This is a genomic window from Marinobacter sp. (assembly GCF_041687235.1).
Lineage (GTDB): Bacteria > Pseudomonadota > Gammaproteobacteria > Pseudomonadales > Oleiphilaceae > Marinobacter.
In genome coordinates this window covers 288,357-343,605 of sequence record NZ_JAWLCH010000002.1, presented here as the reverse complement: position 1 = coordinate 343,605, position 55,249 = coordinate 288,357, and the positions used below count along the sequence as shown (strand labels likewise).

The window sequence follows — 55,249 nt, the reverse complement described above, 5'->3', positions numbered from 1 at the left end:
TGCCGGAAATGGTGGGATTCCTCGCCAAGCTGGCGCTGCATGTTTCAGGCGCACCTCCCCATGATCTCAAGGAAAGCGAACGTAAACGGCTTCTGCGAACATTGCACTCCTCGCTGGATGACCCCAACAAGCTGTTGCTCGTAGCGGAAAGTAAAAATTCGGGTCTGGTGGGAATGGGCTATGTCTATATCTGGCGAGGCCAGGGGATATGGGAACAGTCCGAGTCCACAGAGTTCAAGACAGGTGTCATTGACGATATCTGGGTAGAGCCGGAGTTTCGGGGGCTCGGGATCCTGAAGGCATTGTTGCGGGATCTGGTGACCTTCGCGGAGCAGCATCATGCATCGGAGCTAATCCTTGAATACGCTGCTTCTAACAAGGAAGCCAAGGCTGCATGGACCAAGCTGGGTTTCAAGACCACGGGCGTTCGTGCGGCAGCATTCACGTCAACGGTCAAGCAGGCGCTGACTGAGTTACAAGGATGAAAGAAGGAAGCCGGCCATGATTGGCGATCGCAGTGTTAACGTGTTTTATGACGAGGTCATGCTTGGGCACAACCCCGAGGTGGATCTGCCGTTCATGCCCAGCCGTGTGGAAAAACGCGTGAGGTCGATTCTTCAGGGCCTGGATTTCAAATGGAGTTATCCGGAACATCCGGGCAGGCTCTCTGCCATCAAGGCGTACATGGATGAGCATCCCATCGAGGGTGTTCAATTCCGGAGCGGCGCGGCACCTGCTACTTATGAGCAACTGGCTCGGGTGCATACCACTTCCTACCTGGACCACATCTTTTCTCTGGCGGGCAAGCGAGCCTGGCTCGACAGGGATACAACGGCTGTTTCTCCTGAAAGCATAAACGCGGCCACTGCAGCGGCCGGGAATGCCATAGCGGCGGTGGAAAGTGTCGTAAACGGGGAGTCTGACAGCGCGTTCGCACTGGTGCGCCCGCCGGGCCACCACGCCGAACCCGTGCGTGCCAGAGGTTTCTGTCTGCTCAATAATGTGGCCATCGCGGCTGCCCACGCCCAGGCCAAACTGGGCTGCGGGCAGATACTCATCATCGACTGGGATGCCCATCACGGTAACGGTACCCAGGACATTTTCTGGGCTGATCCGGATGTGCTCTTCTTCGATACCCATTGCGCCGCGCCTTTTTACCCTGGTTCAGGTCACATCGAGGAAATAGGCGTCGGCATGGGCGAAGGCTACACTATCAATGTGCCGCTTCCGGAAACCGCCGGCGACGTTGCCTTCGAGAAAGTCTTTCGTGAGATCCTGGTTCCAGCAGCCGATTACTTCAAACCGGACCTGGTGCTGGTTTCCGCCGGCTTTGATCCGCATCGAAACGACATGGCCCTGAACCTGACCTACGATGGCTTCCGGGCAATCACCCGGATCGTTCAGGAGATCGCCGACAAGCATTGTGACGGTCGGCTGGCATTGGTTTTGGAAGGCGGCTATAACCTGACATCGCTCTCGCAAGGAGTGCACGCGGTGCTGGAGACACTGGCGGGCGGGGACGTACCCGAGATCCGGGAAATGGGCGTAAAGGAGGTGGAAGAGGCCGCAGAATTCCATCGGTCTGCGTTCAGTGATGAACAGGAGTAGTCAGGCTAAGCTGGTCTCCTGATATCAACGAGAGTGACGAAACCTCAATCGCCGGTAAACACCCGGGCTGCGGCTTCTACAATAATTCCATGGCGCTTTGCCAGTTTCACCCGGTCATCGTCGTAGCCGCCGCCAATGACGGTCGCTACCGGAATGCCCCGGCGTTTCAGTTCACTGAGTACCTGAACGTCCCGCTCATGGATCCCCGCTTCGGAAATATTCAGCCGGCCCAGGGGGTCGTCCCTGTATACATCCACCCCCGCATCATAGAGCACGATATCCGGCCTGGATAACGCCAACGCCTGCTGCAATGTTTCACTGACAGCTTCCAGATAGGCTTCATCCTCGAGGCCATCGGGCAGCGAGACATCCAGGTCGCTCAGTTTTTTCTCGAACGGGTAATTGCGCTCACAGTGAATGGAGCAGGTGAAGGCATCTGGCTGGTCCACCAATAAGGCCGCAGTGCCATCCCCCTGGTGCACATCCACATCGAAAATGAGTACGCGTTTGATGGCCTCCTGGCGTAAAAGCACGTTCGCAGCGATGGCCAGATCATTGAGTATGCAGAACCCGGCGGCATAGTCGTAGTGAGCATGGTGGGTGCCTCCCGCCAGATGGCAGGCAATGCCATGTCGCAGTGCGAGCTGGGCTGTCAGCACGGTACCGGACGGGGCCAGGAAGGTCCGCCGGACTAGCCCCGTGCTCCAGGGCAGATTCATCTGTCGCTTTTCCCGTGCCGAAAGCTGATCGCTGGCGAAGCGGGCAAGGTAATCCGGGCAATGGGTCTGGGTTAGCCAGGCCTGGCGGCAGGGGGCAGGGCGAAAGCCGTTGGCTTGAGTCAGAAGGCCTTTCGAGCGAGCATAGTCGGCAAGCAGCCCGAACTTTTCCATCGGAAAGCGATGCTTGGCCGGGAATGGGAAGCTGTAGTCTGGATGGTAAACGACGGGCACGGGCATGGGCGTTCCGGTTGCAGAGGGTTTGCAGCGTCAGAATGTTAGCCGGTGGCTACGGATGCTATTCCCGAATCACACATCGACTGGATCTCTTCCGCGGTATACCCACATTCAGCCAGCAGTTCGCTGGTTTGCTCGCCGAGGCGTGGAGCGCCTTGCCACGGCTGCTCTGGTGTCGCCGAGAATCGTGAGGGTGCACGGGCCTGGCGGAGCCGACCGGCCCGGGGATGATCGTAGTGCGACAGCAGGCCGTTCGCCTCAACCTGGGGATGGTCCAGCACCTGAGTTCGGGTAAGAACCGGGGCGCATGGGACCTGCTCGGCTTCAAGTTTCGCCAGCCAGTGTTCCGCAGAATCGGTTTTGATGACCGACTGAATCAGCTCGAGCCTGGCGTCAATATTCTCCTGTCGCAACTCGGCGGTCAGGAAGCGCGAATCCTCCGCCCACTCCGGGCGATTCAGGGCGCGAATGAGTGCTTGCCATTCCCGGTCGCTCTGAACAGCAATGGTGATGTAGCCCGTCGTGGTCTCGTAGATCAGGTCCTGAAGACTTGCGGCTTCCTGCTGTGGCACTTCAGTGTGCACGAAGGTCTGGCTGCCCATGTCGGAGCTCCATAAAAACGCGATGATCGCGTCCAGCATGGATAACCGGACATGCTGGGGCTCCCCGGTGCGTTCGCGGGCGAACAGAGCGGCTGTGATTGCCTGGGCTGCGGTAATTCCTGTGAGCTTGTCGGGCAGGATGGTCCTCACCAGTTGAGGGCGCAGTTCATCGGCGCCGGCCTGCACCGTTGCCAAACCGGATAATCCCTGGATCAGCGGATCGTATACCGGCCGCTGGGCGTAGGGGCCGGTTTCACCAAACCCGCTGATCGACACCATAATCAGATTCGGGGCAACCTTACGCAGTTGTTCTTCGCCTAAGCCCATCCTCTCAATGACACCCGGCCGAAAGTTCTGAACGAATACGTCCGCCGTTGCCACCAGCCTCAGCAGCGCATCGCGCCCTTGCTGTTCTTTCAGATTCAATGCCACCGACTTCTTGTTACGGTTGTTGTTGAGATACAGCGCCGACATATCCCCCTGGCGATTTGCCGCAGACCGAGTGAAGTCGCCACCGGCCGGGTTTTCGACCTTGATGACCTCGGCACCCTGATCCGCCAACATCATGGTAGCCAGCGGTCCGGAGATCATGGCTGTCAGATCGATAATGCGGATGCCATCAAGCGGTCCGGTCATGGAGAAGGGCTCCTCTTTTACACTAAGGGCGTCTACAAACGAGAGTGCGCCAGTCTGAAAATGGGTTCGTACTCTAAACTTAATCCTGCCGCCGACAATTTATTGATACGTGCCAGAACAGAAAATTTATCAAACCAGAGGAGCGCCAGTGTCCACCAGTGTTGAAATGAGCGATATTTTTCTCGAGTATCCCACCGAATCCGGCAAGGTTGCAGTACTCAAAAATGCCTCTCTCATGGTGCCCCCGGGAGAAACACTGGCAATCACGGGCCCCTCCGGCAGCGGGAAAACCTCGTTGCTTTTACTGCTTTCCGGCCTGCAGCGACCAACAAGCGGTGAGATCCTCGTTGGTGATCAGCGTCTGGGCGACATGGGCGCCGACACCCTTGCGGACTGGCGCAGCGAACACCTTGGCATCATTTTCCAGTCTTTTCATCTGTTACCCGGGCTGACTGCACTGGGCAACGTCAGCCTGCCACTGGAAATTGCCGGTCGGCCGAAGGCCCTTGACAGGGCCCTTGCCATGCTGGAGGCGGTTGGCCTCAGCCATCGGTTGCAGCATTACCCGGGGCAGCTTTCCGGCGGAGAACAACAACGTGTCGCGATTGCGAGGGCTCTGGTGCATCAGCCAAGTCTACTGTTGGGCGATGAGCCCACCGGCAATCTGGACCACGACACCGGCGAGAAAGTCCTTTCCCTGTTGTTCGATCTTCACAAGGAAAGCAAATCCACGCTGGTACTGGTGACGCACGATGAGCGGGTTGCCGAGCGGTGCCAGCATCGGGTCCGGATGGACGGTGGTCGTCTCTATGAAGCCTGAAAGCTCTCGACAGCCCCGTTCCACGAGCCTGCTCTGGATGCTGAAGTTCGCCATCACCGATCTGCGATCACGCATTTCTGCGCTCAAGGTTTTTCTCGCTTGCCTGATTCTCGGCGTTACTCTGGTGGCCGCTACAGCCAGCCTCTACCGGGTGATTGAACAGAGTCTGCTGGCGGATACACGGGCGCTGCTGGGGGGTGATGTGGAACTGGATACCAGCGAGCCTCTGCCGGATGACGTGCTCGAGTGGATTCGTGCCACCGGCAACATTTCGCTGGTTCGGGAATTCGACACGATCGTCAGTGGCAGCGGCGGTGACGGCTTCTTTCGGGCCGAGATACTGGTTCCGGATGCCCACTATCCCCTTTATGGTGAGCTTGAGCTCACACCAGATGAAACTCTTGAGCTTCTGACAGCCCGGAAAGAGGGGGAGTGGGGCGCCATTATTGACCCCTTGCTGGCGGAACGCCTGAGCCAGTCCGTCGGAGACCGGATCGAAATCGGCGCGGCCACCTTTCGTATCAGCGGTCTTATCCAGCAGCAGCCGGATCGCAGCCTGAACGCCAACTGGCGCGGCCTGCCGATCCTGATTTCCGAGCAGGCGGTGGAGGCGACAGGGCTGATCCGCCCGGGCAGCCGTGTAGACTACGAATATCGAGTCCAGACTGACCAGGATCTGGACACCTGGCTGGACGCGTTCGAGCAGGCATTCCCGGACACTCGGTGGGATATCACCACCTTTGCCGAGCGCAGCGAACGCATTTCCGAGCGTTTGGACCAGATCGCCACCGCGCTCATCCTCATCGCCTTCACCACACTGTTCATTGGCGGCCTTGGTGTTGCGAACAGCATCCACGCCTACCTGGACGAAAAACTGGGCACCATCGCCACGCTGCAAACACTGGGCCTTCGCCGCAAGCCTCTGGTAGGCATTTACCTGTTGCAGATTGGCATCCTGGGCACTCTGGCGGGCCTGATTGGTGGTGGAATCGGGTTGGGGCTCTCCGCTGTCGCCGTCAGCCTGGCCGGCGATGCCTTCGCACTGGCCGGGCCGGAGGGGGCAGGGCATTGGCTGTCTCTCTGGTTGGTGCCGTTGCTTCTGAGCTGGCTGTTTGCCGTTCTTACAGCCTATGTGTTTGCTCTACCGGCACTGGCCAGAGCGCTCGCTGCATCACCGGCAGGGCTCTTCCGGGGCCAGGTACAGGCGGCCCCTAATGAACCACACAGCTGGCGGATTGCCAGCTATCTGTTGTTGGCGGTGTACATTGGCTCGACCCTGTTCTGGTTGCCATCCCCGCATCTGGGCTTTCTGTTCCTGCTCGCCGTGATTGTGCTCTGGGGCTTGCTGGAAGGTCTCATCAAGGGATTGCGGCGTGCTGCGAAGGCACTGGAGCATGGCGGTTTTGCTGACCGCAAGTTTGCCCGGCGTCTGGCGCTGGCCAACCTTCACCGGCCGGACTCGCCGCTTCGGGCCACGCTGCTGTCACTTGGCACAGCACTGACGCTGGTCGTGGCGTGTACCCTTATCGTCATCACACTTCTGCGGGCGCTGGAAACCACGATTCCGGCGGAATCACCGGCGCTGATCCTGTATGAAGTGTTTCCGGACCAGATGGAACCGCTTCAGTCGGGGTTGGAATCCCTGGATGCCTCCAGTCGGGTAGAGCTTCTGCCTATGGTGCGGTCGCGAATGACGATGATTAACCAGCAGCCCATTGCCGAGGTTCTGGCCGATGACGCCGAGGCAAGGCGCGAGGCCATGGGGGATGAATACAAACTCAGCTATCTCTCCGGCAACCCGGAAGGCCTGGAACTGGTATCGGGCAACTGGTGGTCATCACCTGCGCCAGAAGGAGAGCCCGCCTTCATGGCCATGGAAGACCGGGAGGCCAACGAGTTAGGCCTTGGGGTTGGCGACCGGGTGGAATTTAACGCCCAGGATAAAACCATTACCGCCGAAATCCGGGCCATATACCGGCAGAAAGGTCTGCAAACCCGGTTCTGGTTTGAGGGCATTCTCCAGCAGGGCGCACTGGACGACTTGATCAGCCTTTACGTAGGCGCTGTCTACCAGAGCGATGAAGCGGCCAAAGATTCCCAGCAATGGCTGGCACAGAACATTCCGAACGTGATCACACTGCGCACCGCCGACTGGCTTGAAACCGCCGGTGACTTGCTCAACAAAGCTGCAGCTGGTCTTGCGGCCGTTGCTTCGGTCAGTCTTCTGGCAAGCCTGCTGGTGCTTTCCAGCGTGGTGAGCGTAAGCCGAAGGCGGCAACTCTACGAAGCCAACCTGCTGCACTGCCTCGGTGCCAGGCATCAGGCGATCCGGCGCGCTATGTTGCTGGAAACAGGGCTGCTGACCTTTCTGGCGACGATCTTCGCGACCGGCCTCGGGGCACTCATCGCACTGCCCGTGGCAGATCTGGCGCTGAAACTGCCCGCCGGGGATTTATGGTGGCTGGGCATGCTGGTTGCCGGCACCGTAAGCTCGCTGGCACTGCTAGGTGGACTGCTGCCGACACTCAGGGCAATGCGCCTGAATCCGGCGGTTTTGCTACGAGAAGGCTAATTAGGCATTGCCGACCTGCAAAGAAATGGCCTGTTGGCCGGTAAATACGAAAATACCGTGAAATCGCATGGTTAGATGCAAAGTGCAGGCTTTTTCTTGTCTTCTTGGCTGGATTTCGGGCTTTTGGCTCATGAAATCTTTTTGAAAGGCGAAAATTCAGGAAAAATCACTAGGGATTTGCCTATTTCAAGATATTTCACTAAAACATCTACGGTAGCATTTATACGTATGCTTTTTGCACATAGCGCGTGTTGTGTAGGCAAAGCAGATAAAAATCTTTCCCCCACAAAAGAAAAAGAGAGAATAACTATGATTCGCAAACTTGCACCGCTGGTATTCGCTTGTGCTGCAGTCACCTCCGTAAACGCAACTGCAGACCAACTGGATACCGTCATAAAACGTGGCACCCTGAACTGTGGCGTGGTTCTCGACTTTCCACCGATGGGATACTTTGACGGCAACAACGAACCAGCCGGTTTTGATGTCGATTACTGTAACGACCTTGGCGAAGCGCTGGGTGTAGACGTAAACGTTCTAAACCTTACCTGGGGGGAGCGGATCCCGTCCCTGGTTTCCGGTAAGACCGACGTGGTTATTGGTTCAACCTCTGATACGCTGGAACGTGCCAAGACCGTTGGCTTCACCTACCCGTACTTCGTGTTCAAATTTCAGGTCATTGCCCACGAGGACAAGAACATCCAGTCTTTTGACGACCTGAAAGATCTGAAAGTTGGCGCTGCGCTTGGTACCACTTACGAAACCGAGTACTTGGCCTATGCGGAACAGCAGGGCTGGGGCGACGACAATTACACTTCCTTCAAGTCTGAGAACGATGCTTACCTGGGGCTTTATCAGGGCAAGGTCGACGCGATTATTTCCACCAACACCAACATCGCGACCAAACTTCGTAGCGAAGAGTTCGAAGACTTTGTAGCAGGTCCTTACGTTCCGAACTACGACGACGTTGTTGGCATTATCGCCAAGCGTGACCAGGTTGCCTGGATCAACTACCTGAACCTGTTCCTGGTGCGTCAGATACGCGATGGGAATATGAACGAAGCTTACAATAAGCACTTCGGTTCGGATGCGCCTGCCGATCTGATCCAGTCCCTCCGGGACAACAAGTAAGCGCTGAACTGGCGGCTGCCGCTAAGGTGGCCGCCATGGCAAGCGTTTCGGGGCAGGCGAACTGCGTTCAACGTCCTGTCCCAGACTTCCGATCACGGCTATTAATCAGCGTGCGTAGAGCTCCCTTCCATTACTAGAAAATGGCCAAGGTATGGATTACAACTTTCACTGGAATGTCGTGTTCCAGAACATGCCCCAGCTGCTGAACGGCGCCTTTGTTACCCTGCACGTGTCCGTTCTAGCGATGCTTCTGGGCGTTGTGATCGCCATTTTGCTGGCGATCGCCAAAATGAACAACAGCAAACCGTTTTGTTACGTCGCAACCGTATGGGTTGAAATTGCCCGAAACACACCGGCTCTGTTCCAGATCTACATGGCCTATTTTGGCCTTGGAGCTTTTGGGATTCACCTGAGTCCCTACGCTGCAGTGCTGTGTGCCCTGGTGTTCATCAACGCGGGATACCTCACAGAGACGTTCAGGGGGGGCTTCCAGTCCATTCCCAGTACCCAGTACAGCGCGTCCAAATCCCTGGGTATGACCAGCATTCAGTCTTATCGGTACATCATCCTTCCGCAGATGCTGCGACGCATCTACCACCCGATGACCAATCAGTTTGTCTGGTCCATCCTGATGAGCTCTCTGGGCATTCTGGTGGGTATGAGTGAGCTGTCCGGCACCACGCAGAGGCTTCAGTCCCTGTCGTTCCGAACCCTTGAATTCTTCATCGTGGCGGCTGTTATGTACTTTGTCATCACCAAACTGGTGCTGTTCGGTTCATCGCTTCTTGCCCGTCGACTCTTCAAGGGGGAAATCTGATGAATTCCTTGTTCACACCCCTTTCCTGGAGCGATAGCGGTCTGATCCTGACCGGTATCTGGAATACGGTCATCATCTCCGTTGTCGCCATCGTGGTGGGTACCCTGCTCGGCCTGATCGTGGGGTTTGCCCGCGCTGAGAGCAACCGGGTAGTTAATGCGCTGTTTGGCGGCGTCCTGGACGTACTCAGAAGCGTTCCGCTGATCATTCAGCTTATCTTGTTCTCCACATTCATGGGGGCCATCGGGAGTCCAATGGCGCCGTTCGTGGCAGGTTCCATCGTGCTTTCTCTGTACACCATGGCGTTCATGAGCGAGGTGTTCCGTGGCGGCTTCGAAAGTGTCAGCCCCTCCATGCAGACAGCCGCACGTTCACTGGGTATGACCAAGTGGCAAACCATTTACCACATCCGCTTACCCATTGGTTTGCGTGCCGTGTTTCCGTCCTGGCTGGGTGTAGCTCTCAGCGTGATCAAGGACTCGGCTCTCGTCTCGGTTATCGGTTACATGGAACTGCTGCGAACCTCGGAACAACTGATATCAAGAACCCAGCAGCCGCTCGAGATTCTGATCGGTGTTGGTATCTTTTACTTCATTATTTCATACCCGCTGTCCCACTACGGCCGGTATGTCGAGAGGAAAATGGCAATATGATCAGCGTCCAGAATGTCCACAAATCCTTTGGAGATCTTGAAGTACTGAAAGGCGTGAGCCTGGATGTGAAGAAAGGCGAAGTGGTGAGCGTTATCGGGGGCTCTGGGAGCGGTAAATCAACCCTGCTTTACTGCATCAACGCCATCGAGACCATCAACAGCGGCAAGATCCTCGTTGATGATGTTGATGTCCATGCCAAAGAGACTAACAAGGATAAGCTGCGCCAGAAGCTTGGCATGGTCTTCCAGCAGTGGAATTCCTTCCCTCACATGACGGTGCTGGAAAACGCCGCTCTTGCGCCCAGAATCGTCAAAAAGATGAGCAAGGAAGAGGCCATCGAAATCGCCAAAAAGGAACTGGAGCACGTTGGCCTCGGAGACAAACTGGATGTTTACCCCACCAAGATGTCCGGTGGCCAGCAGCAGCGCCTGGCGATCGCCCGGGCCCTGGCCATGAAGCCCGATTACATGTTGCTGGATGAGGTAACCTCCGCGTTGGATCCCGAGCTCGTCGGCGAGGTTCTGGACACCCTGCGCCTGTTGGCGGAAGAGGGCATGACCATGATCTGCGTGACCCATGAAATGGGCTTTGCGCGGGATGTCTCCGACAGGGTGGCGTATTTCCACCAGGGTGTTATTGCCGAGATTGGTGAGGCCAGGCAGGTGATTACCGATCCGCAAAACCCGCTTACGCAGAAGTTCCTCTCAAAAGTGCGCTAAAAAGTCGCCACAGGCGTGGCGCTGGCTGGGGGAGTTCCTGGACCCGCTTCCCCAGCCATTTTTCCTGCCCCAACGAGAGTTGGCTGGGCTCTTCCGTTCCAAAACCCCAAGAGTCAGTTCCGGTTCTTAAGCACTTCATAAATTCGTGAGATCGCCCCATCCTGTGCTTCTTTTTCTACTAAATCCTCAAGCAGTTCCAGAACTCGTTTCTCATCGTTACTGCGAAGTCCGGGCCAGTAAACATAGGGCACGAGTTCCGGATTGCTGATAAAGAACAGGGCTGTTTCTTCTGGCTCGTTCGCTATGTCTCCCCGCAGGCCCAGGGTGAAGTGGCGGCCTTCATTGCCACGTAGCGTGACCAGGAGCGAGTTGTCCCGTTCGATGGAACGGGTTTCCTCGACAGAGACGGGCTCTGCCAAGTCTGGCACCGAGGTGATGTAGTACTGAAAACCCAGAAAAGCCACCAACACAATAAGCAGCGTGGCCAGGGCAATGGATTTGAACATTAAAAGGGTCTCAAGCTGGTTACATCGCTCTTGCAAAGATTCCGAAGGGCAGGGACTTCAACACGTAACTCAGTGGTGTCCAGGGCCACCAGGGCACATAGGCATGGCGTTTTTCCGAATCGATGGCTTTTACCAGAGCCTTCACGCCGGTATCCAGGTCCACCCGGAATGGGGCGTTTTTTGTCTCCCGGTTAATATCCGTGAGAATGTAGCCGGGCATAATGTTGCTGACGTTGATCGGTTTGCCCTTGGTATCCAGCTGCAGGCCTTCGGCCAATGAAGCAACAGCGGCCTTGGTAGCTGCGTAGACATTCAGGGGGCCGCGGAAACCGCGAACGCCACTGACTGACGACATCAACACCAGGTGACCGCTGTTCTGCTCGCGAAAGATCTCCATCGCCGCCTCGCTCTGGGCAATAGCTGCGATAAAGTTGGTCTCGGCGGTGTGGCGGTTGGCGGCAAAGTGTCCACGGCCGATGGGCTGCGAGCTGCCAATCCCCGCATTAACCACAACCCGGTCCAGGCTGCCCAGCTCATCCCGGAAGCCACGGAACACTTCGAACACCTGATCGTAATCGCAGACATCAAGGCCGCGAACCAGAACCCGAATACCCGGGTTGGCCTGCTGCAACTCGCGCTGCAGCGCCTCCAGCTTGTCAGCCCGCCGTGCACAAAGCGCCAGGTTACAGCCCCTGGCGGCCCATTCGCGGGCCATGCCCTCCCCGAGACCGGTGCTGGCACCGGTAATCAGAATGTTCTTTCGCATCAGTTATCCCCTGGATCCGTTCGAGCGATTTGCTCTCACAGTACCACGATCGGACGCCTGGGGGATTGACTGAAATGCAGCTTCCTACTGGCCATTCCGTTCAGGGTTGCACGTTACTCCACCATTACCGTGATCTTCTCAGAGACCACGGGCGGATTATGCGGTACGTGCATGTGATCACCCACCAAAAGCTGCAGCGTGTGCTTGCCCGGCGATAGCGTGATCTCGGTTTCGGTTTGCCCACCGCCAAAATGTTTGACCTGATCGGTGGCCGGCAGAGGCTGGCTCAAATCGGACGGTACCCCGGTATCGATCAGCAGATGATGGTGCCCGGTGCCTGATTTCTCAACGCCAGCGGGCGCCACGCCCATATTCCGCAGGCCAAAGATAACCTTGAAGGTTTGTTCGACGGTTGCACCATCGGTTGGCTGGACGAAATACACGCCGGCGTTGGCCGGGGCCTCAGACTTTCTAATCTCAGCGAGCGCGGCAACTGGCGCAGTCAGCAGAGCTAAAGATAGGGTAATTGCAATCCTGTTCATCTCATTTCCTCCCTGGTGTTTGCCATAGGTGAGTATAGTTGAGGAAATGCCGTATTGGCGGTCGAATCATTGCCCCACGGCAGGGATGATGTGGTCTTCAATTAACTGGAACTGGCGGCGAAGGTAGGCCGAACCTGGCGACGGCGGGGTAGGGTCAGAGGTCATCACGATGGTTAATTCAAGAGAGGGCATCACATAGAGCACCTGGCCGCCATAACCACGGCCGTAGTAACCCATTTTGCCCGCCAAGGGCCGCTGAAACCAGCCGTACCCATAGGGATCATCGGTATAGGCGGATTTGCCCCGTCCGGTCCAGGATTCGCGTACCCAATTTTCCGGAAATAAACGCTGATCGCCCATGCGGCCCTTATTGCGATAGAGCTCGCCGATCTTCGCCAGGTCCCTTGGCGAAAGGAGCATATTATTACCTCCGAAATAGATCCCTTGAGGGTCCCGGCCCCAGGCCGGAAACGTGATATCCAGCGGCTCGCCCAACCATTCCCGCGCGAGGGCGAGGGTGCTGCGCCCGGCGCTCTCGGTGAGCGCGGCGGAGAGCAAGTGGCTGCTGCCGGTGGAGTAGAGCATGCGACCGCCCGGATTATCGACAAAAGGCCGGGTGAGCACGTGGTGCACCCAATTGTCGCTGTTGACCCAGGGCCCGTAGTGCCGACCAGATGTTCGCTGCAATCCGGCCTGCAGGGACAAAAGGTGCCCCAGCGTAATGCGCTCGACGCCCTCAGTGGCGGAGACTGGGACGCGGTTTCCCAGCGTTTCCACAGCCGGTTGATCGGTCCCCTTGAATACTCCCTTTTCAATGCCGATTCCTACCAGCGCAGCGAGCACCGTCTTGGAGAGAGATTTGATATTGGTGGGCGTGTCCAAACCTGCGCTTTTCAAATCCAAAGCCACCACCTCGCTACCCTCATGGACAACAATCAAGGTATTCAGGCGCTGAAGGTTCGCAGCCTCTCGTGCTACTTCTGTTCGCCAGTCAGTGGTTTCAGCGTGAGATGGAAGGGGCACCAATAGCAGCAGTGCGAAAATCAGATTCAATAAACGTCGCATAATTCAGGGAGTCGCCACTGTTCCAAAATTGATAAGCGGGCATGCCATTGCTCGAGATCCGTCAATTCTGGCGCCCAGTACTCTCAGGCTAGCTGATTTCACACAGATCTATGGGCGCCTTTTCAATCCGCTGGGTGTTCGATGTTTTCCCGGCAACGGGTATGATCAGGAAACCAGTGCCGGCGAAGGCCGTCGACTGGCTGATGCGGCCCTGGCCCGTACCATCCAGCCCCAGCAGCGTTTTACTGGTGATCACGCCAATGAAAGGGTTACCCGGTTCTCGGGCGCCGGAGGCAACGTAGTCCCGTTTCAGCTCAATGCGTCCGGCTTTGAACTCGAAATCCTCGCCTTCCCGAAATTGGGACTGCTTGAGTACAACGCCATCCGATATTGCAGATGCGATCAGACTCCTTCCATCGCCTTTCTGAATGTTAACCGCCTGGGGTGGCGTTTGAGCCGTAAACACGTCGGGCCAGATGATGGAGGTCAAACAGACGCGCGCTGAACCGTCCGAAGGATCACTGCAGTTCCTGTAACAGCCAACAAAGGATTCCAGACCCTGCGATTCTGCGAAACCTGAGTCATTTTCCGTTACTTCTTTGGAGGCGCAGCCCGCTAAGTACAGAAAAAACGCTATTAGAACGGCTTGCTTCATTTCGATGCCAATCTCCCCGGGGCGACCCTAAGGAAAATAGCCTTATAAGCGCTTCTTGGCCAATGGCTTTGGCCCGTGTTCAGTTCCGGTTGAGGGCGCTTTCCAGGGCAGCAAGGCTCTCCGGCCCCGCCTCAAGGCGCAAGCATTCATCGGAATTACGTTCCCAGGAGGCAGCTGAGCCCATGTGGAGATGCACGTTCACAGCCGCTTCAAATGATTCCTCCAACAGACCTGCGGGAACCCAAACCAATTCCATGCCCCTTAGTTGGTTTGGCACTGGGCTACCGCAGACCGAGCAGAAATCACTGCGATAGCCTGTTGGCTTCTGGAATGAGGAGATTTTGTCCTGACCAGACAGCCAGCGAAACTCCTCCTGATTCACAAAAGTTGCTGCATTCGCCGATGATCCCGTTACCTTCCGGCAGAGGGAACAGTGGCATTGGTAGAGGTTGGGAAGATTGCCTTCAATCTCAAACTTCACTTCACCGCAGAGGCACTCGCCTTTCATTGTTTGGTCACACTATTCTGGGGTTTGTTTTTCTGCTTTGGATTGTTAAAAAACGGCCTGCGCTGGGAGCGAGGCCGGTGCATGAGGGCATTGCGGGTCCGTAGCCATTTTGCCAAAGAGGCCGTGGGAGGCCTCAGTCCTGAGTCAAGATTGCGCCTCATCCCTGCGGCGCATGATGTGACGTCCTGTCCCGGCTGATCCGTCGCCTCATCAAGATAAAGAATATGCTCCTGCCTTTTGCCACTCTGTTCGCTGGCACACGTAGTGTGAAAAAAATAGAAGCCAGCTGTTATCACTCCTGCGCCGCCCGCTGTTTCCGGGATATTACCATCACACTCTTCACAACGGATGTCACTCTCACCAACACCGCCATGATACTTTCCGGATCGGCCGCGACGGTTTCCTGAAGTGATGCGCCCAATCCGAGGCTCTGGAGCTTCGCGGTGATCGGCCCGACGTCGCTGTCGTGCAGGACCTCCAGGCGACGGTTCGAGAGGTCGAAGGTCAGGTTCCGAACATCGTCAAAGCCACCCAGGGCCAGCCGAATCATGCGCTCCTTTGATGGGCAATCCATCTCTGGAAGTTTTCGGCCCACCCGCTTGTTTTAATTTCGATTGCTATGGTGGGCTACGCGATCAACCTGAACGGGGCAGCTCTGACATCAATTGTTTGACCGCTATGGAATCGTCGGCGAGCCGCACGGGATCGAGCGTTCGTTTCTGGCTGAGCAATGTTTTGGCCATCATGAATTCCGGCGACCGATTGACGCAGTCAGCGGCGATCAGTTGCCCCTCTTTGAAGTAAAACGCAGCAAAGCTCCGCCCCGTATCCGCATGGCCTCGGATCACCACCTGGTCGTAGCCCTGGCTCAGGCCGGCAATTTGCAGTTTCAGGTCGTATTGGTCGGACCAGAACCAGGGTAGGCTGGTCTGCGGTGACCTTTCCCCGCACAGAGTCCCAGCGGCAGTTTTGGCCTGCTCCATTGCATTGGGAACGGACTCCAGCCGCCGCCACTCACCAGAACATGGCTCCCATTGATTGGCACAATCCCCGGCCGCAACGATATCGGTATCCTGAGTCTGGCAGAATTCATCCACCAGGATGCCATTATTGGTCTCCAGTCCGGCCGCTTCGGCAAGTTCGCTGTTCGGGGTCACGCCAATACCCACGATAACCATGTCCGCAGGGTATGAGGTGCCATCGGCACAAACCACTCGTTCAACGCGTTCCTGGCCCTCAATCGCTGTCGCGGCTATGTCGGTGTGAATGACCGCACCGGCTTCACCGTGAATGCGCTGGTAGAACGCCGACACAGCTGGTGCTGTCACGCGCTGCAGAACGCGTTCAGCTCTCTCCAGCACTACCACCTCAATACCGTGCTTACGCAAGGATGCTGCGGTTTCCAGGCCAATATAGCCCCCGCCGATAATAACGGCGCGGCGGGTCCGCGGCAGGTCTCGCCGAATACCTTCGACATCGGCGAGACTGCGCAAGTCGTGTACACCATCAAGCTCTCTACCCGGAATCTGCAGCCGCATGACCCGAGTGCCGGTGCACAAGGCAAGCTTGTGGTAACGCTGTCTGCTGCCATCGGCGAGCGTCAGTGTTTTGTTGCCCCGGTTGATCGCGATCACCTTGTTGGAGATGCATTCGATCCCATGTTTGGCATAGAAGGTTGCGGGTCGGATGGACAGGCTGTCGGCCTCCGTTTCGCCGGCCAGAAACGCCTTCGATAAGGGAGGACGCTGGTAAGGCAGTCTGCCTTCGTCGCTGATCATCCGAATCGGGCCCGTCCAGCCTTTCTGCCGCAGACTTGTGGCGAGCTGCGCTGCGGCATGACTCCCCCCGACGATGACGCATACCTGATTCTGTCCGGCGTCGGACTTTGACGTGCTCATGGCTCAGTCCTGGCTCTTTCGGGTCAGCTTGACCATCATCCGGGTATAACCCCGAACGAAGTTCGACTGAACGTATTCCGGCTCGCCCTCAACCTCGATCCCGTCGAATCGTGCCAGCAGCTCTTCCCACAGAATCCGCAGCTGCATCTCCGCCAGGCGGTTGCCCATACAACGGTGCACACCAAAACCGAAAGACAAGTGGTTTCGAGCCCCTTTGCGGTCAATGATGAACTCATCCGGCTTATCAATAGCGCGCTCGTCCCGGTTGCCGGAGGCGTACCACATGACGACCTTGTCGCCCTTGCGGATCGTTTCACCGTTCAGATCCACATCCTGCTTTGCAACACGGCGCATGTAGGCCAGCGGGGTCTGCCAGCGAATGATTTCGGACACCATGTTGGGAATAAGGGCCGGATTGGCTCTGAGCTTGTCGAATTCCTTCGGGAATCTGTTCAGGGCCAATACGCCGCCGGTCATCGAGTTACGTGTGGTGTCGTTGCCGCCAACGATCAGCAGCGCCAGGTTGCCCAGAAACTCCATGGGACGATGGATCAGGTCCTTTGTGTCCTCGTTATTGACCATCATGCTGATCACATCAAAGCCCGGTTCTTCGCCTGCGTTGCGGCGAGCTTCTTTATCGCGCCAAAGCTCGGAGAACGATCGGGCCACCTCGGCAACCGCCGGGAAGAACTCATCACGCTCCACCTCACCCCCGGTCGTTTCCGGGCTGGCTGCGGCCACATCGGACCAGTACACCAGTTTGCGCCGCTGCTCGTAGGGGAAATCAAGCAGTGTTGCCAGCATTCGCGCCGTCAGCTCAATGGAGACGTTGCTCACCCAATCGAACGGCTCATCGACCGGTAGATGATCCAGCACATCCCGGGTGCGCTGTCGGATCAGGCTTTCCATTTCCTTGAGATTTTTTGGGGCCACCACGCCCTGAACCGCCTGACGCTGTTTATCGTGCTTGGGTGGGTCCATGGCGATGAACGTTTCAATCGCCAGCCCTGCGGGCTGATCACCCAGAGTGATGATGGGTTCTGCGGAAAACAGATCATGGCGCTTGTCGACAAAAAGGATATCGTCGAATCGGGTCACCGACCAGAAGGGCCCGAACGCGCTGTTCTTCTGGAAGTGCACTGGCTGCTCATCTCTCAATCGCTTGAAGTAGGAGCCCCACAAACCCTGCCGCCAAAGGAAAGGATTGCTGACATCAATGTCTTCAATCGCCAGAGTGGACACGTCGGGCAGGGGATATTCCGTGAACTCCGGGGTCTTCGGTGCCAGACCGATCCTGTCCAGTGCCTGCTGCGCGAGATGGGCAGCCTTCACTTGCCACTGCATCGGCACCAGACGGGCACTTAAATTCATCGCGCGGGTTTGAAGTTTCATCGGGTGTCTCCCTTACATCTGGAATTCAGGCAGGCGAACCACCAGGCCATCCATGGCATCGGTGATCTCGATCTGGCAGGCGAGGCGAGAGGTCGGCGCACCCTCCGGTGTCATTTCCAGCATCTGCTGCTCGCTGCTGCTGATCTTGCCGGTCTTTGCATACCAGGCATCATCAACGATCACATGGCAGGTGCCGCAGGCGCATTCACCGCCGCAGTCGGCATCAATGCCCGGCACCATGTTGTCGGCGGCATGCTGCATCAGCGATTTGTCCGCCTCAATTTCCACCTTGTGCTGGGTACCGTCATGCTCGATAAACGTCATATATCCCATAAATCCCCCGGACGCTTTGGATGGTTGGAGATCAGCCCTAAGCAGGCTGTTTTCATGGTTGCGAGATTGCCCTGCGACGGGGTGATTCAAAAGGTCATCAATTGACAGGAGGGGGACATAAAAAGACAATTGCCAGATCGTCCGACAAGAATTAAAACAATGAATCAGATGACACAGGCAAACCCCTCCGCTCTTGCCAGTATTCCAACCAGCTATACACGCCTCATCGCGCAGGAACTGGGCATGCATGCGAGCAATCTGCCGGAATTGCTGCGAGGAACGCACCTCACCGTAGAACAACTGCTGGATGAAGCCACCCGGCTCACCGCCCAACAGCAGATTCAGATCATTGAAAATGCCCTGCGCCTTTCAGAGGACGACAAACTGGGGTTGCGGATTGGCAGGCGGCTGACGCCGGCTGCCCACGGGCCCATGGGCTATCTCGCCAGCAGCAGCCCGGACCTGCTCGCTGCAATCGAGGCGTTCCAGGCCTTCCTGCCGACACGCGTCAGTTTTGTCCGGCTGGATTTGAAGCCACGTCGTGACCAGTTGATCATCCGCTGCACCCTGGATGCGGAGATGAGCCCGGAGGTTAGCCGTTTCATGGCCGAGATCTGCGCGTTGGCCATGCTCTCGTGCGCCGAATTCATAATTGGCCGACCCGCCCATGAGGTGGAGACCTGCTTCGTGCACCCGGATCCCGGACCAGGGGCAGGGTATGGGGACCACATTCCCGGTAACGTGTTGTTCTCCTGCGACGAACTGCTGGTACGAGTGCCGATGGCGCTTTGCCGGATTCCCAATGTGTCGGCCAATCATGAGAGCTATGCTCTGGCGCGCGAGCAATGCGAGGCTATTCTCGCAAACCTGAGGGGAGAGCCGGGCAGTTGCCGGCGGAAAATCGAAACCATGATGCTCTCGCTTCCGATAGGCACCTTAACCGAAGAGGACGCAGCGGAGGCGCTCTTTATCAGCAAGCGCACGCTTGCGCGGCGCTTGAAGGAAGAGGGGGCCGGTTTCCGTCAGATTCGTGATGAGATTCTGGCGCGCCAGGCCAGGAGCTATCTACGGGATGGAAGGCTCTCGGTTGAAGCCATCGCAACCCTGTTGAACTATCACGACAGCGCCAGCTTCCGGCGCGCCTTCAAGCGTTGGTTCAGAATGACACCGGACCAGTATCGCCAGCAGTCTATGGGCAACGGCATCATTGGCAGAACCGGCGGGCCCCTCTGGACACCTTAACCGGGCACCAGCATGCTGATCACTGCACTTCAAAACGCTTCTACTCGCCCAGAGTCCAGGATGTTGCTCGGAATCAGTACGCCGCTGAAGAAGGCTTCTTCGAGTAGTGAGGGAAACACAAACAATATGAAGCGGAGCAACGGAGTACTGTTGAGGCTTTGTCATGGCGTTCCAAAGAAAGCTAGAGCCACCGCCGAACCCGTCGCTCATACTCCCGGAAGGCGCCGCCGAAGCTCTCCCGCAGGGCGCGCTCCTCCGGTTCAATCTGGAACCGGTTCATATACAGCACAAAGAACATGACCCCGACTAAAGCCCAGGCGGAGGCCAGGAAAACGCTCCAGGCCAATAGCCACAACCCGAACCCCAGATACATTGGATTACGGGAGTAGCGGTAAACACCTGAGCTCACCAGCGCAGAACTGGCCTCAGGCCGGCGAGGGTCTACCGTTGTATTCGAGGAGCGAAACGCAAGCACACCGGCCACTGTGATAAGGGCACCCAGCAGAAACAGCACGGTTGCGACTGCCAGACGAGGCATTTCGCCAACGTCTAGGCGCGGGCCTGATTCTGCGATGAGCCACATCAGCAACCCCACAATCAGTGCCAGCACGACCGGTGGAATGCGTTTTTCCATTTGGTTCGTTTTCACTGTCAAAAAGTTCTCAAGCAATGAGGAAGTGACAGGCTAGCGAAGCTGGCTGTCCTTGCTGCCCCTGCGATTGATTGCGCCCGAGTGGGGGTGTTCCTTTTCATGGGCCGACTGGCAATCAATGCACAATCGGACCCCGGGAATAGCCTTTCGCCGGGCCTCCGGAATTGGAGCACCGCACTCATCGCATTCCTCGGCGCTCTCGCCCCCGGCTAACTGGCTTCGAGCGCGTTGAATTTCGTCTTCAACACTGGCGTCGATCTGTTCCTGCACCGCGCCATCCTTTGACCATCCACCTGCCATGAGTCCTCCGGAATCTGGGTGACTGATACCACTCAACATTACCATTCGAGCGCGGGCGCTCAAACATGCTGAAACCGACTTTTCCCGGGAACCGGTTTCCTTTTCGGCCTCCGGGCTTACTTGCGATGAAGCGCCCTGTAGCGTTCCTCCAGCTCGGCACGAATCGCGCGGCGCTCCTTACCGTTGGCAAAACGCCGGATCTGATCATCGCTACTTGGAACCAGCTGCGGCACCGCGACGGCTTTGCCGTTGTCATCAACCGCCACCATGGTAAAAAAGCAGCTGTTACTGTGGCGAACCAACTTGTCGCGGATGTTCTCGGTAACCACCTTGATGCCGATTTCCATGGAGGTACGGCCCGTGTAGTTCACACTCGCCAGAAAGGTGACCAGCTCGCCAATTTGGATTGGTTGGAGGAACATCACCTGGTCGACAGACAGGGTAACGACATAGGTCCCCGCATAACGGCTGGCGCAGGCATAGGCGACTTCATCGAGATACTTCAGCAGGGTGCCGCCGTGCACATTGCCGGAGAAATTGGCTTTGTCCGGCGTCATCAGAACGGTCATGCTCAGGCTTGTTGAATTGTTTTCCATGGCGCTTCTCTGGTGGTTTGCTATCCAGTATAGGCGCCCGGATGCTGCCGGGTGGCAGTACTTATTAATCGCCCTCGAAAGTCACCAGATCCACATCCGCCGCCTGGGTGCGTAACGGCACCAACGCCTGGTAGGCAGGGGAGTTGTGCCAGGCGGCAACAGAATCCGCATCCGGAAAGCGGATAACAACGGTATCTGTGTGCCGGTATTGCCCGCTCAGCACCTTTGCCTGTTTACCCCGAAGCACCAGTTCTGCGCCCCAGGGTACCAGCGTTTCCGGCACCAGGCTGCGGTATTCCGCCCATTTGTCGGGGTGTTTTACGGTGATGTTGCCGATAACGTAGGCAGTCATTGGGGGCTCCTGTTATCGAGTGGGTGAGAGGTCGGGTTAGATTGGGCGGCCATGGAAAATAAATCTGTCCCGGTATTCTGTCTTTCCGTCAGGAGGTAAGCCCCATAGAAATCTGATAGCTCTTTACTGTCATAGTGAGAATTAACGAGCTCCAGTAAGCGGGAGAGCTTGTGGATTTTCTCAATCGGTTCGCCCTTCGCAACCAGTAACGCCTTCAGGCTCAATTCGATACCATGGTAGAAGTTGAATAGCGTTGGTTCGATGATATGTAAATCGGACCATCTCAACTCCTCCTCCATCTCCTCTTCAGACGGAGCCCCCCCCAGTCACTTTTCATCAGCGAGCCTGGGTTCCCGCGCTTAATTAGTTCGGAAGCGACATTGAGCGTGAGCTGCCAAAAGTTGCTGGCAAGAAAATACAGTCTGACAGCCTCAAATTTGTCCAATGCGTGCTCCTTGCACTTCATAACGCCAGCCAGCATGCGCGGCTACGAAATGGAGGCGAAGCCGCAATGCAGTAGACGTCGCCGTGCCTAGCCTTGTTATGGCCAAATTCTCAGAGCTTATCATTGCCTCGGTTATCGCCTGATTTTTCACCAGTTTTGCTGGGCCAATTTGGATTCTGAGCAGCCAACATATAGACCTCATCATCCATACTGTGCATTTTAGAAAAGTGGGATATTGGCCCCGCTTTGCCAGGCTCAATCTCAGACATGCAGTAAATGTCGATGTCACCGTGCTTGTCTTCGATCTGCGCAAGCTCTTCAATTAGCTTTCTTACTTTCATGCGATTACCTCCTCATTTGACTTTCTGGGCAACGAATGCACGTGTCATAACGCGAAGCTTTGCGGCAATTTCGGAGCCGCGAAGCGGTGGAGAAATTGTCCGACAACATCGCCTTGTTATATTCAGTTTGCAATCTTTACGAAAAAGTTGACGGCTATATTTTTTGGCCTGGTCTCAGGGTCACCACCTCCATCGATGGTTATCGCGTGAGAGTGTCCACCTGAATTTGGAATATCAATGCCGGTGGACATATTGGCGTATTCCCCTGGCATAACTTTGTCGCCTGAATGGTTGGCCCCTTTTGGATGCGTGTGGGCCCCATTAGAAGTTGACGCTCCAGTAAAGTTTTTATCTGGTAGACGCGTGGAATCTTTCTCAAATGACCCCACATTACGATCTTCTGAGGCCCCGCGAAGGAACATGTTTCGTAAGTCAGGCAACTGTAGCGAGCCGACGTGTTCGGCATATTCCGACTTATTGCTGACTTTTGTTCCGTCGGCAAGTCGCCATGTACCCTTGGCCAAAGCATAGAAGGTTTTTGGTTTTAGCATTGAGGGAACAACCGACCCAACAGGAAGCGCTGCCGTAATACTATTTAGGTCCCGCGATGCATCGCTCAACTCAGCACGTATCATTTTAAGCGCTTTCTCTCTTTCTGATTCAATTGAATCAGACTTCAAGGTATTCAGCGTGCCTTGCATGTTTCCTAACCACAATGCGCCACCAATTAGCGCTAGGATGATTGTTACTATGGCCCCGAATTCCACTTTCGAAGTTTGCATGCAACTTTCTCCTTTTCTTCTTCAATATAAATCTGAAGGCAGCCGAACGTATGACGCATCCGCTGACCTGATTTATTATACAACTGTGTCTTCAACGCCCAGCTGGAAGATCAATAGGTGAATCGACATTGGGCTTTCCATCCTCGATCGGATACAAAGTTGCGACGGGATTACATTTCTTTCCCTCATCAATGCCAGCGACGGCCATTAATTCAGACACAGATGTCAGTAGCTCAGAAGCTTTAGAATCAACGATTTGCCCTACAGATGCTACCGTTCCATTGGAAAAACTTACAGTTAACTCGGCAGATCCAATTCCAGTGCTGACCTTCATTCTCTTTTTGTCGCCGGGCATGGTGACGATGGCGATCGATTTAATGCACTTATCGGAAATTGTATAAAACATATATGGCTGCGGCTCAAAATAGGCCAAACCGCTCTCATCGGAATCAAAATCAATTGAGGCGCAGCCTGTAATTACGAGCGGAAGAGCCACAATTAAAGCTCTGAGGTTTCTGTAACAAGAGTTTACCGTATTCATGGTAGTCACCGTCTTTCCCTAGAGAAACTACCGAGGTTCAGCGAGGGTGCGCTGCTCCTCGACTGAAACTTCTGCATAACGCCATTGTTAAGCGGCCGCCTTGTAGTGCAACGAAAAGGCGGTCCGGCGGAGGCCCGTTAGGGCCGTAGCGAACTTCAACTACTTGTTGTACGTCACTGGCGCTGCAAAAATCCCGCGAACTGTGCGTGCCGTCTCAGCGTGGTTTTGATTTGGTCTTTGATAGAAGACGGCATCGTATTTTCAGATGCAAAAACTTTGAGCTCTATAATGCGACGCCTTTCGGAAGGAGCTGAACGCTCCACAAAAACATCGGCGCGAACTGAACCATACTCTGAACGTAGGGTGACTTCATGGTTCGCATCAAGGCCAAGTGCCTGAAGTATTTTGGCCAAACGTTTGCCAAGCTGAGTAGGGCTTGTTGTGACCGTTTCGTACCAAGCTTTCGCGTCTTCGGCTCGTTGTGATTCACGCTCTCGCATCGGAGCATAATCGTATGAATCCCAGTTCCCAGAGACGAGATGAAAGAAGTGAGTGTTTCTAAAACGCTTCAGATGTGCAGCTGAAAGTTTACGATCTTCATTATCCAAATCCAGGCATAGCCTGTGTAAGTCAGCCGCACGAATTGGTATCAATCGAAAATCAAAATAAAGGCGCGCACGGTTGAACTCACGAAGTGGTAATGTCCTTCGATCATCATCATTTAATTCAGTGTGCCAAGCATCCCAGTTCAGTCGATAACCGGATCGAGCGCGGGTAAACTGGGTTACTCGTTGACTCCGTGTAGAGTCCGCGACTGGCCATAACAGGATCACCTGATACTCGGATAGATTTTGCAGAGGTTCAACATGTTCAGCGAGAGCATCGCCCACCGAGAGAATGGTCCGCCCTAAAGTATCCGCCCCTCGAGCTATTTGCCGAATGTCATCTTCGATTACGCCAAAGTCGGCTAAAGGCGTTTCGCTGTTGTGAAAAGAAAACGTTTCTTCAACGATTTGAGGCCATTCCTCCTTTCCCGGGCCTACAACCTCAAAATTTTCATTGGCCAAAAGCCGCCTGTTTCGAGTCGTAGCTTTAACCAACTGTTGTTGAAACTCGCGGCTCGTAGTGAGCCAGATGAAGATGATTCGCTCACCAGCTAACTCTGCACGGTCGAGAAGGCTCAAATGTTCTACAAACTGTGAGGGAATTCTTTCTTTCCCTTCAACGTTTTCCTCATATTGGTCGACAATAGCAACCAACAAACGCTTATCCGTATATCGCCTTTCTTTACGAATACGGTTTAGTAAAGCCGGCGACCCTTCTATTTCCTCACGAGATAGGACAAATGCGCGCACATCGGGCATGTGAGTTCCCAGCTCACGAGTGGCGCAGCTCTTTCCTACTCCACTGTCCCCATAAATTGGCAAAAATCGAATACCGCCGCTTATCGTCATTGATTTATAAGCTCGGTCAATCTGACCAATCAAATCTTGATTTGGAATGAGCCGACCTCTGAAAGCTTCGTCGAGATCCTCGTATCGAGCTGGTAGGGATACTGACATGCTTAAAATTTACCTCGATAGTTTTTTACGTACAACATTTGTTTAGGGTTTGTATCTGGCCAAACACAATTCAGCCTCTAAACTTAAAATTCTGGTCAGAAGAGTAAGAACGTACTCCTCATAATCCTTGAACAGCTTTTGAGCTTTTTCCTCATCCTCAGAGTTCACCCGAAATTGGCCAGATGGGTACTGATCTTTCAGTGCCGCAACTCGATCATAAGCCGCGAGCATTTCATCGAGAATTTGGTCAGGGACCTTTCCTCTAAATTGCTCGGAAAATTTATTCTTACTTGGAAAAGGGATTACGTTTGACATACTTTTCCTCGTTTCATTTAAGCCCTAACGCTGACACTTTGCGGCGATTTTGGAGCCGCAAAGCGGTGTAGAAATTGTCCTGCAACAGCGCCTTGTTATGTCGCCATATGAGTAATCTTGCCCTCTGTATCGCCATAGGCTCCAAACAAAACGTCTTCGTCAATTTCTTCCCACGGTTCGATGATCGAGTAGTGCTCGATACCTAGCTTTCTCGCTAGCCTAAATACTGCGTTCCTAATTTGAACTGGCATGTTCGCAGCAACTGCTACCCTCGCAACATCTGGAGCTCCAACGTCCTTTCCAAAAATGCGAATTAACTCTACGCCCTCCTCGAAAAGCGCCTCTTCGATCGCGCCTTGGTTCTCTAGGTGAACGTTCACACCAAAAGAAAGACTAGAGAGCTGAGAGCCATGGATATCATCTGCTACCTCCGCAGTGCTACCTTCCAACGACTCGATTCGCGCTTCGAGCTCTTCGAGATATGCATCTTTCTTTGGTATCCTAACACGTTGATTTGTTTTATTATTTAGATACGTCGCGTAATACGAGTCCTCTTGAAGCTCTGGGCGGAACTTCGTCTGTAAAATAAACAATGCCCCAATGAACACGGGCACATTGACTATTGCTGCAACAGTTAGTGCTCCAGATTGCCAACTGTTACTGGTCATTTTTGTTGCTGCAAAAAGAAAAGACGCATCTATCGTTAGCAACCCGGCCAACCATGCTCCAAGTAACTGAATCGGCTTGGTAATTCGCTCAGGCTGCATGCTCTGCTTTTCCATTTTTACTAGTTACCCGTGTCGTCTTGAGTGACATAACATTTGTATAGTGGTCGTAATGATCATTTTCGCCGATCAATTATCCAGAATGAACGTTTTCCCAACTCCGCCAAAAGTTTTTATATTCAATCTCCTAAAGGTCAAGCGGGTCTGAAGGCATTCCGGAAAACCGATCACCAGGACCGTTTTTCCTGATTTCAGCGGTTTTTCGTTCAAAGCGATCAAATTCCCCATAAACAAAAAGGCCCGAAGCTTTCACTCCAGGCCTTCTCATCACTCACTGCAGTCGATCACCTCAACCGCACTTGCTATCGCCGCAGGACAGGCAGGTCGCACAGCCGTCCATCACGATCACCGCCTTGGTGCTGCACTTGCCACACATGGTGGCGTTGGGCGGGTAGTCGTCGGCTTTTTCGTCGTTCGTGGCCGTGCTGTGGCTGGCTTCGAACTCGGCGCGCTTTTCGGCGAGGATGCGCTTGGTGGTTTCGCTCATTTCCTCGCTTTCCAGCAGGCCGATGGCCTTCAGGTGCTTCTCGATTACGGCGCCGATTTCAGCCACCAGGGAAGGCATGAACACGCCGCCTTTCTTGAAGTAGCCCCCGTTGGGGTCGTAAACGCTGCGCAGCTCTTCCACCAGGAAGGTTACGTCACCACCCTTGCGGAATACCGCAGAGATAACGCGGGTGAGGGCGATTACCCACTGGAAGTGCTCCATCGACTTGGAGTTGATGAACACTTCGTACGGCTGCCGGCTTTCGTGGTCGGTGCCTTCGTTCAGCAGGATGTCGTTGATGGTGATGTACATCGCGTGCTCGGCCACCGGCGGCTTGATCTTGTAGGTGGTGCCCAGCAGGAAGTCCGGCCGTTCGATGTATTCGTTCATCTGAACGGGCTTGGTTTCTGCCTGCACCGGTGCCTGGTGTTCGGCGGCTGCTTCAGGGTCGGCCTTCTTTACGCGGTAGCCGACGATTTTGTTGCTGATTTTAACTGTCATGTTCGTTGTCCTGTGTCGGTTCCCGGATCAGTACTTGCCGTAGGTGCCTTCTTTAAGCGCGTCAAACAGGTTGGCGGCGTTGTGGATTTCGCCGTCGTACTCTACCTGTTCGTTACCCTTGAGGGTGACCTTGCTGCCATCGTCCAGGGTGAACTCGTACAGCGTGTTTTCCAGATCCTTCTCTTTAACCAGTACGCCCTGGAAGGCTTCCGGGTTGAAGCGGAAAGTGGTGCAACCCTTCAGGCCCATATCGTAGGCGTAGAGGTAGATGTCCTTGAAGTCCTGGTAGGCGAAGTCTGTCGGAACGTTCGCGGTCTTGGAAATCGAGGAATCTACCCACTTCTGGGCGGCGGCCTGGATGTCCACGTGCTGCGACGGTGTTACATCGTCGGAGGTGGTGAAGTAGGCCGGCAGCTTCTTGTCCTCGTCTTCAGAGAACGGCATCGCGCCCGGGTTTACCATGTGACGGTATGCGAGTAGCTCGAAGGAGAATACGTCTACCTTCTCTTTTGTCTTGCGGCCTTCGCGGATGATGTTACGCGCGTAGTGGTGCGAGAAGCTCGGCTCGATGCCGTTACTGGCGTTGTTGGCCAGTGACAGGCTAATGGTGCCGGTCGGCGCGATGGAGGTGTGGTGGGTAAAGCGGCCACCTTTCTCAGCGAGTTCTTCCACCAGCTTCGGCTCTACGCTGGCAATCTGCTGCATGTACTTGCTGTACTTGGCGTGCAGGATACGGCCTTTCACTTTGTCGCCCAGTTTGTAGCCGTCTTCAGAGAGCTGAGGGCATTTGGTGAGCATTTTCGGTGTAATTTCAAACTCGTCGTCCATGATCGGCGCAACGCCTTTTTCCTCGGCCAGGGCGAGTGATTGGCGCCAGCCTTCAACGGCCATTTCCCGAACGACTTCTTCGGTGAACTGCACGGATTCTGCAGAACCGTAAGGCATGCGCAGCATGGCGAGGGTGGAACCCAGGCCCAGGATGCCCATACCGTGGCGGCGCTTGTAGGTGATTTCGTGGCGCTGCTCGGCCAGGGGCAGGCCGTTAATCTCTACCACGTTGTCCAGCATGCGGGTGAAGATAGCCACGACCTTGCGGTATTTCTCGTAGTTGAAGCTGGCCTTGTCGGTGAACGGGTAGTCCACAAACATGGTCAGGTTCACTGAGCCCAGCAGGCAGCTGCCGTAGGGGGGCAGGGGCTGCTCACCGCAGGGGTTGGTGGCGCGGATGTCTTCGCAGAACCAGTTGTTGTTCATCTGGTTGACCTTGTCGATCAGGATGAACCCCGGCTCGGCGTAGTCGTAGGTGCTGGTCATGATGGTGTCCCAGATGAACTGGGCTTTCAGGGTGCGGTAGATACGGCAGGCAACCTTGCCTTCATCGTTCACCACGTAGCCTTTCTGTTCCGGGAAATCACGGTATACGAACTGGCTCTCGTCGCTCAGGTCCAGTTTTTCGTCTTCCACTTCCTTCTGGGTAACGGGGAAGGAGAGGTGCCAGTCGGCGTCGTTGCGCACGGCTTCGATGAAGTCTTCGGTGATCAGCAGCGAGAGGTTGAACTGGCGCAGGCGGCCGTCTTCGCGCTTGGCCTGGATGAAGTCGATCACGTCCGGATGGTGCACATCAAAGGTGGCCATCTGGGCGCCGCGACGGCCACCGGCAGAGGAAACGGTGAAGCACATGCGATCGAAGATATCCATGAACGACAGCGGGCCGGAGGTGGTTGCACCGGCGCCGGCCACATACGCGCCTTTCGGGCGCAGGGTGGAGAACTCATAACCGATACCACAACCTGCTTTGAGGGTGAGGCCGGCTTCGTGGTTCTTTTCCAGGATGTCGTTCATGGAGTCCTGAACGGTGCCGGAAACGGTGCAGTTAATGGTGGAGGTTGCCGGCTTGTGTGCTTCGGCACCGGCATTGGAGGTAATCCGGCCGGCGGGAATGGCGCCGTTCTGCAGGGCCCAGATGAAGTTCTTCATGTGCTGGGTGCGCACGGATTTGTTTTCCACCTCGGCAAGGGCTTTGGCAACACGTTCGTAGGTTGCGTTGATGTTTTTGTCTACGGGCTCGCCGGTCTTGGTCTTCAGCTGGTATTTGCTGTGCCAGATGTCGATCGAGGCTTCCTGCATCGGGATTGTTGTTACCACTGCCTGTGCCTTAGCGTTCATTTCCACCCTCTGTCTTCCGGTATGTCTTCTTTTGATGGCACCAGTCCTTGTACCGGCGGCGCCATACCCCTTGAGAATCGTCTGTTTGGCCCTGGGCCTGTTTTCTTTTTAACCACTATATATGGGCTGAATCTGAAACGAGTATAACAGGATATAGTGTTCTGTGAATAAGAACGCAACTATTGATAGGCGCTTCGGGGCAAAGAAAATCAATCAAAACCGGCTTGAAACCGGGAAATTTTTTCTAAAACAGCGGTTTGGGGCTAAAGGTTCAAAACCACTACATGTTGTGGTTTAAAAATTGATCAGGCCCTAGTTGTTTCAGGAAGTCACATGAATTGTGACCCCTGCACGTACCCGGTTTGAACGTGTCGTTAAAGTATGGATGTGGTGTCGAAAACTGCAGTGGCCCACAGGATGTGAACAAGACCAAAAACAAGGAAATAACAATGAAAGGCCTGAAACCTACCTTGCTAGCGCTCTGCGTTGCGGGTGTTCCACCTGCAGCCGTCGCCGAGATCCAGAGCCTGGATGACGCGGCAATGGGCATGATCACCGGCCAGGCCGGTGTGACCATTGAGCTGGAAACCAAGCTGAACATTGATCGCTTCATCTATACCGATGAGGGTTCAATGGAAATCAACGATATTTTCGTGGGTGGTACCAACCGCAGTGATTTGTTCCCGGAACTGGGGGTCAATCTGATGGGAGGCGCAGCCCAGGAAACCGAACTGCTGGATAATGTCCGCATCGAGATCGATATCCTCAGCGATGGCGACGCCATCATCAACGTCCTGCCCCAGGTGTTCGGCGCCGTGGACATGAGGGTCTCTACCGGAGAGTGGAATCTCACAGGGACCAGCGGCAGTACCACCATCCTGGATAACTTCAACGCGGATATCCTGATGGGTGGTGCCAATATCGAGATTGATGCCGATACCGATGTGATGAATCTGAGAACAGACATCGCCGTGGACGACATGGATTTCGATATGCCTTTCCTGTCACTGGGCATCCGAGACTTCCGGCTGACGGGCAACACCTATGATCCAGTTCGTAACAAGAACATTCCGGATCTGTTTGCCAAGGTGGACCTGGATATCTACAAGCGGGCCAACAGCCTGGGTAAGGATAGCCTGGCCATCGATCTGAACTCATTCAATGCGGATATCACCATTGGCGGGGTTCTGGTTGGCGGAACCTCCATTGGCAGCGTGTTTGTGGATGATCTGGCGATCACCAATACCCAGATGTTGGTCTATGGCCACTGATTTTCGGGTGTAACAGAAAAACGGGGGCCGCGCTGGCCCCCGTTTTTTATCAGCTCAGCAGCAGGCTGTCGTCGTCCACTTCCAGGCCCCGCTGCTTCTCAAACAACCCGAGCAGGTCCTTCACTTCCAGGCCTTCGCGGTCCTTGCCCTCGATATCAAACACTACCTCGCCCTGGTGCAGCATGACGGTGCGGCTGCCGACTTCCAGTGCCTGTTTCATGCTGTGGGTCACCATCAGGGCGGTGAGCTTCTGCTCCTCGATGATCTTGGTGGTGAGCTCCAGCACGAACGCAGCGGTTTTGGGGTCCAGGGCGGCGGTGTGCTCGTCCAGCAGCAGGATACTTGAGGGCGTAAGGCTTGCCATCAGCAGGCTCACGGCCTGGCGCTGGCCGCCGGAAAGCAGGCCCATCTTGTCGCCCAGGCGTTTTTCCAGTCCCAGGTTCAGGGACGACAGGCTGTCCCTGAATTTTTCCATGTACTGCTTTTTAACGGCCGTTGTGAGGCCCCTTGGTTGGCCGCGCTTGATGGCCAGGGCGAGATTTTCCTCGATACTCAGGCCTTCGCAGGTACCTGCCAATGGGTCCTGGAATACCCGGGCAACCCGGCCAGCCCGCTTGTGAGTAGGCAGTTTGGTTACGTCCAGGTTGTCGACGATGATCTGGCCGCTGTCCACGATGACTTCCCCGGCCAGAGCGTTCAGGAAGGTGGATTTTCCGGCACCATTACTGCCAATCACAGTGACAAACTCGCCCTGATTGACAGTCAGGCTCATGCCCCGGAGCGCGGGGTTTTCCAGTGGCGTGCCTTTGCCAAAGGTAAGCCGGAGATCGGTTGCACTGATCATATCGCCTCCTCAGGCCTTGTTGCGGGTGAGCCTGCCGGCAATGGACGTACGCACGCCGGGCAGTACGATGGCCAGCGTGACCAGAACCGCGGTAATCAGGTTCAGATCCTGCGCCTGCAGGCCGAGGAAATCGGCGTTCAGGGCAAAGGCAATGGCCAACCGGTAAATAATGGCGCCCACTACGCAGGCGATAAGGGCGCGGACCACGGTTGAGGGCGTAATCACGGCTTCACCACCGATCAGGGAGGCCAGGCCAATCACAATCACACCCACCCCCATGGTGACATCTGCTGCGCCCTGGCTCTGGGCGAAGAGCGCGCCGGCGAGGCCCACCAGACCATTGGACACCGCCACACCGAGCACAATCATGGCCCCTGTGGCGATGCCCTGGGCCCGGGCCATTCTGGCGTTGGCGCCGGTCGCCCGCATGGCCAGGCCGGTTTCGGATTTCATGAACCGCCACAACAGGATCAGGGCGATGAACACCACGATAATAAACAGCAGTACCGGCACCTGATGGTAGGCCAGATCCAGGTCATACCAGGGGGTCAGTACGGTTTCTTCGGTCAGCAGGGCCACGTTAGGGCGGCCCATGATGCGCAGGTTTACCGAATACAGCGCGATCATGGTGAGGATCGAGGCCAGCAGGTTCAGAATGTTGAGTTTTACATTCAGAAGGGCGGTTACCGCGCCTGCGGCCATGCCGGCCATCACCGCACAGCCGGTGGCCAGCCAGGGGTTCCAGCCTTCAATGATCAGTACCGCCGCCACAGCAGCGCCCAGGGGAAAACTGCCGTCTACAGTCAGGTCCGGGAAATCCAGCACCCGGAAGGAAAGGTAGATGCCAAAGGCGACCAGGCCGTAGATCAGGCCGGTCTCGATGGCACCATAGAGAGCTATGTTACTCAGCATGGTCGGGTATCACCAAAGATAAAAAACGGGCGGCCCCTTGTGAGGGCCGCCCGTGGGGTTCAGGGTTTATTTGGCGCTGTCGATCACCTTTTCGGCGTCTGCGATAACGTCATCGGACAGGGTAATGCCCATGCGCTCGGCGGCAGCCGGGTTCACGAACAGGTCCAGCTTTTCCATGGTCTCAACGGCCATGTCGCCAGGCTTTTCACCGTTCAGTACCCGGGCAACCATCACGCCGGTCTGACGGCCATGGTCGTAGTAATCAAACCCCATGGCGGCGACGGCGCCGCGCTGAACGGTGGCAGTGTCGGCCGCGAATATCGGAATACCTGCGCGCTCGCCCACAGAGATAACGGCTTCGGCCGCACTGATGACGGTGTTGTCGGTGGTCAGGTAGATGGCATCCGCCTTGCCAACCAGGGAGCGGGCGGCACCCAGAACCTCTGAGGTTTTGGTGGCGGCGCCTTTGACCAGCTCAAGGCCGCGGGCGGCAAGGCGCTCTTCCAGCAGTTCCACCAGGGAGACGGCATTGGCCTCGCCCGGGTTGTAAACGGTGCCAATGCGCTTGGCATCGGGCATTACGCGCTGAAGCATATCCAGATGCTTGTCGATGGGCAGCATGTCGCTCACGCCGGTGATGTTGGCGCCCGGTGCGTCAAGGTTGTTTACCAGCTTGGCACCAAGCGGATCGGTAACAGCAGAAAAGATCACGGGCGTATTGCGGGCCGCGGCAGCAACGGTCTGGGCAGACGGGGTGGCAATGGCCACGATCACATCCGGGCTTTCGCCGACAAACTTGCGGGCGATCTGGGAGGCGATGGCGGAATTGCCCTGGGCACTCTCGTGCATTACTTTCAGGTTGTCGCCTTCTTTGAAGCCGCGCTCGGCGAGTTCGTCTTTAATGCCCTGGTAGACGGCGTCCAGTGCCGGGTGTTCCACGATCTGTGTGATGGCTACAACGCGGGGTTCCTGTGCCTGTACAAGAGTTGCCAGTGCCAGCAGTGTGGCGCCAAACAGGGTGCGCAGGGTTGTCTTGGCCATAGTGCCCATCTCCGGGTAAGTTGACTGGAATGTTGCAATTCTGAAGGAGCGGAAGTTTACCACAGGCACCGGGTTTGAGGGGTAGGGATCTTGGCCCGGGCGTGCACGGAGCGGGGAAAATAGGTGCAGTTGGAAATTATTTTGCTTGTGTCACGTTTTGACGGGCCGTGTTATGTTGAAATACCCTACGAAAGTCTAATAATAAGTCATCCATAATTCGAACAACGAACTGCAAGGAAGGTCCATGGACACAACAAACAAACTTCCCCTGGATATGGTCTATCACTGGGAGAAGGCCAAGGCGAACTCCCTCTATATGACCCAGCCCATCGGGGGCGGCAAAACGGTGGAGTACACCTGGGGCCGGGCGGTAGATGAGGCAAGGCGGATGGCGTCTTACCTCAAATCCCTCAACCTCCCGGAGAAGAGCCGCATCGGGCTGATTTCCAAGAACTGCGCCCACTGGATCATGACGGACTGGGCCATCTGGATGGCCGGGCACATTTCCGTTCCGCTGTATCCCACCCTGAATGCCGACACCGTTAATTACATCCTGAATCACGCCGAGTGTGAGGTGGTGTTTGTTGGCAAGCTGGACGACTGGGACATGATGAAACCGGGCGTGCCGGATTCCGTTCGGTGCATTTCCTTCCCGCTGAGTCCGCCCAACGATTTCGAAACCTGGGACGATATCGTGGCCAAGTATCCGCCACTGGAGGAAAACGTCCGGCGTGATGCCGACGAACTGGCCACCATCGTTTATACCTCCGGCAGCACCGGCAAGCCCAAGGGCGTCATGCTGAGCTTCGGCAACATGGCCTATGCGGCGGAAGGGGGCATGGAAGTGCTGGGCGTTGGTTCCGAGGAGCGCATGCTGTCGTACTTGCCGCTGGCGCACGTATTCGAGCGTACCTTTGTGGAGCTGGCCTCGCTGTATGCCGGCTTCCAGCTCTACTTTGCGGAATCCCTGGATACCTTTGTGCAGGATCTGCAGCGGGCACAGCCCACGTTGTTCCTTTCCGTGCCGCGCCTGTGGGTGAAATTCCAGCATGGTGTGCTTCAGAAGCTGCCCAAGAAGAAGCTGGACCGGTTGCTGAAGATTCCGGTGGTCAACAAACTGATCAAGAAAAAGATCCTCAAAGGCCTCGGGCTCGACAAGGTCAAACTGGCTGGCAGTGGCTCGGCGCCTCTGGCGAGCGATGTTCTGGACTGGTACCGCAATCTTGGCCTCGAGTTGCTTGAAGGCTATGGCATGTCCGAGAACTTCGCCTATTCCCACATGAGTAAACCAGGTCGTTCGAGGACGGGGTACGTCGGTGAATCCCTGCCCGGTGTTGAGACCCGGATCAGTCCGGAAGGTGAGATTCAGGTCAAGAGCCCGGCCACCATGGTGGGCTACTACAAGGATGAGGAGAAAACCCGGGAAACCTTCACCGAGGACGGCTTCCTGAAGACCGGCGACAAAGGCGAGATTGATGAGATGGGCCGACTCAAGATTACCGGCCGCATCAAGGAAATCTTCAAGACCAGCAAAGGCAAGTACATTGCGCCTGCGCCCATCGAGAATCGCCTGATGTCCCACGACGCCATCGAAATGGTGTGTGTATCCGGTTCCAATCAGACCCAGCCCCACGCGCTGGTAATGCTGGGCGAGGAAGTGCGGCCGAAGATGGCGGACGAAGCGTTCCGGAAGGAGATCGAGGAAAGCTTCAAGCAGCTGATCGCCGATGTGAACAAGACCGTGGATCCCCATGAGCAGCTGGCATTCATTACGGTGGTCAGCGACGAATGGTCGATTGAGAACAGCTTCCTTACGCCCACGATGAAGCTAAAGCGTAATGTGGTTGAGGATGCCTATCAGGAGAAAGTGGATAACTGGTACGCCCAGCGCCAGCCGGTTATCTGGCAGTAAGACATTCGGTTTCAGGTGAAGATGTTCAGGCCCGGCTCCGCCGGGCCTTTTTTGTGGATGAAAAACCGACGTTAGTCGCATAGGGAAAAGGAATAAGCGGGCCTAAACTGGAGTGATATCAGGAGGATGTTATGAGCCAGTTGTCCCTTTTCCAGAAACGTATCCAGGATGAAATTCCCCTTTCACGGGCGTTGGGGATTCAATTGCATTCGTGGGATGGCCATTCCCTGCTGCTCAGTGCGCCGCTGGAGCCCAACAGCAATCACCAGGGTACGGGGTTTGGCGGCAGCGTATACTCTGCCGCCGTAACTGCGGCCTGGGGCCTGACAGAGCTGGCGCTCTGGGATCTGGGGCTCCGGGGGAACGTGGTGGTGCAGAGCGGGAACATTGATTACCTGGAACCGGTCAGTTCGGATTTTTACGTGATCTGCCGTCTGCCCGGCGACGAGATCCCCGAACGTTTCCGCAAAAGTCTTGCCCGTCACGGCAAGGGCCGTCTCGACCTGACCGCTGAAGTGTTTTGTGGTCAACCGACGACCAGGCCCGAGGTTGAGCCTGTAGCGGTCTTTCAGGGCAGGTTCGTGGTTCAGGATGTGAAATCCCGGGTGAATCTCTGACTGTGTCAGGCAATTGAGCGGCTGTTGGAGATCGACCGGCTCATCAGAATGATCGGAATGATGCCTGCCAGGACAATGATCAGGGCAGGCAGGGCGCTGTGGTAGAGGCGCTCGTCTGATGCAAACTGGTACACGTAAGTGGCCAGTGTCTCGAAATTGAACGGCCTGAGAATCAGCGTGGCCGGCAATTCCTTCATGCAATCCACGAACACCACCAGGGCGGCTGTGACCAGCGTGCCCCTGAGCATGGGCAGGTGAACACGCACCAGGGTGTTGCCAGGGCTGTGGCCCAGAGACCGGGACGCCATGTCCATGCTCGGTGTTATCTTCTGCAACGCACTTTCCACGCTGCCGGCGGAAACCGCGAGGAACCGCACAGTGTAGGCAAACACCAGGGCGAAGGCTGAGCCGCTCAGTAGCAGGCCGGTACTGATTCCGAACGCATCCCGCATCAGGCTGTCGAGCCAGTTGTCAAAGCCCGCCAGTGGCACAATCACGCCCACCGCCAACACTGCGCCGGGCATGGCGTAGCCAAGGCTCGACAGGCGCATCAGCACCTGCATTTTGCGGGTGTTGTGCAGGCGGCGGCTGTACGCGAGAGTGATGCCGATCAGCAAAGTGGTCAGTGCCGCCGTGCCGGAGAGGAACAGGCTATTGAAGGTGTTGCGGACGAAATCCGGGTTCCAGCTTTCACCAAAATATTCCCAGGCGTAGAGGCCGAGGGTGGCGCCCGGAATCACGAAGCCGAACAGCACTGGCAGTGCGCACACCGCCACGCAGATCATCTGGCGCGGGAATGACATGGTGAAGCGACGAATCGGATCGCGGTTGTCCCGGGCGGCGAACTGCTGCTGGCGCCTCCGGGAGTAGCGTTCCAGGGTAACCAGGATTACCACGAAGATCAGCATGGTGGTGGCAATCTGGGCGGCACCACCGAGGTTGCCGAGATTCATCCAGGTGTCGAACAGGCCGGCGGTGAGCGTCTGAACCGCAAAGAAGTCCACGGTGCCGAAATCATTGAGGGTTTCCATCAGCACCAGCGACAGCCCCACCGCTACCGCCGGGCGGGCGATGGGCAGAACCACCCGGAAGAACGTGCTCAGGGCCGAGTGGCCGAGGCTGCGGCTTACCGCAAACAGAGAGGGGGACTGCTCAAGGAAGGCGGCCCGGGCGAGCAGGTAAACGTATGGATAGAGCACAAGCCCGATCATCAGCGTGGCGCCTTCCAGGCTGCGGATTTCCGGAAACCAGTAATCGGCAGCGCTGGTCCAGCCAAACCAGTCCCTGAGGGCACCCTGGACCGGCCCTGCGTAGTCCAGGAGGCTGGTGTACACATAGGCAATGACGTAAGCGGGTACCGCAAAGGGCAGGAGCATGGCCCACTCAAAGAATTTTCGGCCGGGAAACTCGCACATGGTGACCGCCCAGGCCGATGCCAGGCCTATCACCAGGGTAAGGGCGCCCACGCCAACCATCAGCTTGAGTGTTGTGGTCAGATAGCGGGGAAGCGTGGTGTCAATCAGGTGCGGCCAGATGTTCTCTTCAGGAAAAAACGCCAGGAAAACTACCGAAACAACCGGAAGGGCAACAATGGCGGTGGTCAGCAGGGCGCTGATCATCCATTTCGGGGAGGTACGCTTTGCCAGCAGGGGCTGGGATAGCCCGGGAGTAACGCTGGTCGCGGCCTCGCTCATAGTGTCCCTGTGTCTGGATGTGGGGTCTTGCCAAGTAAAGGGTGCTGATTGTAGTCACCTGGCCGGATGCCTGCAATGACCAGGGTCATGGCAGGTGTCGGCGGCGTGGTGCCTCATGGCGGGTGAGGGTGGTGGCGCCACCCTCACTATTGACGACTACTCGCCGTCGTAGTCGACGCGGTCAACCAGTTTGACGGCGGCGTTACGGTTGTTGGCAATTTCCTGTAGTGACAGGTCGTCCGGGTTGATGGCACCCCACTCGGCGACCATGCCGGAGGGCTTCACATCCGGATTCGCCGGGTATTCGGTGTTCGCCTCGGCGTAGATGCGCTGGGCTTCCGGCGAGGACAGGAATTCCATCAGTTTGATGGCATTGTCGCGGTTCGGCGTGCTCCTGGTCAGGGAGATACCGCTGATGTTTACGTGGGTGCCACGGTCATCGGCGTTCGGGAATACCAGGCGAACCTGTTCGGCGATTGGCCGCTGGTTCTCATCCTGCAGCATGTTGCCATAGTAGTAGCTGTTACCGATGGCCACATCACACACGCCCTCGGCAATCGCCTTGATCTGGTCACGGTCGCCACCCTGGGGTTTGCGAGCCAGGTTGTCTTTCACGCCGGCCAGCCATTCTTCGGTCTCGGCTTCGCCGTGGTGGGCGATCATTGAGGAGAACAGGGCAATGTTATACGGGTGCTTGCCGCTGCGGGTACAGATGCGGCCTTCCCACTTGTCGTCAGCCAGTTGCTCGTAGGTGGTGATCTCGCCTTCCTCAACGCGGTCTTTGGAGGCGAAAATCAGCCGGCCGCGGGTGGTCAGCGCAAACCACTTGCCCTCAGGATGACGCAGGTTGTCCGGGATGTTCTTTTCCAGGGTGTCGTTGTCCAGGCCCTGAACCAGATCACGCTCTACCAGTTCGTTGAGACGGGAGATGTCAACGGTCATCACCACATCAGCGGGGCTGTTACGACCTTCACGCTCCAGGCGTTCTGCCAGACCCTGTTTGGCGAAGACCACGTTGCTCTTGATGCCGGTTTCCTGTTCGAACGCGTTCAGCAGGGGCTCGAGCAGGTAGGCCTGGCGGTAGGAGTAGATGTTGACCTCACCGTCTGCAGAGGCGGCCATTGGCATGGCCGTGAGGGCGATTGCGGCGGTTGCAGCCAGTTTCATTCTCATAATCCCATCCTTTTCGGGTGTTCCGGTAACCGTGTGTGCCTGCAGCGAGACCCACAGGTGCTTAAAAACGCCAACCATTCTCATTTCCGTTGTGTGTATAGTCAATGTCTCGGTTGGCATATTTTTCTGAAAATGGTGTTATGCTTCGGAAGACTATAAAAACTATGCAAAAAGTAGTGGAATCCTCAGATGGTTGGGAACGATCGAAGAGAGCACATGCGCACCGCCATGAGTGCGAAAGTTAAGGTGGTGCATGCGGAGCTGGGAGAGTTCATATTCTCAACCCGCGATATTTCCGATGGCGGTGTCTTTATCGTTGTCGACACTGAGCCTTTTGCGCCGAGTCTGGGCGACAAAGTTACCGTGCAGGTGCAGGGGCTGCCCGTGCCGGCGCCGGTGCTTGAAATGGTGGTTGTACGCAAAACCAATGACGGCTATGGCCTGCAGTTTGATCAGAATGGTGACTGAATAGGCGGATTGGCGGCGCCTTCCATGGATAATGGCAAGTCCAACTTGAACGCCGCCAGGGATGCACCAGCACAATGATCTTTTCAGCCCTCTCCAGAGCTTACAAGCCCGTTATTGCAAGCCTGATGCTGTTGTTTACTTCAGGCTGTGCCAGCTATTACTCCCATTTTGCGATGTTTCCGGCAGAGAATTCCTCAGGGGAGCCGAGGCAGGTGCGGTTGTCCTGGCAAAGTGCCGAATACCCGGATTGGTGGCTGGCCGGTGATAAGGCGACGTCTGTAAAGCTTGAAACCCAGTGCAGTGACCGGATCTGGCGGTTACGCGATGGCGACGATGCCAGTGCGGGTGAATGTGCCACCGGCATCCGGGCCTGCGGCGGGCAAGGCCGGGATCATGTTGCGACGACGGGCAAATCGGCAACCGAATCGACCCGTTGCATGGCCATTAACCCGGCCGATCCCGATGCGCGTATTGCCGATGTGGATGGCAAGCTGGAGTTGCTGGTTTCCTGTACTCCCGCGGTTGTCACGGAGGGGCAGGGCGACGATGCCGTTAACCTGGATTACCTGCGGGCCTCGTCAGTGCCCTATACCGTCCACGTACGCAAGGCACCAAGGGGAGCGATGCACGCCCGTTTGCCGGAGTTTGACGAATCCGTATGTGACGCAGAGTGACACTTTCTGACGTTGATATGTGACCCCGATCACGTTGCTACATTTTGTTTCCTGTTGAATATTAGCGTTACGCTTTGTCGCGTTTGGGTTACCCGACGATACGATATTGTAATTGTGTCTTCCGGTGGTTCGGTCAGAATGGTAACGATCGATACGTTTGTTGTGTGAGGTGGCCCGTGGGTGTCCAACAGAAGAAAGTGGCAGTACATGATCTGGAAGTAGGCATGTTCGTGTCTGATCTGGACAGGCCATGGCACCAGACGCCTTTTCCGATCCAGGGCTTTCATATCCGTTCACAGGATGACATCCGTGCGTTGGTCTCCCACTGCAAGTGGGTCATGGTTGATGTGGCGGAAGCCCGTGAATCCAAAGAGGTTAAAGGCGGAAGCAGGCCGGTTTTTGGCAAGACACTGAACAAGCGTGGTGGCGGTCGTGAGCAGCTCCAGTTGCCGCCGTTGAGCATTCGCGAGCCGGTCACCTATGAGACGGTCACCAGTCTGAAAAAAGAAATGAAAGCCTCCCGGCGTTTGCTGGACGATGTCGAAGTGGCTTTGGACCAGTTGTTTGAGACGCTTCGGGCCGATGGGGTGCCGGATCTCAGGCCGATAGCCGCGATCACCAGCAAGATGGTGAGCAGTGTGGTTCGTCAACCCGATGCGCTGCTCTGGCTCAGTCGCACTCGCGCTCATGACAGTTACCTGTACCGGCATGCGCTGAATACGTCGGTGTGGGCCTTGGTGTGTGGTCGTCACCTGGGTCTGAACGAGGGGCTCCTTAACCATCTGGGCCTCGGTTGCCTGCTGTCACAGGTGGGCAAGACCACGTTGCCACCCGAATTACTGGCCCGGGAAGGCCAATTGAGCGCCGAGGAATATCTGTCCTACCGCGGCTACGTCAGTCGTGGTGTCGCCATGCTGGAGGGCAGCGGGCTTTCCCGTGCGGTCCTGAGTGTGGTTCAGGGGCATCGTGAGCGCCACAACGGTTCAGGTTTTCCGGAAGGTGTCCGTGGCGATCGTATTCCGCTGCTGGCCAAGGTGGCGGGCATTGCCGAATTTTTCGAATCCCTGATTGCGCCCCGCTCCCATGCCGAGCCCATGACGCCCGCGAAAGCGGTTACCTTGCTCTACGAGATGCGCAACATCGAGTTCCAGGAAGATCTGGTGGAAAACTTCATCCAGGCGATCGGGATCTACCCCACCGGCAGCTTGGTGGAGTTAAGCGATGGCCAGCGCGGTATTGTGGTTTCCCATTCTCCTGAGCGTCGTCTCTGGCCGAGGGTCATGGTCATGACCGATACCTCTGCCCGCCCGTTGAAAAGCGCCAAGATCATTGATCTGGCCCGGTACAACGAAGGCCGGGAAGCGGCAGACACGGTTCGGGTGCGGGAGTGTCTGCCCCATGGCACCGAGGGGCTGGACCCGTCGCTTTACGATGTGACCGGTGTGGAGTCCCGCTGGAGCCTGTCCCGCCTGATCAGCGGATAACCACCCGCAGCTGTTTGCGGACCCATCGATAGGTGTCCTCCGGCCGGAAGCTCAGCAGAAGCTCGGATTCTCCGCCGGAGGGACCTGCCACGAAATACTCGACCTTCCCGCTTTGCCAGTTGGCTGAATGGATCTGAACATCCTGTGGCCGAGTGCTGATGCCTTCGAGTTCTTCCAGGGCAAGCCCGCCTCCGATCTTGCGAACGGCTACCTGCTTGATGGCGGTATCAGAGGCGGGATGGCTGGCTACATCCTCATCCAGGAAATAGCGATTGGCAACGGTTGTGCTGATCGCTTTCAGTTCCCGTGTCAGATAGATCTGGGCGTCTTCCGAGTCGATGTCTTCCATGGTGCGCACCGAGTTTTCGATGCGGTCTCTCTTGGCTTCCAGGTCTTCACTGTATTCGATGTCCGGGTCCCGGTCCTCGTCATTTTCCGGCCGTAGTGGCGCGTTATCGATTTCTTCCTGGGTTGGTGGCTCCTCGCACAGCTCATCATCCGCCGGGTAAAAGCAGATTGCGGCCAGGAGCTGGTTGGCCGGAGACAGGGGTTCCGTGGCCGTGAACTCCGATTCGCTGACGCTGAAATCAATGGGTGCGGTAAGGTCCGGCAGGGCGGCGTTCAGCTGCGCAATAACCCGTTCGCGAATATCGATACCTTCTCCCTCGGCGACATTCTGGCTCCAGTTCAGAAGCATCAGGAATCGGGTCAGGTTCATCAGTGTTGTGTCTTCGAGTACCTGTTGTTCGGTCAGGGTGTGGGTGGTCAGGCCTTCGTCATCCACCATCGGTGTCTGCAGGGCCGAACGGGTCGCTTCGAAAAACTCGAGCAGGGTTACGTATTGCCGGGTTGGCACACCGCTGACCAGTGGCAGATCCCCAACCCGGAATTCCAGGGTTTCACCGGGGTAGTAACGGAACTCCCCGGTGGTGTTGGTCTTTCCGGACTGGCTCGCCGTCTGGTAGGACAGGCCACTGAAGCCGTTGAAATTCAGCCGGCCGACGCTGGTATCGTCACCAGAGCCGCCGTCGTCATCCAGGCAGCCGGTGAGGGCAAGTGCGCCCAGTAGTGTAAAGGTCAAACGGATGCGGTGAACGGATCTCATGGTTGGTCGTACATTCCCTTCGATTCAGCGCGCCCGCACCCAGAGTGCGGCAGCCCCTTTTGTAAATTGTTGTAACCGCATTATAGGGGCGGGGTTTGCCTCATATCGGGATTCCTGTCGCAGTTTCCGTTATTGGCCCGGTAACAGCGGTGGTCGATAAGGGCCTTGAAATCAGCGGCTTTGTCACAATAAATAGCATTCTAAATTCTGGCGTGCGGCCCGGACCGTTCATCGCCGTTTTTCACCGAATCGGAATCGTCTATGACCAATGCACTGGAAATCGAGGGTCTCACCAAGACTTACGGTGACGGATTCGAGGCCCTCAAGGGGATTGATCTTCATGTCGCCGAGGGAGATTTTTTCGCCCTGCTGGGGCCCAACGGGGCTGGTAAATCAACCACGCTGGGCATCGTCTGCTCCCTGGTGAACAAGACCGCAGGCAAGGTGCGGGTGTTCGGGTACGACACCGACACCCATCTCTCTGATGCCAAGCTGAACCTCGGTGTGGTGCCCCAGGAGTTCAACTTCAACCAGTTTGAAAAAGTATTCGACATCGTGACCACCCAGGCCGGCTACTATGGTATTCCCTTGAAGCAGGCGTCTGTTTCCGCCGAGAAGTACCTGAAAAAGCTTGGTCTCTGGGACAAGCGGGATACCCCCGCCCGAATGCTGTCCGGAGGCATGAAGCGCCGGTTGATGATTGCCCGCGCCCTGGTTCATGAACCGAAGCTCCTGATTCTTGATGAGCCGACGGCCGGTGTGGATATTGAACTCCGGCGCTCCATGTGGACCTTCCTGGAAGAGATGAACCGCCAGGGCACCACCATTATCCTGACGACCCATTACCTTGAGGAAGCGGAAGCCCTTTGCCGCAACATTGCCATTATCGACCACGGCAAGATCCTCAGGCACACCAGCAAGAAGGCCTTGCTGCAGCAGCTCAGCGTGGAGACATTCGTGCTGGATACCGACGCGCCTCTGGATGCGGCGCCCGATCTGGATGGTTTTCCGGCCCGTCTTGACGGGGAAGGGGCCCTGGAGGTGGAAGTGGAGAAAGGCCAGGGCCTGAACCAGGTGTTCGTGCAGCTTGAGCGGTTGGGTATCAAGGTGGTCAGTATGAGGACAAAGGCTAACCGGCTGGAGGAGCTGTTTATCCGAATGGTGGAGGAGAATGCGGCGGACTCACGCAAGGCTGTGGAGGGCGCAGCATGACTCCGCACGCCCTGTTCACAGCCTTCAGCACCATCGTTGTCCGGGAAGTTCGCCGTTTTACCCGTATCTGGGCTCAGACGCTACTACCGCCGGCGGTCACCATGACGCTCTATTTCATTATTTTCGGTAACCTCATCGGTTCCCGGATCGGGGACATGGGCGGTTTCGATTATATGTCGTTCATCGTGCCGGGGCTGATCATGATGGCGGTGATCACCAGTTCCTACGCTAACGTGGTGTCCTCGTTTTTCTCCATGAAGTTCCAGCGCAGCATCGAGGAGCTGCTGGTTTCACCGGTTCCCAACTGGGTGATTCTGGCCGGCTACGTAACCGGTGGAATGGCCCGGGGGCTAGGGATCGGCCTGATCGTGACCCTGTTGTCGCTGGCCTTCACCCGCCTGTCGATCCACAACCTGCCCATGATGGTTGTGACCGTGTTTCTGACGTCTGCCCTGTTCGCGCTGGGTGGCTTCATCAATGCGATGCTGGCCACCAAGTTCGACGATATCTCCATCGTACCGACGTTTGTTTTGACGCCGCTGACCTACCTGGGCGGTGTGTTCTACAGCATCGATCTGTTGCCGGGGTTCTGGCAGGGCGTGTCCATGGCCAACCCTATCCTGTATATGGTGAACGGCTTCCGGTACGGGATTCTGGGCGTGTCAGACGTTAATCCCTTTGTTTCCCTTGGTATGATTCTGGTTTTCATCGCCGTGCTGGCATTCATTGCTCTGAGAATGCTGGAGCGTGGCAAAGGCATTCGCCACTGATTCAGGTACACCTATGGCACTTAATGACGCGCCGCTTGGCAAGACAAGCGATTACCCGGACAGCTATGACCCGGCCCTGCTGTTCCCCGTTGCGAGAGAGGAAAACCGTCGCCGTCTTGGTCTGGAGGATGGCCGCTGGCCCTGGTTTGGTGAAGATCTCTGGCAGGCGTGGGAGATCTCCTGGCTGCGGCCCAATGGCGTTCCTGAGGTGGCCTGGGCGGAGATTGTTTTTCCGGCCGCTTCGCCGTCGATCATCGAGTCCAAATCGCTCAAGCTCTATCTGAATTCGCTGAACCAGGCGGTTTACTCCTCCCGGGATCAGGTTGCGGAAGTAATCACCCGGGATCTTTCCAGCGCCTGCGGCGGTGCGGTTCAGGTCAGCCTGTTGAGCGTCGATGAATCCGGGGAGGCCATTGGCCGCCCCGAGGGTTTTGAGTTGATCGATGACGAACCTGTGGGCGATGTGGTGTACGAGTACGCGCCCGAGTCACTGGTGGCCGGTGATGAGGTGGTAACGGAGCATCTGTGCTCGCATTTGCTGAAGAGCAACTGCCCGGTGACGGGACAGCCGGACTGGGCCACGCTGCTGGTCAGCTACACCGGGCCGAAAATCGACCGGGCGGGGCTGCTTCGCTATGTCGTGAGTTTCCGGCAGAAGCAGGATTTTCATGAGCATTGTGTGGAAACAGTATTTACCGATCTGATGAGCCGATGCCGGCCTGAATCGCTGACGGTGGTTGCCCGTTACACACGCCGGGGCGGACTGGATATCAATCCCTGGCGAAGTACGCAAACCGGTGAGGATGCCGGGCCGCGGCTGATACGCCAGTAATACGGGCTGATGGGGGTACAGGGAGGTACTTCAGGACACGTCTTCTTCCCGTCGCAGTCGGTCTGCGGCGTCTTCCAGTGCAGTCAGGATAGCCTGCCGCTCTTTCTCGGTAATCTTGTCGGAATCCAGGTACATGGCAAAGCCGCTGTGTTCATGTTCCATGAAGCTGCGGTTAGGGCCCATATCGCGTCGGAAATCCACCACTTCGTAGATCGGCACGGGTTTGCCGAAGCCTTTCACCGTGATTTCTCCCTTGTCGCGGCACATGATCTTGTCCTTGATCAGCGAGAAGGTCTCGTAGGAGACCAGGATTTCACCGGGCTCTGCCAGGGATTCGAGACGGCTGGCCAGGTTCACTTCCTTACCGATGATGGTGTAGTCCATCCGGTTTTCCGCGCCGAAGTTGCCCACGGTGGTGTAGCCGGTGCTGATGCCCATGCGGATTTCGAGGGGCGTCTTGATGCCCTGGCTGCGCCATTTCTGGCGCATGATTTTCATATGCTTGCGCATCTCGATGGCCATGGATACGCAGGCAAAGGCGTCTTCACGCTGGCCGCGGCTGGTGGGATCCCCGAAGAAGACCATGATGGAATCGCCCACGAACTTGTCGATGGTGCCGCCGTATTTCAGGGCCACTTCCGACATCTCGTTGAAGTAGTGATTCAGCAGTTCGGTCAGTGCTTCGGGCTCCATTTCTTCGGAAAGTTCGGTGAAGCCCTTGATGTCGGAAAAGAACACCGCAAGCTTCTTGCGCTGGGTTTCCAGCCGCACGTCCCGCTCACCGGTAAAGATGGACTGCCAGACCTGTGGCGACAGGTATTTTGACAGTTTGTGGGAGAGTGCGATGGACTGCTCCCGCTGGTTCTGGATCTGGGTCTTTGCCAGCATCAGTGCCCGTGCCTGTTGATGGGAGTAATAGGCGGTGACGCAGATATAAAGCCCGGTTGAAAGGATGGAGACAATGCTGGTCAGCAATGGCGAATGCGGGCCGTCTGCCGGACCAAGGATGGCAACGGCGCCGGCAATGGCGGCAGCCATGAAAACGGTACCAAGAACCCACTGCCGGATGCCGCCAACGATCAGGCAGCTGAACATCAGCATCAGGGCAACGGCCAGGGAGGGAATAACGACCAGCCCGATGCAGCCAATAAACGCGCCACCGATAACGCAATCGAAAATCAGCATTTTCTGGCGGATGCGCGGGGAGTTTCGCAGGAACGTCCGTCGGGTCAGCAGGTGGGCGATGTGTGGCCAGGTCAGTGCGCCGGCCACCAGCCACAGAAGCCACTGGGCAAATGCACCCTGAAGAACACCGGTTACGATGATGGCGGCCGTGGTGGTGTAGGCCAGCACCCGACCGTTGTAATCCGGCATGGGCGGGATGGCAATCGGATTGCCCGGCGCATCACACGCCATGGCTCGGCCAGCGGAGCTGCTGGCATTGCGCAGGTCTGCCGGTGCGCTCATCATTTCAGAAACGGATCCTGCCAATGAGCATGTCCCGGAACATGACCCAGTCGCCCATCAGGCTGTACAGTGGGTACTTGAAGGTGGCGGGCCGGTTTTTTTCAAACTTGAAATGGCCAACCCAGGCGAAGCCGTAGCCGATGACGGGCAGGGCCAGTAGCCACAAAAGCTTGCCTGAAATCAGTGCCCACGCGGCCACGATCAGAACCAGCAGGCTGCCGACAAAGTGCAGACGGCGACAGGTTACATCGCTGTGCTCTTCAAGGTAGTAAGGATAGAATTCGGAAAACCTGTTGAAGGTTTGCTGGTTACTCATTGTGTTGCCACTCACCGTTGTACGACCGCGTCATTTATAATTGTTGGCAGACCCGACTACGACTAAAGGTTAACAGTATTACGTACAAGCCACAATTCACAGCCGGGAATTGTCTACGTAACGACATTTTGCAATTCATTCGAACAGCCATCAGACAGCGAGCAGATATGACAGCAGTTACCGATTTCCTCCTAAACCGTTCCTCGGAACCCAGGCTGGAGTCGCCCGCGCCGGATCCGCAAACCCTCGACCGGGCCTTTGCCTGTGCCGCCCGCGCGCCGGATCACGCCCTGCTGCGCCCCTGGCGTTACCTCGTTGTGGAAGGCAAGGGGCTGGAGGCCCTGGGCGAACTGTTTGCCTCCACCTGCGCCAATAACAGTGACGAGAAAGAGATCGAGAAGCTCAGGCGTGCCCCTCTCAGAGCACCGATGGTGATTGTGGGTATCGCGTCGCCGAAAACGCATCCCAAAGTACCCGAAATCGAGCAGTTGCTGTCGGCGGCAGCCGGCATGAGTTTTGTTGAACTGGCGTTGCAGGACGCAGGTTTTGGTGTGATGTGGCGGACCGGCTCCGTGGCATATCACTCGGTCGTCCAAAAGGGCCTTGGCCTTGAGGAACATGAGCAGATTGTCGGCTTTCTCTATACCGGTACTGTCTCCTCCGAAAAACCCGCCGTGCCCCGTCCGGAGGTGGCGGATTTCGTCCGTCACTGGCCCTGAGGGTTGTCGACAAAACCCCCGGCTCTGGTCGGGGGAAGCAGCTTGCCGCTTTTTCTGGCCCATTCTCTCCCCACGCTTTCCTGACGGTTTATGCATCCCCCTCCAGGGCCTGTCGTTGCAGGCCTCCTTGACTATTTCACAGCTCACTCGAATTCTGGCATCCAGCTTGCTTTAGTCCTGTCAAAGAGCACAGCCGGCAAAAACAGGTCGGCATGCTGGTGCAGTTTTCGGGAGGCAACATGGCAATTACGTTCGATTCGGCTCTGGGCATTCACCAACACGCGGTTGAAGCGCGGGTCAAACGTGCCGAAGTTCTGGCAAACAACCTGGCGAACGCCGATACCCCGGGGTTCAAGGCACGTGACCTGGATTTCCAGGCGATGATGCAGAAGGCCCAGCAGCAGGTCAGCGGGTTCCAGATGTCAAAAACGCATGACGCCCACATGGATACCTCCGCGGCGGCCTCCGACAGCGACTTGATGTATCGGGTTCCCAATCAGCCCTCGGTTGACGGCAACACCGTGGACGCCCAGCAGGAGCAAACCCATTTCATGCGCAACGCCATGGACTTCCAGGCCAGTTTCCAGTTTCTGAACAGCAAGTTCAGCGGTTTGACCAAAGCCATCAAGGGCGAATAAGCCGCAGTCACAGGATTAGCGAAGGAGATATTTCATGTCACTGGGCAGCATTTTTGATATCGCCGGTTCCGGCATGACAGCGCAATCACTGCGGCTGAATACAACCGCGTCCAACATTGCCAATGCCGAGACTGCCAGCTCCAGCACCGGAGAAACCTACCGGGCCAGAAAGCCTGTTTTCTCGGCGGTCCAGCAGTCCCTCCTGAACCCGGGGCAGGGTGGTTTGCCGATGGCGGCCGACGAGGGCCCGGGTGCCGGTGTGAGAGTTGAGGGCATCATCGAGAGTGATGCCGAGTTGCAGATGCGCTATGAGCCCCATCACCCGGCAGCCAATGAAGACGGTTATGTCTTCTACCCGAATGTGAATGTGGTTGAAGAGATGGCGGACATGATGTCGTCATCCAGAAGTTTCCAGATGAATGTGGATGTCATGAACACTGCCAAGTCCATGATGCAGCGCATTCTGACCCTTGGTCAGCAGTAACACGGTAAGGAGCACAACATGACTGCAGTAAATGCAACAGACGCGTCGGATGTTCTGAGCCAGTACCAGCTGAAGCAGCAGGATGACGCCAAGGGCAACAGTGAGCTGGGCCGCAATGAGTTCATGGAACTGATGCTGGCGCAGTTGAAAAACCAGAATCCGCTGGAGCCGCAGGACAACGGCGAATTCATCTCTCAACTGGCGCAGTTCAGCTCGCTCGAGGAGATGCAGAACCTATCGGGCACGGTTGAGGATGTGGTTGGTCAATTCCGCTCCACCCAGGCCTTGCAGGCGTCCGCCATGGTTGGCAAAACGGTGCTGGCGCCTTCCCAGATTGGCATCCTGGGTGCTGAGGGCGAGATTACCGGGACCATTGAGGTGCCGGCATCCACCGGTGGTCTGCGGGTGTCCATCGAGGGGCAGAACGGCGAGCGTGTGCGTCAGATTGATCTTGGATCAAGTCAGGCTGGTGTGGCGTCATTCCGTTGGGATGGCCAGGATGGCAACGGCAATCCATTGCCGCCGGGACCCTATCGGATTGTTGCCGAGGGTTCTTATCCGGATGGCCCCCAGCAACTGGACACCATGGTGAGCGCCAATGTGGATAGTGTCTCCCTGGGGCAGGGAGGCTCGATAACCCTGAATCTTGCAGGCATGGGCTCCATCGCTCTGTCTGATGTGAAACAAATTAACTGATACCGGTGAAACACCAAGGGGTGAACCATGGCATTTAATACAGGTTTGAGTGGCCTTCGTGCAGCATCGGTGGATCTGGACGTCACCGGCAACAATATTGCCAACGCAAGCACCGTCGGCTTCAAGGGCAGCAAGGCCCAGTTTGGCGATCTTTACGCCAGCGGTTTCCTGAGTGCCGGCACCAACCCGATTGGCGATGGTGTCCGGGTTCAGGATGTAAAGCAGTCCTTTGGCCAGGGCAATATCAGCTTTACCGACAATGGTCTTGATATGGCCATCAGCGGCGATGGCTTCTTTATCCTGAATAACGGCGGCGAGATCCGGTATTCCCGGGCAGGGCAGTTTGCGATCGACAAGGAGGGGTTTGTTGTCAACAACCAGAACATGCGTGTTCAGGGTTATACCGCGGATGACGATGGCAATCTCTCTGGCATTCGGGGCGACCTTCAGATCGAGACCGATAATCTGGCGCCCCGCCGGACTACCAACCTCGATTCGGATCTGAACCTCGATTCCCGTGAAAGTGTTCTGGAGACGCGGGTTCGGGATATCGGGCCCCTGGCGTTTGCCGACATCCAGGGTGAGAGCTTTTCTGTGCAGTATACCGACGGCACACCGGATTTCCCGGTAGACCTGACCGGTGCCACGACTGCCAGAGAGGCGGCGGCAGCTATAAACGATGCGCCCGGATTGAGCGCCTCGGCAACAACCACGGCAACCATTGGTGGCTTGTCGGATGCCTACATTACGTCTGCCGGGACGCCTCCCGGGTCTGACTTTGCCTTCAGCCTCAGTGTTAATGGGGCGCCCCTGGCAATTGATACCAGCAATATCACCTCGCTGCAGGATCTGGTGGATTCCATCAACGATTCCAGCGAGACCGCAATCTCGGCTGCCATCGTTGACGATGGAACCGGCACCGATGTGCTCCGGGTAACCCACAACCAGGGCGAAACCCTGCAGTTCTCCTACGACAACGACGGTGATCTCACCAACGGTGGCGAGACCAACGGACAGGTATTTGGTGAAATCAATGCAACGGCAGACCGGGTGGTGGCCAGCATTGATGATCCGGCTGGCGGGGACTTTGAGGCTGCGTTTACCGCATCCCCGATTCGGGTGACCAACGAGTTCAATCCGCTGGACCAGAGGACCTACAATCACGCGACATCAACGACCGTTTACGACAGCCTGGGTAATTCCCACGAACTGACCCAGTTCTTCGTGAAGAATCCGTCCCCGGGCAATGGCGTTGGCATCAGTGAGTGGTCGGTGTATGCCCAGATCGATGGTGAGTTCGTTGGTGGCACCGACGTAACCCCCTATACCGCAAGATTCGACCAGGACGGTGCTCTTCAGTCCATTGACGGAGATGCCAGCGGTGAAATCCTGATCGACGACTGGATTCCCAAGGATGCGAGCGGTCAGCCCAATGGCGCCGATGGCCCTCCCGCACCGGGCGAGACGGTGGTAACGCCGATTCCCGAGCCGCCGACCACCTCGGCGTTCGTGATCAACCTCAGCGGAACCACTCAGTACGGCGCGGCGTTTGGGGTCAATGACCAGCAGCAGAATGGTTTCACGACGGGTCGATTGTCCGGCCTTGATGTATCTGACCAGGGGGTGTTGTTCGCTCGATACACTAACGGGCAGTCCCAGGCGCTGGGTCAGGTTGCCCTGGCTGCGTTCAACAACACGGATGGTCTGAACCCGGTGGGTGATACCACCTGGGTAGAAACCTTCGAGTCCGGACAGCCGATTATTGGCGCACCGGATACCGGAACCCTGGGAGCGATCAAGTCGAGTTCGGTGGAGGAATCCAATGTTGATCTGTCCTCGGAACTCGTCAACCTGATCATTGCCCAGCGCAACTACCAGGCAAATGCCAAGACCATTGAAACTTCCGATGCGGTCACCCAGACCATCATCAACCTCCGTTAATATCTCAAATTAGCGAATATGGCATGACTCCTGCAGGAAGACTGGAAACAGTCAAAATTCCGGCAGGAGTTTTCCCATGGACAAAGCCCTCTACATCGGTATGTCTGGCGCCAAGCAGAATATGCTGGCCCAGCGAGCCCATGCCAATAACCTGGCGAATGTCAGCACCACCGGCTTCAAGAAAGACTTCGCCCAGGCCCGCAGCATGCCTGTCTACGGGGAACATCACCCAACCCGCGCCTATGCCATGACCGAGCGGCCCGGCACGGACCTTTCTGCCGGTGCACTTATGGAAACCGGCCGCAAGATGGATGTGGCGGTTGAGGGTGAGGGATGGCTGGCCATCCAGAACGACCAGGGCGAAGAAGTCTTCACCCGCAGTGGCAGTCTCCAGGTGGATGTAAACGGCCTGGTGCGACTGGCCAACGGCGAACTGGTACTCGGCAATGGCGGGCCGGTTGCGCTTCCTCCTTTTGACAACGTTCAGATCGGCGCTGACGGCACTGTCTCGATTGTTCCCGTGGGTGGTCCGCCCGACCAGCTGGTTGAAGTAGACCGGCTGAAGCTGGTCAATCCTCCGCCGGATGCCCTGGAGAAAGGTCTCGACGGGCACATGCGGCGCAAGCCGGATGAGGCCCTTGATGGCCCGGAGCCGCCGGATGCCAACCTCAGGGTTGCCTCGGGATTCCTTGAGAGCTCCAACGTGAATGCAGTGGAGGAAATGATCTCGAATCTCCAGCTCTCCCGGCAATACGAGATGCAGGTGAAGGTGATGACCACCGCCAACGAGAATTCCGAAGCAACGGCACGGCTGTTGCAGAACCTTTAAGTAACAACTGAACACATTGGCCTGGCGGGTCTGAAGCGGCAAAAAATGGCCGCCTGACAGCCCTCCGGCAAGGAGTAAGCAGCATGCATCCAGCACTTTGGGTCAGCAAGACCGGGTTGAGCGCTCAGGACACCAACATGTCCACCATTTCCAACAACCTGGCCAACGTCAATACCACCGGTTTCAAGCGGGACAGGGCGGTCTTCCAGGATCTTCTGTACCAGATCAACCGGCAGCCGGGTGGCTTGACAACCCAGAACTCGGAATTGCCCTCCGGCCTCCAGCTGGGCACCGGTGTGCGGGTTGTGGGTACGGCCAAACAGTTCTCCCAGGGCAACCTGCAGATTACCGAGCAGCCCCTCGACATGGCCATTAACGGCCGTGGCTTCCTGCAGGTGCAGTTGCCGGATGGCCAGATTGCCTACACGCGGGATGGCCAGTTCCAGCTCAATGCCGACGGCGACGTGGTCAATCCGGATGGTTACCCCCTGGAGCCGGCCATCAACGTGCCGGAGAACGCGACCAATATCACCATTGGCAAGGATGGCACCGTCACCGCAGTAACGGACGATCAGGCAGCACCAGTAAATCTGGGCCAGATCACGCTGGTGGACTTTATCAATCCCCAGGGCCTGCAGGCGATCGGTAACAACCTGTTCAAGGCCACCAATGCCAGCGGTGATCCGGCCGAGGGTGAAGCCGGATTGGCCGGGCTGGGCACGATTGAGCAGGGATCTGTGGAATCTTCCAACGTCGAAGTCGTGGAGGAGCTGGTGAACATGATTACCACCCAGCGAGCCTACGAGATGAACTCGAAGGTGGTCTCCACAACCGACCAGATGCTCCAGTTTATCACTCAAAACATTGGCTAACGCCGCCAGAGGTGACGTCATGAAACCGATGACATCCAGCCGGACAACCCGAAGCGCCAGCACATTGGCCACCGTGGTGGCTCTGATCCTGTTGCAGGGGTGTACGGCGATGAGCCGGCCCCGGGCGATTCCGGACGATCCTCAGTTTGCACCCGTGCGGGCCCAGGCCATGATGCAGCGGGACGAATCGTCGGGTTCCATTTATCAGGTTTCCCGCAACTACAACTTCTACGGCGATACCGTCGCGCTGAATGTTGGTGATGTGCTGACAGTGAATCTCCAGGAGTCGACACGGGCGAGCAAGAACGCGGAGACCAGTATCACTAAGGACAATGAAGTCACGCTGCCGGAGCCGACCATTCTCGGGAAAAACAATTTCGGGATTAACACCTCCCTGAACAACGAACGTGATTTCGAGGGCAGTGCCGAAGCAGACCAGAGCAACAGCCTGGCCGGCAGTATCACTGTTACCGTGACTGAAGTGCTGCCGAACGGTGTACTGAGGATTCGTGGTGAAAAATGGTTATCGCTGACAAATGGTGATGAATACATTCGCCTGACCGGTCTGGTCCGTCCCCAGGATATCCAGCCCGATAACACCGTGGCATCCAACCGTATTGCCGATGCCCGGTTCGCCTACGGCGGCACCGGTGATTTTGATCAGGCCAATCAGATGGGCTGGCTTGCGCGCTTCTTCAACAGTGAGTGGTGGCCACTATGAGTATGCGCCGTTGTCTTGCCTGGGTGCTGGCACTGGCTGTTGTCGCGGCTCCGGTGATGGCCGATCGTCTCAAGGATCTGTCCCGCATCAAAGGGGTTCGAAACAACCAACTGGTGGGTTATGGCCTGGTGGTTGGTCTTGATGGAACCGGCGACAAGGCCCCGTTCACCAACCAGACCTTTCGGAACATGATGAATCAGTTCGGTGTGACGCTTCCCGAGGGCGTTAATCCGAACCTTGCCAATGTTGCGGCGGTTACGGTGAGCGCCAACTTGCCGCCTTTCGCCAAGGCGGGACAGGAAATCGACATTACCGTGTCTTCCATTGGCAACGCCGACAGCCTGCGAGGCGGAACCCTGCTGATGACCCCCCTCAAAGGCGCCGACAACAATGTCTACGCCATTGCCCAGGGCAGCCTGGTGGTCGGTGGCTTCGGAGCCCAGGGTCAGGACGGTTCAAGGATTACCGTGAACGTGCCCAGCGTTGGCCGTATCCCTAATGGGGCCACGATTGAACGGGAGGTGGCGTCGCCATTCACCGAGGGCGATACCATTACCTTCCATCTCCTGCGCCCGGATTTCACAACGGCCCGTCGGGTGGTTGAGGCTGTGAACGAACAACTCGGTCCGGACATGGCTTACGCCCACGATGCCACTTCGGTTTCCGTACGAGCGCCGCGCGACCCGTCCCAGCGAGTCAGCTTTCTGTCGATCCTCGAAAACATTGAGGTAGATCCGGCCGAGGACGCTGCAAAAGTGGTGATTAACAGCCGTACCGGCACCATTGTGGTTGGCCAGAATGTCCAGGTCAGTCCGGCGGCAGTCACCCACGGCAACCTGACCGTGACTATTCAGGAAAACCCGAACGTGGAGCAGCCCAATCCGTTCGCTGGCGGCGACACCGCGCTTGAGGAGGATTCCCAGATTGCGATTACCGAGGAACCGGCAAGGATGTTCAAGTTTGGCCCGGCCGTCACCCTGAACGAGATTGTCCAGGCTGTGAACCAGGTAGGTGCGGCTCCCGGTGACGTCATGGCGGTACTCGAAGCCCTGAAACAGGCCGGCGCGCTGCGTGCCGAGCTGATTGTTATCTAGGTGGCGTGATGCAGGACTACAAGGTTCAACAGGCTCAGGTGTATACCGACTTCAACGGTCTTAACGCGTTGAAGTCCCAGGCTCGTTCTGACAAGGAGTCCGCTCTGCGTGAGGTGGCCCGTCAGTTCGAGAGCCTGTTCCTGTCTGAAATGCTGAAGTCCATGCGTAAGGCTGGTGACGTCTTTTCCGAAGGCAATTACCTGAACAGCAACCAGTCCGAGAT

60 protein-coding genes and 1 pseudogene (2 of these 61 only partly in view) are annotated in these 55,249 nt (G+C 56.6%); 28 read left to right on the top strand and 33 right to left on the bottom strand.

Features of this window, described 5'->3' with window-relative positions; all coding sequences use genetic code 11:
* Together ACESMK_RS05345 and ACESMK_RS05340 are read left to right on the top strand one after the other, a co-directional pair.
* Window positions 1-485: the 3' portion of a GNAT family N-acetyltransferase gene (locus tag ACESMK_RS05345; protein ID WP_372995997.1), read on the top strand. 58 nt of this gene lie to the left of the window's left edge; the window shows 485 of its 543 coding nt (coding positions 59-543); the start codon falls outside the window, past its left edge; it ends in the stop codon at window positions 483-485.
* A gap of 16 nt (window positions 486-501) precedes the next feature.
* The gene (locus tag ACESMK_RS05340) at window positions 502-1,608 is read left to right on the top strand and encodes a histone deacetylase (RefSeq protein ID WP_372995995.1); all 1,107 of its coding nucleotides are present in this window, start codon (window positions 502-504) and stop codon (window positions 1,606-1,608) included.
* Between the two features lie 44 nt (window positions 1,609-1,652).
* Here the strand turns inward: ACESMK_RS05340 and ACESMK_RS05335 are convergent, their stop codons facing one another.
* Window positions 1,653-2,564, bottom strand: coding sequence for a histone deacetylase (locus tag ACESMK_RS05335; RefSeq protein WP_372995993.1), 912 nt, complete (start codon window positions 2,562-2,564; stop codon window positions 1,653-1,655).
* Between the two features lie 38 nt (window positions 2,565-2,602).
* A complete protein-coding gene (locus tag ACESMK_RS05330) occupies window positions 2,603-3,799 on the bottom strand; it encodes a CaiB/BaiF CoA transferase family protein (RefSeq protein ID WP_372995991.1) in 1,197 nt (398 codons plus the stop codon).
* 166 nt (window positions 3,800-3,965) lie between these two features.
* Between ACESMK_RS05330 and ACESMK_RS05325 the strand changes: the two genes are divergently transcribed.
* From ACESMK_RS05325 to ACESMK_RS05300, 6 genes are all read left to right on the top strand, one after another.
* Window positions 3,966-4,619, top strand: a complete 654-nt coding sequence (locus tag ACESMK_RS05325) for an ABC transporter ATP-binding protein (RefSeq protein ID WP_372996068.1) — start codon at window positions 3,966-3,968, stop codon at window positions 4,617-4,619.
* Window positions 4,609-7,191, top strand: a complete 2,583-nt coding sequence (locus tag ACESMK_RS05320) for an ABC transporter permease (RefSeq protein WP_372995989.1) — start codon at window positions 4,609-4,611, stop codon at window positions 7,189-7,191. Before ACESMK_RS05325 ends, ACESMK_RS05320 begins: the two co-directional genes overlap by 11 nt.
* 309 nt (window positions 7,192-7,500) lie before the next feature.
* Window positions 7,501-8,319 (top strand): transporter substrate-binding domain-containing protein, encoded by an 819-nt coding sequence (locus tag ACESMK_RS05315; RefSeq protein ID WP_372995987.1) that lies wholly within the window; start codon window positions 7,501-7,503, stop codon window positions 8,317-8,319.
* Window positions 8,320-8,470: 151 nt separating this feature from the next.
* The gene (locus ACESMK_RS05310; protein WP_372995985.1) at window positions 8,471-9,136 is read left to right on the top strand and encodes an amino acid ABC transporter permease; all 666 of its coding nucleotides are present in this window, start codon (window positions 8,471-8,473) and stop codon (window positions 9,134-9,136) included.
* The gene (locus ACESMK_RS05305) at window positions 9,136-9,789 is read left to right on the top strand and encodes an amino acid ABC transporter permease (RefSeq protein WP_372995983.1); all 654 of its coding nucleotides are present in this window, start codon (window positions 9,136-9,138) and stop codon (window positions 9,787-9,789) included. Before ACESMK_RS05310 ends, ACESMK_RS05305 begins: the two co-directional genes overlap by 1 nt.
* A complete protein-coding gene (locus ACESMK_RS05300; RefSeq protein ID WP_372995981.1) occupies window positions 9,786-10,508 on the top strand; it encodes an amino acid ABC transporter ATP-binding protein in 723 nt (240 codons plus the stop codon). Before ACESMK_RS05305 ends, ACESMK_RS05300 begins: the two co-directional genes overlap by 4 nt.
* A gap of 113 nt (window positions 10,509-10,621) precedes the next feature.
* On the opposite strand, the gene ACESMK_RS05295 is transcribed toward ACESMK_RS05300, so the two are convergent.
* From ACESMK_RS05295 to ACESMK_RS05250, 10 genes and pseudogenes are all read right to left on the bottom strand, one after another.
* Window positions 10,622-11,014 (bottom strand): hypothetical protein, encoded by a 393-nt coding sequence (locus tag ACESMK_RS05295; RefSeq protein ID WP_372995979.1) that lies wholly within the window; start codon window positions 11,012-11,014, stop codon window positions 10,622-10,624.
* Between the two features lie 19 nt (window positions 11,015-11,033).
* The gene (locus ACESMK_RS05290; RefSeq protein WP_372995977.1) at window positions 11,034-11,780 is read right to left on the bottom strand and encodes an SDR family oxidoreductase; all 747 of its coding nucleotides are present in this window, start codon (window positions 11,778-11,780) and stop codon (window positions 11,034-11,036) included.
* Between the two features lie 113 nt (window positions 11,781-11,893).
* A complete protein-coding gene (locus tag ACESMK_RS05285) occupies window positions 11,894-12,322 on the bottom strand; it encodes a DUF4399 domain-containing protein (protein WP_372995975.1) in 429 nt (142 codons plus the stop codon).
* A gap of 66 nt (window positions 12,323-12,388) precedes the next feature.
* The gene (locus ACESMK_RS05280; RefSeq protein ID WP_372995973.1) at window positions 12,389-13,375 is read right to left on the bottom strand and encodes a serine hydrolase domain-containing protein; all 987 of its coding nucleotides are present in this window, start codon (window positions 13,373-13,375) and stop codon (window positions 12,389-12,391) included.
* A 100-nt stretch (window positions 13,376-13,475) separates the two neighbouring features.
* A complete protein-coding gene (locus tag ACESMK_RS05275) occupies window positions 13,476-13,877 on the bottom strand; it encodes a hypothetical protein (protein WP_372995971.1) in 402 nt (133 codons plus the stop codon).
* Window positions 13,878-14,121: 244 nt separating this feature from the next.
* The gene (locus ACESMK_RS05270) at window positions 14,122-14,523 is read right to left on the bottom strand and encodes a GFA family protein (RefSeq protein ID WP_372995969.1); all 402 of its coding nucleotides are present in this window, start codon (window positions 14,521-14,523) and stop codon (window positions 14,122-14,124) included.
* A 394-nt stretch (window positions 14,524-14,917) separates the two neighbouring features.
* A pseudogene (locus tag ACESMK_RS05265) lies at window positions 14,918-15,133 on the bottom strand (sodium:proton antiporter); the annotation flags it as partial.
* 52 nt (window positions 15,134-15,185) lie between these two features.
* Window positions 15,186-16,448, bottom strand: a complete 1,263-nt coding sequence (locus tag ACESMK_RS05260; protein ID WP_372995967.1) for an NAD(P)/FAD-dependent oxidoreductase — start codon at window positions 16,446-16,448, stop codon at window positions 15,186-15,188.
* Window positions 16,449-16,451: 3 nt separating this feature from the next.
* The gene (locus tag ACESMK_RS05255) at window positions 16,452-17,840 is read right to left on the bottom strand and encodes a cytochrome P450 (RefSeq protein ID WP_372995965.1); all 1,389 of its coding nucleotides are present in this window, start codon (window positions 17,838-17,840) and stop codon (window positions 16,452-16,454) included.
* Between the two features lie 12 nt (window positions 17,841-17,852).
* Window positions 17,853-18,173: a 2Fe-2S iron-sulfur cluster-binding protein gene (locus ACESMK_RS05250; protein ID WP_372995963.1), complete on the bottom strand. Its 321-nt coding sequence runs from the start codon at window positions 18,171-18,173 to the stop codon at window positions 17,853-17,855.
* A 159-nt stretch (window positions 18,174-18,332) separates the two neighbouring features.
* Between ACESMK_RS05250 and ACESMK_RS05245 the strand changes: the two genes are divergently transcribed.
* Entirely contained in the window at window positions 18,333-19,415 is a 1,083-nt protein-coding gene (locus ACESMK_RS05245) for an AraC family transcriptional regulator (protein ID WP_372995961.1), read from the top strand.
* A gap of 181 nt (window positions 19,416-19,596) precedes the next feature.
* Here ACESMK_RS05245 and ACESMK_RS05240 read toward each other — a convergent pair whose 3' ends face one another.
* The 13 genes from ACESMK_RS05240 to ACESMK_RS05180 form a co-directional block, all read right to left on the bottom strand.
* On the bottom strand, window positions 19,597-20,049 hold the full coding sequence (locus tag ACESMK_RS05240; protein WP_372995959.1) for a methyltransferase family protein: 453 nt from the start codon (window positions 20,047-20,049) through the stop codon (window positions 19,597-19,599).
* Between the two features lie 51 nt (window positions 20,050-20,100).
* Window positions 20,101-20,367 (bottom strand): DksA/TraR family C4-type zinc finger protein, encoded by a 267-nt coding sequence (locus tag ACESMK_RS05235; RefSeq protein ID WP_372995957.1) that lies wholly within the window; start codon window positions 20,365-20,367, stop codon window positions 20,101-20,103.
* Between the two features lie 116 nt (window positions 20,368-20,483).
* Window positions 20,484-20,963 (bottom strand): acyl-CoA thioesterase, encoded by a 480-nt coding sequence (locus ACESMK_RS05230; RefSeq protein WP_372995955.1) that lies wholly within the window; start codon window positions 20,961-20,963, stop codon window positions 20,484-20,486.
* 64 nt (window positions 20,964-21,027) lie between these two features.
* Entirely contained in the window at window positions 21,028-21,315 is a 288-nt protein-coding gene (locus ACESMK_RS05225; protein WP_372995953.1) for a DUF1330 domain-containing protein, read from the bottom strand.
* The gene (locus tag ACESMK_RS05220) at window positions 21,312-21,614 is read right to left on the bottom strand and encodes a HEPN domain-containing protein (protein ID WP_372995951.1); all 303 of its coding nucleotides are present in this window, start codon (window positions 21,612-21,614) and stop codon (window positions 21,312-21,314) included. Before ACESMK_RS05220 ends, ACESMK_RS05225 begins: the two co-directional genes overlap by 4 nt.
* A 256-nt stretch (window positions 21,615-21,870) precedes the next feature.
* Window positions 21,871-22,101 carry a hypothetical protein gene (locus ACESMK_RS05215; protein ID WP_372995949.1) on the bottom strand — a complete coding sequence of 77 codons (231 nt, stop codon included), beginning with the start codon at window positions 22,099-22,101 and terminating at the stop codon, window positions 21,871-21,873.
* Window positions 22,102-22,223: 122 nt separating this feature from the next.
* Window positions 22,224-22,883, bottom strand: a complete 660-nt coding sequence (locus ACESMK_RS05210) for a hypothetical protein (protein ID WP_372995947.1) — start codon at window positions 22,881-22,883, stop codon at window positions 22,224-22,226.
* Between the two features lie 91 nt (window positions 22,884-22,974).
* Window positions 22,975-23,424 (bottom strand): hypothetical protein, encoded by a 450-nt coding sequence (locus ACESMK_RS05205; protein WP_372995945.1) that lies wholly within the window; start codon window positions 23,422-23,424, stop codon window positions 22,975-22,977.
* Between the two features lie 173 nt (window positions 23,425-23,597).
* Window positions 23,598-24,986, bottom strand: a complete 1,389-nt coding sequence (locus tag ACESMK_RS05200) for a hypothetical protein (RefSeq protein WP_372995943.1) — start codon at window positions 24,984-24,986, stop codon at window positions 23,598-23,600.
* Between the two features lie 42 nt (window positions 24,987-25,028).
* A complete protein-coding gene (locus ACESMK_RS05195; RefSeq protein WP_372995941.1) occupies window positions 25,029-25,301 on the bottom strand; it encodes a hypothetical protein in 273 nt (90 codons plus the stop codon).
* A gap of 95 nt (window positions 25,302-25,396) precedes the next feature.
* Window positions 25,397-26,083, bottom strand: coding sequence for a hypothetical protein (locus ACESMK_RS05190; protein ID WP_372995939.1), 687 nt, complete (start codon window positions 26,081-26,083; stop codon window positions 25,397-25,399).
* Between the two features lie 292 nt (window positions 26,084-26,375).
* Complete coding sequence (locus ACESMK_RS05185) at window positions 26,376-27,074, bottom strand: NrdJb (protein WP_372995937.1); 699 nt, start codon at window positions 27,072-27,074, stop codon at window positions 26,376-26,378.
* A gap of 27 nt (window positions 27,075-27,101) precedes the next feature.
* Window positions 27,102-29,240 carry an adenosylcobalamin-dependent ribonucleoside-diphosphate reductase gene (locus ACESMK_RS05180; RefSeq protein WP_372995935.1) on the bottom strand — a complete coding sequence of 713 codons (2,139 nt, stop codon included), beginning with the start codon at window positions 29,238-29,240 and terminating at the stop codon, window positions 27,102-27,104.
* A gap of 449 nt (window positions 29,241-29,689) precedes the next feature.
* Between ACESMK_RS05180 and ACESMK_RS05175 the strand changes: the two genes are divergently transcribed.
* Entirely contained in the window at window positions 29,690-30,511 is an 822-nt protein-coding gene (locus ACESMK_RS05175) for a DUF6160 family protein (protein ID WP_372995933.1), read from the top strand.
* Between the two features lie 49 nt (window positions 30,512-30,560).
* Here the strand turns inward: ACESMK_RS05175 and ACESMK_RS05170 are convergent, their stop codons facing one another.
* From ACESMK_RS05170 to ACESMK_RS05160, 3 genes are all read right to left on the bottom strand, one after another.
* Window positions 30,561-31,355, bottom strand: coding sequence for an ABC transporter ATP-binding protein (locus ACESMK_RS05170; protein ID WP_372995931.1), 795 nt, complete (start codon window positions 31,353-31,355; stop codon window positions 30,561-30,563).
* Between the two features lie 9 nt (window positions 31,356-31,364).
* Window positions 31,365-32,267 carry an ABC transporter permease gene (locus ACESMK_RS05165; protein WP_372995929.1) on the bottom strand — a complete coding sequence of 301 codons (903 nt, stop codon included), beginning with the start codon at window positions 32,265-32,267 and terminating at the stop codon, window positions 31,365-31,367.
* A 66-nt stretch (window positions 32,268-32,333) separates the two neighbouring features.
* A complete protein-coding gene (locus tag ACESMK_RS05160; RefSeq protein WP_372995927.1) occupies window positions 32,334-33,308 on the bottom strand; it encodes an ABC transporter substrate-binding protein in 975 nt (324 codons plus the stop codon).
* Window positions 33,309-33,552: 244 nt separating this feature from the next.
* Between ACESMK_RS05160 and ACESMK_RS05155 the strand changes: the two genes are divergently transcribed.
* Window positions 33,553-35,220 (top strand): AMP-binding protein, encoded by a 1,668-nt coding sequence (locus tag ACESMK_RS05155; protein ID WP_372995925.1) that lies wholly within the window; start codon window positions 33,553-33,555, stop codon window positions 35,218-35,220.
* A 131-nt stretch (window positions 35,221-35,351) separates the two neighbouring features.
* Window positions 35,352-35,837, top strand: coding sequence for a thioesterase domain-containing protein (locus ACESMK_RS05150; RefSeq protein ID WP_372995923.1), 486 nt, complete (start codon window positions 35,352-35,354; stop codon window positions 35,835-35,837).
* Window positions 35,838-35,842: 5 nt separating this feature from the next.
* Here ACESMK_RS05150 and ACESMK_RS05145 read toward each other — a convergent pair whose 3' ends face one another.
* A complete protein-coding gene (locus ACESMK_RS05145) occupies window positions 35,843-37,531 on the bottom strand; it encodes an ABC transporter permease (protein ID WP_372995921.1) in 1,689 nt (562 codons plus the stop codon).
* A gap of 156 nt (window positions 37,532-37,687) precedes the next feature.
* Window positions 37,688-38,704 (bottom strand): Fe(3+) ABC transporter substrate-binding protein, encoded by a 1,017-nt coding sequence (locus ACESMK_RS05140; RefSeq protein WP_372995919.1) that lies wholly within the window; start codon window positions 38,702-38,704, stop codon window positions 37,688-37,690.
* A 189-nt stretch (window positions 38,705-38,893) separates the two neighbouring features.
* Between ACESMK_RS05140 and ACESMK_RS05135 the strand changes: the two genes are divergently transcribed.
* The 3 genes from ACESMK_RS05135 (at window position 38,894) to ACESMK_RS05125 (ending at window position 41,330) form a co-directional block, all read left to right on the top strand.
* Entirely contained in the window at window positions 38,894-39,172 is a 279-nt protein-coding gene (locus ACESMK_RS05135) for a PilZ domain-containing protein (protein ID WP_372995917.1), read from the top strand.
* A 74-nt stretch (window positions 39,173-39,246) separates the two neighbouring features.
* Window positions 39,247-39,846 carry a hypothetical protein gene (locus tag ACESMK_RS05130; protein ID WP_372995915.1) on the top strand — a complete coding sequence of 200 codons (600 nt, stop codon included), beginning with the start codon at window positions 39,247-39,249 and terminating at the stop codon, window positions 39,844-39,846.
* A gap of 176 nt (window positions 39,847-40,022) precedes the next feature.
* Window positions 40,023-41,330 (top strand): HD-GYP domain-containing protein, encoded by a 1,308-nt coding sequence (locus ACESMK_RS05125; RefSeq protein WP_372995913.1) that lies wholly within the window; start codon window positions 40,023-40,025, stop codon window positions 41,328-41,330.
* Here ACESMK_RS05125 and ACESMK_RS05120 read toward each other — a convergent pair.
* Entirely contained in the window at window positions 41,320-42,435 is a 1,116-nt protein-coding gene (locus ACESMK_RS05120) for an organic solvent ABC transporter permease (protein ID WP_372995911.1), read from the bottom strand. The genes ACESMK_RS05125 and ACESMK_RS05120 overlap by 11 nt on opposite strands.
* A gap of 261 nt (window positions 42,436-42,696) precedes the next feature.
* On the opposite strand from ACESMK_RS05120, the gene ACESMK_RS05115 reads away from it, so the two are divergent.
* From ACESMK_RS05115 to queF, 3 genes are read left to right on the top strand one after another with little or no spacing between them, the layout of a single operon-like run.
* A complete protein-coding gene (locus ACESMK_RS05115) occupies window positions 42,697-43,647 on the top strand; it encodes an ABC transporter ATP-binding protein (RefSeq protein WP_372995909.1) in 951 nt (316 codons plus the stop codon).
* Window positions 43,644-44,417 carry an ABC transporter permease gene (locus tag ACESMK_RS05110; RefSeq protein ID WP_372995907.1) on the top strand — a complete coding sequence of 258 codons (774 nt, stop codon included), beginning with the start codon at window positions 43,644-43,646 and terminating at the stop codon, window positions 44,415-44,417. The genes ACESMK_RS05115 and ACESMK_RS05110 overlap by 4 nt, the downstream gene beginning before the upstream one ends.
* Window positions 44,418-44,430: 13 nt before the next feature.
* Window positions 44,431-45,249, top strand: coding sequence for an NADPH-dependent 7-cyano-7-deazaguanine reductase QueF (gene queF, locus ACESMK_RS05105; RefSeq protein ID WP_372995905.1), 819 nt, complete (start codon window positions 44,431-44,433; stop codon window positions 45,247-45,249).
* A 30-nt stretch (window positions 45,250-45,279) separates the two neighbouring features.
* Here queF and ACESMK_RS05100 read toward each other — a convergent pair whose 3' ends face one another.
* Both ACESMK_RS05100 and ACESMK_RS05095 read right to left on the bottom strand, forming a co-directional pair.
* The gene (locus tag ACESMK_RS05100; protein ID WP_372995903.1) at window positions 45,280-46,719 is read right to left on the bottom strand and encodes an adenylate/guanylate cyclase domain-containing protein; all 1,440 of its coding nucleotides are present in this window, start codon (window positions 46,717-46,719) and stop codon (window positions 45,280-45,282) included.
* A gap of 1 nt (window position 46,720) precedes the next feature.
* On the bottom strand, window positions 46,721-47,032 hold the full coding sequence (locus ACESMK_RS05095) for an Mpo1-like protein (RefSeq protein ID WP_372995901.1): 312 nt from the start codon (window positions 47,030-47,032) through the stop codon (window positions 46,721-46,723).
* A 167-nt stretch (window positions 47,033-47,199) separates the two neighbouring features.
* Between ACESMK_RS05095 and ACESMK_RS05090 the strand changes: the two genes are divergently transcribed.
* The 10 genes from ACESMK_RS05090 to flgJ all read left to right on the top strand — a co-directional run.
* A complete protein-coding gene (locus tag ACESMK_RS05090) occupies window positions 47,200-47,751 on the top strand; it encodes a nitroreductase family protein (RefSeq protein ID WP_372995899.1) in 552 nt (183 codons plus the stop codon).
* 239 nt (window positions 47,752-47,990) lie between these two features.
* On the top strand, window positions 47,991-48,389 hold the full coding sequence (flgB, locus tag ACESMK_RS05085) for a flagellar basal body rod protein FlgB (protein WP_372995897.1): 399 nt from the start codon (window positions 47,991-47,993) through the stop codon (window positions 48,387-48,389).
* 34 nt (window positions 48,390-48,423) lie between these two features.
* The gene (gene flgC, locus ACESMK_RS05080; protein ID WP_372995895.1) at window positions 48,424-48,873 is read left to right on the top strand and encodes a flagellar basal body rod protein FlgC; all 450 of its coding nucleotides are present in this window, start codon (window positions 48,424-48,426) and stop codon (window positions 48,871-48,873) included.
* 18 nt (window positions 48,874-48,891) lie between these two features.
* The gene (locus ACESMK_RS05075; RefSeq protein WP_372995893.1) at window positions 48,892-49,569 is read left to right on the top strand and encodes a flagellar hook assembly protein FlgD; all 678 of its coding nucleotides are present in this window, start codon (window positions 48,892-48,894) and stop codon (window positions 49,567-49,569) included.
* Window positions 49,570-49,596: 27 nt separating this feature from the next.
* Window positions 49,597-51,510, top strand: a complete 1,914-nt coding sequence (locus ACESMK_RS05070) for a flagellar hook-basal body complex protein (RefSeq protein WP_372995891.1) — start codon at window positions 49,597-49,599, stop codon at window positions 51,508-51,510.
* Window positions 51,511-51,586: 76 nt separating this feature from the next.
* A complete protein-coding gene (locus ACESMK_RS05065) occupies window positions 51,587-52,339 on the top strand; it encodes a flagellar basal body rod protein FlgF (RefSeq protein ID WP_372995889.1) in 753 nt (250 codons plus the stop codon).
* Between the two features lie 83 nt (window positions 52,340-52,422).
* Window positions 52,423-53,211, top strand: a complete 789-nt coding sequence (flgG, locus tag ACESMK_RS05060) for a flagellar basal-body rod protein FlgG (protein WP_296934709.1) — start codon at window positions 52,423-52,425, stop codon at window positions 53,209-53,211.
* Window positions 53,212-53,239: 28 nt separating this feature from the next.
* Entirely contained in the window at window positions 53,240-53,932 is a 693-nt protein-coding gene (flgH, locus tag ACESMK_RS05055) for a flagellar basal body L-ring protein FlgH (RefSeq protein WP_372996066.1), read from the top strand.
* Window positions 53,929-55,026, top strand: coding sequence for a flagellar basal body P-ring protein FlgI (locus tag ACESMK_RS05050; protein ID WP_372995887.1), 1,098 nt, complete (start codon window positions 53,929-53,931; stop codon window positions 55,024-55,026). Before flgH ends, ACESMK_RS05050 begins: the two co-directional genes overlap by 4 nt.
* Before the next feature lie 8 nt (window positions 55,027-55,034).
* A protein-coding gene (flgJ, locus tag ACESMK_RS05045) for a flagellar assembly peptidoglycan hydrolase FlgJ (protein WP_372995885.1) crosses the window boundary here: on the top strand, window positions 55,035-55,249 show its start. It continues 772 nt past the right edge of the window; the window shows 215 of its 987 coding nt (coding positions 1-215); the start codon lies at window positions 55,035-55,037; its stop codon lies beyond the right edge, outside the window.

Excerpts from the sequence above, each read along its gene's own strand:
- ACESMK_RS05340 (WP_372995995.1), top strand. The coding sequence starts at position 502 with ATGATTGGCGATCGCAGTGTTAACGTGTTTTATGACGAGGTCATGCTT.
- ACESMK_RS05335 (WP_372995993.1), bottom strand. The coding sequence starts at position 2,564 with ATGCCCGTGCCCGTCGTTTACCATCCAGACTACAGCTTCCCATTCCCG.
- ACESMK_RS05330 (WP_372995991.1), bottom strand. The coding sequence starts at position 3,799 with ATGACCGGACCGCTTGATGGCATCCGCATTATCGATCTGACAGCCATG.
- ACESMK_RS05325 (WP_372996068.1), top strand. The coding sequence starts at position 3,966 with ATGAGCGATATTTTTCTCGAGTATCCCACCGAATCCGGCAAGGTTGCA.
- ACESMK_RS05320 (WP_372995989.1), top strand. The coding sequence starts at position 4,609 with ATGAAGCCTGAAAGCTCTCGACAGCCCCGTTCCACGAGCCTGCTCTGG.
- ACESMK_RS05315 (WP_372995987.1), top strand. The coding sequence starts at position 7,501 with ATGATTCGCAAACTTGCACCGCTGGTATTCGCTTGTGCTGCAGTCACC.
- ACESMK_RS05310 (WP_372995985.1), top strand. The coding sequence starts at position 8,471 with ATGGATTACAACTTTCACTGGAATGTCGTGTTCCAGAACATGCCCCAG.
- ACESMK_RS05305 (WP_372995983.1), top strand. The coding sequence starts at position 9,136 with ATGAATTCCTTGTTCACACCCCTTTCCTGGAGCGATAGCGGTCTGATC.
- ACESMK_RS05300 (WP_372995981.1), top strand. The coding sequence starts at position 9,786 with ATGATCAGCGTCCAGAATGTCCACAAATCCTTTGGAGATCTTGAAGTA.
- ACESMK_RS05295 (WP_372995979.1), bottom strand. The coding sequence starts at position 11,014 with ATGTTCAAATCCATTGCCCTGGCCACGCTGCTTATTGTGTTGGTGGCT.
- ACESMK_RS05290 (WP_372995977.1), bottom strand. The coding sequence starts at position 11,780 with ATGCGAAAGAACATTCTGATTACCGGTGCCAGCACCGGTCTCGGGGAG.
- ACESMK_RS05285 (WP_372995975.1), bottom strand. The coding sequence starts at position 12,322 with ATGAACAGGATTGCAATTACCCTATCTTTAGCTCTGCTGACTGCGCCA.
- ACESMK_RS05260 (WP_372995967.1), bottom strand. The coding sequence starts at position 16,448 with ATGAGCACGTCAAAGTCCGACGCCGGACAGAATCAGGTATGCGTCATC.
- ACESMK_RS05255 (WP_372995965.1), bottom strand. The coding sequence starts at position 17,840 with ATGAAACTTCAAACCCGCGCGATGAATTTAAGTGCCCGTCTGGTGCCG.
- ACESMK_RS05250 (WP_372995963.1), bottom strand. The coding sequence starts at position 18,173 with ATGGGATATATGACGTTTATCGAGCATGACGGTACCCAGCACAAGGTG.
- ACESMK_RS05245 (WP_372995961.1), top strand. The coding sequence starts at position 18,333 with ATGAATCAGATGACACAGGCAAACCCCTCCGCTCTTGCCAGTATTCCA.
- ACESMK_RS05240 (WP_372995959.1), bottom strand. The coding sequence starts at position 20,049 with ATGGAAAAACGCATTCCACCGGTCGTGCTGGCACTGATTGTGGGGTTG.
- ACESMK_RS05235 (WP_372995957.1), bottom strand. The coding sequence starts at position 20,367 with ATGGCAGGTGGATGGTCAAAGGATGGCGCGGTGCAGGAACAGATCGAC.
- ACESMK_RS05230 (WP_372995955.1), bottom strand. The coding sequence starts at position 20,963 with ATGGAAAACAATTCAACAAGCCTGAGCATGACCGTTCTGATGACGCCG.
- ACESMK_RS05225 (WP_372995953.1), bottom strand. The coding sequence starts at position 21,315 with ATGACTGCCTACGTTATCGGCAACATCACCGTAAAACACCCCGACAAA.
- ACESMK_RS05220 (WP_372995951.1), bottom strand. The coding sequence starts at position 21,614 with ATGGAGGAGGAGTTGAGATGGTCCGATTTACATATCATCGAACCAACG.
- ACESMK_RS05215 (WP_372995949.1), bottom strand. The coding sequence starts at position 22,101 with ATGAAAGTAAGAAAGCTAATTGAAGAGCTTGCGCAGATCGAAGACAAG.
- ACESMK_RS05210 (WP_372995947.1), bottom strand. The coding sequence starts at position 22,883 with ATGCAAACTTCGAAAGTGGAATTCGGGGCCATAGTAACAATCATCCTA.
- ACESMK_RS05205 (WP_372995945.1), bottom strand. The coding sequence starts at position 23,424 with ATGAATACGGTAAACTCTTGTTACAGAAACCTCAGAGCTTTAATTGTG.
- ACESMK_RS05200 (WP_372995943.1), bottom strand. The coding sequence starts at position 24,986 with ATGTCAGTATCCCTACCAGCTCGATACGAGGATCTCGACGAAGCTTTC.
- ACESMK_RS05195 (WP_372995941.1), bottom strand. The coding sequence starts at position 25,301 with ATGTCAAACGTAATCCCTTTTCCAAGTAAGAATAAATTTTCCGAGCAA.
- ACESMK_RS05190 (WP_372995939.1), bottom strand. The coding sequence starts at position 26,083 with ATGGAAAAGCAGAGCATGCAGCCTGAGCGAATTACCAAGCCGATTCAG.
- ACESMK_RS05185 (WP_372995937.1), bottom strand. The coding sequence starts at position 27,074 with ATGACAGTTAAAATCAGCAACAAAATCGTCGGCTACCGCGTAAAGAAG.
- ACESMK_RS05180 (WP_372995935.1), bottom strand. The coding sequence starts at position 29,240 with ATGAACGCTAAGGCACAGGCAGTGGTAACAACAATCCCGATGCAGGAA.
- ACESMK_RS05175 (WP_372995933.1), top strand. The coding sequence starts at position 29,690 with ATGAAAGGCCTGAAACCTACCTTGCTAGCGCTCTGCGTTGCGGGTGTT.
- ACESMK_RS05170 (WP_372995931.1), bottom strand. The coding sequence starts at position 31,355 with ATGATCAGTGCAACCGATCTCCGGCTTACCTTTGGCAAAGGCACGCCA.
- ACESMK_RS05165 (WP_372995929.1), bottom strand. The coding sequence starts at position 32,267 with ATGCTGAGTAACATAGCTCTCTATGGTGCCATCGAGACCGGCCTGATC.
- ACESMK_RS05160 (WP_372995927.1), bottom strand. The coding sequence starts at position 33,308 with ATGGCCAAGACAACCCTGCGCACCCTGTTTGGCGCCACACTGCTGGCA.
- ACESMK_RS05155 (WP_372995925.1), top strand. The coding sequence starts at position 33,553 with ATGGACACAACAAACAAACTTCCCCTGGATATGGTCTATCACTGGGAG.
- ACESMK_RS05150 (WP_372995923.1), top strand. The coding sequence starts at position 35,352 with ATGAGCCAGTTGTCCCTTTTCCAGAAACGTATCCAGGATGAAATTCCC.
- ACESMK_RS05145 (WP_372995921.1), bottom strand. The coding sequence starts at position 37,531 with ATGAGCGAGGCCGCGACCAGCGTTACTCCCGGGCTATCCCAGCCCCTG.
- ACESMK_RS05140 (WP_372995919.1), bottom strand. The coding sequence starts at position 38,704 with ATGAGAATGAAACTGGCTGCAACCGCCGCAATCGCCCTCACGGCCATG.
- ACESMK_RS05135 (WP_372995917.1), top strand. The coding sequence starts at position 38,894 with ATGGTTGGGAACGATCGAAGAGAGCACATGCGCACCGCCATGAGTGCG.
- ACESMK_RS05130 (WP_372995915.1), top strand. The coding sequence starts at position 39,247 with ATGATCTTTTCAGCCCTCTCCAGAGCTTACAAGCCCGTTATTGCAAGC.
- ACESMK_RS05120 (WP_372995911.1), bottom strand. The coding sequence starts at position 42,435 with ATGAGATCCGTTCACCGCATCCGTTTGACCTTTACACTACTGGGCGCA.
- ACESMK_RS05115 (WP_372995909.1), top strand. The coding sequence starts at position 42,697 with ATGACCAATGCACTGGAAATCGAGGGTCTCACCAAGACTTACGGTGAC.
- ACESMK_RS05110 (WP_372995907.1), top strand. The coding sequence starts at position 43,644 with ATGACTCCGCACGCCCTGTTCACAGCCTTCAGCACCATCGTTGTCCGG.
- queF (WP_372995905.1), top strand. The coding sequence starts at position 44,431 with ATGGCACTTAATGACGCGCCGCTTGGCAAGACAAGCGATTACCCGGAC.
- ACESMK_RS05100 (WP_372995903.1), bottom strand. The coding sequence starts at position 46,719 with ATGATGAGCGCACCGGCAGACCTGCGCAATGCCAGCAGCTCCGCTGGC.
- ACESMK_RS05095 (WP_372995901.1), bottom strand. The coding sequence starts at position 47,032 with ATGAGTAACCAGCAAACCTTCAACAGGTTTTCCGAATTCTATCCTTAC.
- ACESMK_RS05090 (WP_372995899.1), top strand. The coding sequence starts at position 47,200 with ATGACAGCAGTTACCGATTTCCTCCTAAACCGTTCCTCGGAACCCAGG.
- flgB (WP_372995897.1), top strand. The coding sequence starts at position 47,991 with ATGGCAATTACGTTCGATTCGGCTCTGGGCATTCACCAACACGCGGTT.
- flgC (WP_372995895.1), top strand. The coding sequence starts at position 48,424 with ATGTCACTGGGCAGCATTTTTGATATCGCCGGTTCCGGCATGACAGCG.
- ACESMK_RS05075 (WP_372995893.1), top strand. The coding sequence starts at position 48,892 with ATGACTGCAGTAAATGCAACAGACGCGTCGGATGTTCTGAGCCAGTAC.
- ACESMK_RS05070 (WP_372995891.1), top strand. The coding sequence starts at position 49,597 with ATGGCATTTAATACAGGTTTGAGTGGCCTTCGTGCAGCATCGGTGGAT.
- ACESMK_RS05065 (WP_372995889.1), top strand. The coding sequence starts at position 51,587 with ATGGACAAAGCCCTCTACATCGGTATGTCTGGCGCCAAGCAGAATATG.
- flgG (WP_296934709.1), top strand. The coding sequence starts at position 52,423 with ATGCATCCAGCACTTTGGGTCAGCAAGACCGGGTTGAGCGCTCAGGAC.
- flgH (WP_372996066.1), top strand. The coding sequence starts at position 53,240 with ATGACATCCAGCCGGACAACCCGAAGCGCCAGCACATTGGCCACCGTG.
- ACESMK_RS05050 (WP_372995887.1), top strand. The coding sequence starts at position 53,929 with ATGAGTATGCGCCGTTGTCTTGCCTGGGTGCTGGCACTGGCTGTTGTC.